The 55559-nt window shown below is 57.6% G+C and carries 58 protein-coding genes, 2 tRNA genes and 1 pseudogene (1 of these 61 running past the window's edge); 46 read left to right on the forward strand and 15 right to left on the reverse strand.

Features of this window, described 5'->3' with window-relative positions; genetic code table 11:
* Positions 1–127: pseudogene (locus ACFQUU_RS10695) on the forward strand (IS630 family transposase); the annotation flags it as partial.
* Between the two features lie 66 nt (positions 128–193).
* Here ACFQUU_RS10695 and ACFQUU_RS10700 read toward each other — a convergent pair.
* Entirely contained in the window at positions 194–460 is a 267-nt protein-coding gene (locus ACFQUU_RS10700) for a hypothetical protein (RefSeq protein ID WP_382246729.1), read from the reverse strand.
* Between the two features lie 263 nt (positions 461–723).
* Between ACFQUU_RS10700 and ACFQUU_RS10705 the strand changes: the two genes are divergently transcribed.
* From ACFQUU_RS10705 to fliL, 5 genes are all read left to right on the forward strand, one after another.
* Complete coding sequence (locus tag ACFQUU_RS10705) at positions 724–1101, forward strand: hypothetical protein (protein WP_382246731.1); 378 nt, start codon at positions 724–726, stop codon at positions 1099–1101.
* Positions 1102–1231: 130 nt separating this feature from the next.
* A complete protein-coding gene (locus ACFQUU_RS10710; RefSeq protein ID WP_382246734.1) occupies positions 1232–1915 on the forward strand; it encodes an SDR family oxidoreductase in 684 nt (227 codons plus the stop codon).
* A gap of 3 nt (positions 1916–1918) precedes the next feature.
* On the forward strand, positions 1919–2218 hold the full coding sequence (locus ACFQUU_RS10715) for a SlyX family protein (protein ID WP_382246736.1): 300 nt from the start codon (positions 1919–1921) through the stop codon (positions 2216–2218).
* Between the two features lies 1 nt (position 2219).
* Complete coding sequence (locus ACFQUU_RS10720; protein ID WP_382246739.1) at positions 2220–2528, forward strand: DUF2288 domain-containing protein; 309 nt, start codon at positions 2220–2222, stop codon at positions 2526–2528.
* A 354-nt stretch (positions 2529–2882) separates the two neighbouring features.
* Entirely contained in the window at positions 2883–3305 is a 423-nt protein-coding gene (fliL, locus tag ACFQUU_RS10725) for a flagellar basal body-associated protein FliL (RefSeq protein ID WP_382246742.1), read from the forward strand.
* A 58-nt stretch (positions 3306–3363) separates the two neighbouring features.
* Here the strand turns inward: fliL and ACFQUU_RS10730 are convergent, their stop codons facing one another.
* Together ACFQUU_RS10730 and ACFQUU_RS10735 are read right to left on the reverse strand one after the other, a co-directional pair.
* Entirely contained in the window at positions 3364–4269 is a 906-nt protein-coding gene (locus ACFQUU_RS10730) for an NAD(P)/FAD-dependent oxidoreductase (RefSeq protein WP_382246745.1), read from the reverse strand.
* Between the two features lie 9 nt (positions 4270–4278).
* The gene (locus ACFQUU_RS10735; RefSeq protein WP_382246748.1) at positions 4279–4842 is read right to left on the reverse strand and encodes a hypothetical protein; all 564 of its coding nucleotides are present in this window, start codon (positions 4840–4842) and stop codon (positions 4279–4281) included.
* A gap of 421 nt (positions 4843–5263) precedes the next feature.
* On the opposite strand from ACFQUU_RS10735, the gene ACFQUU_RS10740 reads away from it, so the two are divergent.
* From ACFQUU_RS10740 to ACFQUU_RS10750, 3 genes are all read left to right on the forward strand, one after another.
* Entirely contained in the window at positions 5264–5791 is a 528-nt protein-coding gene (locus ACFQUU_RS10740; protein WP_382246751.1) for a hypothetical protein, read from the forward strand.
* A 152-nt stretch (positions 5792–5943) separates the two neighbouring features.
* Positions 5944–7041, forward strand: a complete 1098-nt coding sequence (gene dinB, locus ACFQUU_RS10745) for a DNA polymerase IV (RefSeq protein ID WP_382247436.1) — start codon at positions 5944–5946, stop codon at positions 7039–7041.
* 92 nt (positions 7042–7133) lie between these two features.
* Positions 7134–8045, forward strand: a complete 912-nt coding sequence (locus tag ACFQUU_RS10750) for a recombination-associated protein RdgC (protein ID WP_382246754.1) — start codon at positions 7134–7136, stop codon at positions 8043–8045.
* Between the two features lie 175 nt (positions 8046–8220).
* Here the strand turns inward: ACFQUU_RS10750 and ACFQUU_RS10755 are convergent.
* Together ACFQUU_RS10755 and ACFQUU_RS10760 are read right to left on the reverse strand one after the other, a co-directional pair.
* Positions 8221–8297: transfer RNA gene (locus ACFQUU_RS10755), tRNA-Asp, on the reverse strand.
* A gap of 67 nt (positions 8298–8364) precedes the next feature.
* Complete coding sequence (locus ACFQUU_RS10760; RefSeq protein ID WP_382246757.1) at positions 8365–9000, reverse strand: DUF6622 family protein; 636 nt, start codon at positions 8998–9000, stop codon at positions 8365–8367.
* Positions 9001–9078: 78 nt separating this feature from the next.
* Between ACFQUU_RS10760 and pip the strand changes: the two genes are divergently transcribed.
* Complete coding sequence (gene pip / locus ACFQUU_RS10765; protein WP_382246760.1) at positions 9079–10044, forward strand: prolyl aminopeptidase; 966 nt, start codon at positions 9079–9081, stop codon at positions 10042–10044.
* Positions 10045–10070: 26 nt separating this feature from the next.
* Here the strand turns inward: pip and ACFQUU_RS10770 are convergent, their stop codons facing one another.
* On the reverse strand, positions 10071–10604 hold the full coding sequence (locus tag ACFQUU_RS10770) for an SRPBCC family protein (protein ID WP_382246762.1): 534 nt from the start codon (positions 10602–10604) through the stop codon (positions 10071–10073).
* Positions 10605–10737: 133 nt separating this feature from the next.
* On the opposite strand from ACFQUU_RS10770, the gene ACFQUU_RS10775 reads away from it, so the two are divergent.
* Positions 10738–11280: a hypothetical protein gene (locus ACFQUU_RS10775; protein WP_382246765.1), complete on the forward strand. Its 543-nt coding sequence runs from the start codon at positions 10738–10740 to the stop codon at positions 11278–11280.
* A gap of 267 nt (positions 11281–11547) precedes the next feature.
* Here ACFQUU_RS10775 and ACFQUU_RS10780 read toward each other — a convergent pair whose 3' ends face one another.
* Both ACFQUU_RS10780 and ACFQUU_RS10785 read right to left on the reverse strand, forming a co-directional pair.
* Entirely contained in the window at positions 11548–11988 is a 441-nt protein-coding gene (locus tag ACFQUU_RS10780; RefSeq protein WP_382246768.1) for a hypothetical protein, read from the reverse strand.
* A gap of 269 nt (positions 11989–12257) precedes the next feature.
* The gene (locus ACFQUU_RS10785) at positions 12258–12698 is read right to left on the reverse strand and encodes a hypothetical protein (protein ID WP_382246771.1); all 441 of its coding nucleotides are present in this window, start codon (positions 12696–12698) and stop codon (positions 12258–12260) included.
* A gap of 183 nt (positions 12699–12881) precedes the next feature.
* Between ACFQUU_RS10785 and ACFQUU_RS10790 the strand changes: the two genes are divergently transcribed.
* Positions 12882–13427 (forward strand): hypothetical protein, encoded by a 546-nt coding sequence (locus ACFQUU_RS10790; protein ID WP_382246774.1) that lies wholly within the window; start codon positions 12882–12884, stop codon positions 13425–13427.
* Positions 13428–13442: 15 nt separating this feature from the next.
* Here the strand turns inward: ACFQUU_RS10790 and ACFQUU_RS10795 are convergent, their stop codons facing one another.
* Positions 13443–14171: a substrate-binding periplasmic protein gene (locus ACFQUU_RS10795; protein WP_382246777.1), complete on the reverse strand. Its 729-nt coding sequence runs from the start codon at positions 14169–14171 to the stop codon at positions 13443–13445.
* A gap of 167 nt (positions 14172–14338) precedes the next feature.
* On the opposite strand from ACFQUU_RS10795, the gene ACFQUU_RS10800 reads away from it, so the two are divergent.
* The 5 genes from ACFQUU_RS10800 (at position 14339) to ACFQUU_RS10820 (ending at position 18352) form a co-directional block, all read left to right on the forward strand.
* The gene (locus ACFQUU_RS10800) at positions 14339–16156 is read left to right on the forward strand and encodes an ATP-binding protein (protein WP_382246780.1); all 1818 of its coding nucleotides are present in this window, start codon (positions 14339–14341) and stop codon (positions 16154–16156) included.
* A 202-nt stretch (positions 16157–16358) separates the two neighbouring features.
* The gene (locus ACFQUU_RS10805) at positions 16359–16661 is read left to right on the forward strand and encodes a YqjD family protein (protein ID WP_382246783.1); all 303 of its coding nucleotides are present in this window, start codon (positions 16359–16361) and stop codon (positions 16659–16661) included.
* Positions 16662–16664: 3 nt separating this feature from the next.
* A complete protein-coding gene (locus ACFQUU_RS10810) occupies positions 16665–17057 on the forward strand; it encodes a phage holin family protein (protein ID WP_382246786.1) in 393 nt (130 codons plus the stop codon).
* Positions 17058–17075: 18 nt separating this feature from the next.
* A complete protein-coding gene (locus tag ACFQUU_RS10815) occupies positions 17076–17462 on the forward strand; it encodes a hypothetical protein (RefSeq protein ID WP_382246789.1) in 387 nt (128 codons plus the stop codon).
* A gap of 182 nt (positions 17463–17644) precedes the next feature.
* Positions 17645–18352, forward strand: a complete 708-nt coding sequence (locus ACFQUU_RS10820; RefSeq protein WP_382247438.1) for an OmpA family protein — start codon at positions 17645–17647, stop codon at positions 18350–18352.
* Between the two features lie 97 nt (positions 18353–18449).
* On the opposite strand, the gene ACFQUU_RS10825 is transcribed toward ACFQUU_RS10820, so the two are convergent.
* Together ACFQUU_RS10825 and ACFQUU_RS10830 are read right to left on the reverse strand one after the other, a co-directional pair.
* On the reverse strand, positions 18450–19364 hold the full coding sequence (locus ACFQUU_RS10825) for a c-type cytochrome (RefSeq protein ID WP_382246792.1): 915 nt from the start codon (positions 19362–19364) through the stop codon (positions 18450–18452).
* 314 nt (positions 19365–19678) lie between these two features.
* On the reverse strand, positions 19679–19882 hold the full coding sequence (locus ACFQUU_RS10830; protein WP_382246795.1) for a hypothetical protein: 204 nt from the start codon (positions 19880–19882) through the stop codon (positions 19679–19681).
* A 393-nt stretch (positions 19883–20275) separates the two neighbouring features.
* On the opposite strand from ACFQUU_RS10830, the gene ACFQUU_RS10835 reads away from it, so the two are divergent.
* The 3 genes from ACFQUU_RS10835 (at position 20276) to ACFQUU_RS10845 (ending at position 22955) form a co-directional block, all read left to right on the forward strand.
* Positions 20276–20351 (forward strand) — tRNA-Arg (locus ACFQUU_RS10835).
* A 957-nt stretch (positions 20352–21308) separates the two neighbouring features.
* Positions 21309–22352 carry a plasmid replication initiator TrfA gene (trfA, locus tag ACFQUU_RS10840; protein WP_382246797.1) on the forward strand — a complete coding sequence of 348 codons (1044 nt, stop codon included), beginning with the start codon at positions 21309–21311 and terminating at the stop codon, positions 22350–22352.
* 315 nt (positions 22353–22667) lie between these two features.
* Positions 22668–22955, forward strand: coding sequence for a PsiF family protein (locus tag ACFQUU_RS10845; protein WP_382246800.1), 288 nt, complete (start codon positions 22668–22670; stop codon positions 22953–22955).
* Positions 22956–23106: 151 nt separating this feature from the next.
* Here the strand turns inward: ACFQUU_RS10845 and ACFQUU_RS10850 are convergent, their stop codons facing one another.
* Complete coding sequence (locus ACFQUU_RS10850) at positions 23107–23337, reverse strand: hypothetical protein (RefSeq protein ID WP_382246803.1); 231 nt, start codon at positions 23335–23337, stop codon at positions 23107–23109.
* An 824-nt stretch (positions 23338–24161) separates the two neighbouring features.
* Here ACFQUU_RS10850 and ACFQUU_RS10855 point away from each other — a divergent pair.
* The 3 genes from ACFQUU_RS10855 (at position 24162) to ACFQUU_RS10865 (ending at position 27154) form a co-directional block, all read left to right on the forward strand.
* Complete coding sequence (locus ACFQUU_RS10855; protein ID WP_382246805.1) at positions 24162–24560, forward strand: aminoacyl-tRNA synthetase; 399 nt, start codon at positions 24162–24164, stop codon at positions 24558–24560.
* A gap of 161 nt (positions 24561–24721) precedes the next feature.
* Entirely contained in the window at positions 24722–25852 is a 1131-nt protein-coding gene (locus ACFQUU_RS10860) for a methyltransferase (protein ID WP_382246808.1), read from the forward strand.
* 177 nt (positions 25853–26029) lie between these two features.
* The gene (locus tag ACFQUU_RS10865) at positions 26030–27154 is read left to right on the forward strand and encodes an ATP-binding protein (RefSeq protein WP_382246811.1); all 1125 of its coding nucleotides are present in this window, start codon (positions 26030–26032) and stop codon (positions 27152–27154) included.
* A 75-nt stretch (positions 27155–27229) separates the two neighbouring features.
* On the opposite strand, the gene ACFQUU_RS10870 is transcribed toward ACFQUU_RS10865, so the two are convergent.
* Complete coding sequence (locus ACFQUU_RS10870) at positions 27230–29908, reverse strand: GNAT family N-acetyltransferase (protein ID WP_382246814.1); 2679 nt, start codon at positions 29906–29908, stop codon at positions 27230–27232.
* Between the two features lie 312 nt (positions 29909–30220).
* Here ACFQUU_RS10870 and ACFQUU_RS10875 point away from each other — a divergent pair, with 312 nt between their 5' ends.
* The 8 genes from ACFQUU_RS10875 (at position 30221) to ACFQUU_RS10910 (ending at position 39371) form a co-directional block, all read left to right on the forward strand.
* Positions 30221–32452 (forward strand): S8 family serine peptidase, encoded by a 2232-nt coding sequence (locus tag ACFQUU_RS10875; protein ID WP_382246817.1) that lies wholly within the window; start codon positions 30221–30223, stop codon positions 32450–32452.
* A 122-nt stretch (positions 32453–32574) separates the two neighbouring features.
* Entirely contained in the window at positions 32575–33804 is a 1230-nt protein-coding gene (locus ACFQUU_RS10880; RefSeq protein WP_382246820.1) for a diguanylate cyclase, read from the forward strand.
* A gap of 99 nt (positions 33805–33903) precedes the next feature.
* Positions 33904–34308, forward strand: coding sequence for a gamma-glutamylcyclotransferase family protein (locus ACFQUU_RS10885; RefSeq protein ID WP_382246823.1), 405 nt, complete (start codon positions 33904–33906; stop codon positions 34306–34308).
* 66 nt (positions 34309–34374) lie between these two features.
* Positions 34375–36102 (forward strand): arginine--tRNA ligase, encoded by a 1728-nt coding sequence (gene argS / locus ACFQUU_RS10890; RefSeq protein WP_382246826.1) that lies wholly within the window; start codon positions 34375–34377, stop codon positions 36100–36102.
* A 96-nt stretch (positions 36103–36198) separates the two neighbouring features.
* Positions 36199–36870, forward strand: a complete 672-nt coding sequence (locus tag ACFQUU_RS10895) for an SPOR domain-containing protein (protein WP_382246829.1) — start codon at positions 36199–36201, stop codon at positions 36868–36870.
* Positions 36871–36934: 64 nt separating this feature from the next.
* Positions 36935–37600 (forward strand): thiol:disulfide interchange protein DsbA/DsbL, encoded by a 666-nt coding sequence (locus ACFQUU_RS10900; protein ID WP_382246832.1) that lies wholly within the window; start codon positions 36935–36937, stop codon positions 37598–37600.
* A gap of 197 nt (positions 37601–37797) precedes the next feature.
* Complete coding sequence (locus ACFQUU_RS10905) at positions 37798–38577, forward strand: SDR family oxidoreductase (RefSeq protein ID WP_382246835.1); 780 nt, start codon at positions 37798–37800, stop codon at positions 38575–38577.
* Complete coding sequence (locus ACFQUU_RS10910) at positions 38574–39371, forward strand: helical backbone metal receptor (protein ID WP_382246838.1); 798 nt, start codon at positions 38574–38576, stop codon at positions 39369–39371. Before ACFQUU_RS10905 ends, ACFQUU_RS10910 begins: the two co-directional genes overlap by 4 nt.
* A 53-nt stretch (positions 39372–39424) precedes the next feature.
* Here ACFQUU_RS10910 and ACFQUU_RS10915 read toward each other — a convergent pair whose 3' ends face one another.
* A complete protein-coding gene (locus ACFQUU_RS10915) occupies positions 39425–39829 on the reverse strand; it encodes a transcriptional regulator (RefSeq protein WP_057288863.1) in 405 nt (134 codons plus the stop codon).
* 296 nt (positions 39830–40125) lie between these two features.
* Positions 40126–41187 (reverse strand): MBL fold metallo-hydrolase, encoded by a 1062-nt coding sequence (locus ACFQUU_RS10920; protein ID WP_382246842.1) that lies wholly within the window; start codon positions 41185–41187, stop codon positions 40126–40128.
* A gap of 154 nt (positions 41188–41341) precedes the next feature.
* Here ACFQUU_RS10920 and ACFQUU_RS10925 point away from each other — a divergent pair, with 154 nt between their 5' ends.
* The 15 genes from ACFQUU_RS10925 to ACFQUU_RS10995 all read left to right on the forward strand — a co-directional run.
* Positions 41342–41779 (forward strand): MerR family DNA-binding transcriptional regulator, encoded by a 438-nt coding sequence (locus ACFQUU_RS10925; RefSeq protein ID WP_382246845.1) that lies wholly within the window; start codon positions 41342–41344, stop codon positions 41777–41779.
* A gap of 125 nt (positions 41780–41904) precedes the next feature.
* Positions 41905–43089 carry an isovaleryl-CoA dehydrogenase gene (locus tag ACFQUU_RS10930; RefSeq protein ID WP_382246848.1) on the forward strand — a complete coding sequence of 395 codons (1185 nt, stop codon included), beginning with the start codon at positions 41905–41907 and terminating at the stop codon, positions 43087–43089.
* Positions 43090–43293: 204 nt separating this feature from the next.
* Positions 43294–43731 (forward strand): PaaI family thioesterase, encoded by a 438-nt coding sequence (locus tag ACFQUU_RS10935; protein ID WP_382246851.1) that lies wholly within the window; start codon positions 43294–43296, stop codon positions 43729–43731.
* 128 nt (positions 43732–43859) lie between these two features.
* Positions 43860–44789, forward strand: coding sequence for a pyridoxal-phosphate dependent enzyme (locus tag ACFQUU_RS10940; RefSeq protein WP_382246854.1), 930 nt, complete (start codon positions 43860–43862; stop codon positions 44787–44789).
* A gap of 2 nt (positions 44790–44791) precedes the next feature.
* Positions 44792–46585 carry a bifunctional isocitrate dehydrogenase kinase/phosphatase gene (aceK, locus tag ACFQUU_RS10945; RefSeq protein WP_382246857.1) on the forward strand — a complete coding sequence of 598 codons (1794 nt, stop codon included), beginning with the start codon at positions 44792–44794 and terminating at the stop codon, positions 46583–46585.
* A 15-nt stretch (positions 46586–46600) separates the two neighbouring features.
* On the forward strand, positions 46601–47785 hold the full coding sequence (locus tag ACFQUU_RS10950) for an acetyl-CoA C-acetyltransferase (RefSeq protein ID WP_382246860.1): 1185 nt from the start codon (positions 46601–46603) through the stop codon (positions 47783–47785).
* Between the two features lie 223 nt (positions 47786–48008).
* Positions 48009–48680, forward strand: a complete 672-nt coding sequence (locus tag ACFQUU_RS10955; RefSeq protein ID WP_382246863.1) for an SDR family oxidoreductase — start codon at positions 48009–48011, stop codon at positions 48678–48680.
* A 29-nt stretch (positions 48681–48709) separates the two neighbouring features.
* Positions 48710–49840, forward strand: a complete 1131-nt coding sequence (locus ACFQUU_RS10960; protein WP_382246866.1) for an acyl-CoA dehydrogenase family protein — start codon at positions 48710–48712, stop codon at positions 49838–49840.
* A 92-nt stretch (positions 49841–49932) separates the two neighbouring features.
* Positions 49933–50325 (forward strand): rhodanese-like domain-containing protein, encoded by a 393-nt coding sequence (locus tag ACFQUU_RS10965; protein WP_382246869.1) that lies wholly within the window; start codon positions 49933–49935, stop codon positions 50323–50325.
* Positions 50326–50334: 9 nt separating this feature from the next.
* The gene (locus ACFQUU_RS10970) at positions 50335–51006 is read left to right on the forward strand and encodes an HAD family hydrolase (RefSeq protein ID WP_382246871.1); all 672 of its coding nucleotides are present in this window, start codon (positions 50335–50337) and stop codon (positions 51004–51006) included.
* Positions 51003–51389 carry a YchJ family protein gene (locus ACFQUU_RS10975; protein ID WP_382246874.1) on the forward strand — a complete coding sequence of 129 codons (387 nt, stop codon included), beginning with the start codon at positions 51003–51005 and terminating at the stop codon, positions 51387–51389. Before ACFQUU_RS10970 ends, ACFQUU_RS10975 begins: the two co-directional genes overlap by 4 nt.
* Before the next feature lie 75 nt (positions 51390–51464).
* Positions 51465–53159 (forward strand): AMP-binding protein, encoded by a 1695-nt coding sequence (locus ACFQUU_RS10980; RefSeq protein WP_382246877.1) that lies wholly within the window; start codon positions 51465–51467, stop codon positions 53157–53159.
* Between the two features lie 28 nt (positions 53160–53187).
* Complete coding sequence (locus ACFQUU_RS10985) at positions 53188–54795, forward strand: carboxyl transferase domain-containing protein (protein ID WP_382246880.1); 1608 nt, start codon at positions 53188–53190, stop codon at positions 54793–54795.
* 13 nt (positions 54796–54808) lie between these two features.
* Entirely contained in the window at positions 54809–54940 is a 132-nt protein-coding gene (locus ACFQUU_RS10990) for a hypothetical protein (RefSeq protein ID WP_382246883.1), read from the forward strand.
* Positions 54941–54944: 4 nt separating this feature from the next.
* On the forward strand, positions 54945–55559 hold the 5' portion of the coding sequence (locus ACFQUU_RS10995) for an enoyl-CoA hydratase/isomerase family protein (protein ID WP_382246884.1). It continues 171 nt past the right edge of the window; only the first 615 of its 786 coding nucleotides appear in the window; it begins with the start codon at positions 54945–54947; the stop codon falls past the right edge of the window.

The following is a 55559-nucleotide window of genomic DNA, read 5'->3' on the forward strand; positions in this document are numbered from 1 at the left end:
CAAGATCGACAGCTTTGTCGCGCAATACAATGTCCACTCGCGACCGTTCGTCTGGACCGCCACCGCCGACTCCATCCTGCAAAAGATTGAGCGTCTTTGTAAAGTTATTTGCGGGACACCACACTAGCCGGACGCCTGTACTGTCTTCGTCGGCGCGCCTTGCCATCGTCATTTTGATAGGCGCTCTTATTATTTATTCCTGCGGATTCGGCTTGCCGAGCTGCTTTTCGAACGCGACATCGTACTTGCTCATCTTGACTTTCTTTTGCGGTCCAGTCGCGTTGACAAGTTGCACGAACTCATCGAGTGGCAAATCGGTGCTGACCTTTTCCGCACGCGCACCCGGTTCGGCCCGCAGCAGGTAAAACAATCCTGCCGCATTGATGCCGAGCGAATAGCGGTAGGCCGTATCGCGTGTGTTGAGCCGGGCAATGGCCGCACTGGCTTTGGTTGATCTCATGGCTGACCTTTGGTGGATTGCGCCGCCGGCAAGGGGCGCACTCGATCATGATACTGCAGTCGCGTCGCGTCGCGGCCGATGCCGATGCTTGAGCAACTGCAACGTAGGTATCGACTTCCAAGGAATCTCGCGCTGGCCTGTCAGTCCAAAACTTATCTGCTTGGCGAAGGAGATGAGCCATGAAGGCGTGCGCAGAATCGCTTGTTTCAACACAGACCCGGCCACGCCGACAAAGGTTTCCGTACCTATGTGCGAGGCATAGGATGGGTATCGCAGCAATGCTGTTTCTTCCCGCTATCTGTTTCTCGCATGCGCTGTCACCGCAGGAATGTGCGGAAGGTGGAGATTTCATTCGCAATGCAGCATTGGCCCGCGACAACGGCATGACCGAAGAGCAGTTCATGAGCCGTATCGAGGAAGACCTTGAAGTGATCAAGGCATTCCCGCCGGAGCTGCGCTGGTTCGTGCAGGATGACAACGATGCGCAACTGCTGCTTACCGCAGCCAGCAGCGTGTTCCGCGAACCGAAGCAGGCGGCGGTCCATCGTCTTGAGTTTCTAATCGCCTGCATGAACAGGGCCGGTAACGATGCGCAACGCACTGTGCCGGATGCTTCGGGCGCACCAAGCAATGCGATCTAGTTCCTGTGCCGCATCCGGAGCAGTCGTAAAATAACGATGGTACCGGGCATGACGCAGACCAAGGTGCGTTGCCCGGTGGTCTTATTTCTTAAAACTATCGTCAATAACTACCGCCAATCCGGGAACCTCCATGACAGCATTCAATCTGCACGGCAAGCGCATCCTCGTCACGCAATCCGAAACGTTTATGGGACCCGTGCTGTGCGACGTGCTGACTGAACTAGGTGCCGAGGTCATTGCCGATGCGCGCGCATTGATCGACCCGGAGCTGCCGGAAGCCATTGTGCGCGCGGCCGGGCATATCGATGTGCTGGTCGTCAACCTGGCAATTCCCGCTCCATCAACACCAGCGATTCAGGTCGGCGACGATGAGTGGCGCAATGCTTTCGCGCATATGGTTGATCCCTTGCCACGTCTGGTACGAGCCGCGCTGCCGCAGATGATGCAGCGCAAGTCCGGCAAGATTCTGTTGATGGGAAGTGCTTCGGCGTTGCGCGGCATGAAGCGTACTTCGACTTACAGCGCGGCGCGCGGCGCACAGATCGCTTATATTCAGTCGGTCGGCGTGGAGGCCGCCGCGCACAATGTGCAAGTCAACGCCATCGCTCAGAACTTCGTCGAGAACCCGACGTATTTTCCGCCGGAGGTACAAGCCAACCCCGCTTTTCAGGAAAGATTAAAACGCGAAGTCCCGCTCGGCCGGCTGGTGGGTGAGCGCGAGGATGCGATGTTCGCCGCGTACCTGTGCAGCGATGCGGCCAATTGCTTTGTCGGACAAGTGTTCCCGGTGTGCGGCGGCTGGGTCGCACGCTAAGCAGTGAGTAACAGGCAGCAAGCGGTAAGCGGGGCGATTCCCCTTGGCGCCATTCCGCACTACAATCCGACCTCCTTATTGAAAGGCACACCGATGACCAATGAAGAACGTCTGGTCGATATTGAGATCAAGATCGCACGACAGGAAGACCTGGTCGAAACCTTGAATCGCACGGTCTACCAGCAGCAAAAAAAGATCGATGAACTGGAGGCGCTATGTGCGGCGCTGGTTCGTCACATCAAGGAAATTCGCGAAGCCGCAAGCGATGCGGCGCCCGCCCATGAGAAACCTCCGCATTATTGACATGACAGACAAGAATACCGAACTTCTGCACGCCAAAATTAATGGCGAAACCGCACGCATGCGATGGACAGAACTGCAGCGATTTTTTGCATCCGGCGCGATGATTTCCGTCAGCGACGAACTCGATCTGGTTGATGTCGCGGTATGCATCGCCAGCGACGACAAGCAAGCGGTACAGCAATGGATGAGCGAAGGTCGCGTCGCCAAGGTAAGCGATACGCAGGCGCAGACCTGGCTGGAATCCGATGCCGAGTTATGGACCGTCGTCGTCAAGCCATGGATCCTGGTGCAGCGCCAAAAGATGCACTGAAACTTGTAAGATGTGGCAGATGCTGGCTCTACACGGCGCCGACCATGTTTTCACGCCGATGTTTCAGGTAGAGCTTGTACTTGACGATCGACAGCGCGCTTCGCTGCCGTAGCGAAGCCCTGCGTCGCCGCGACCTTCATCAGTTCCAACACCTTCTCCCTGTTTGCCAAAGTTGCGCATGCAGCAATGCCATATCTGCAAGGAGGAGTGGCGGGAGGTAGTTCAGTGCACTTATTGTGTTGCCGGCTGCTTACAGGTTACCTACTTGCGGAGAGAGATCGTCGTCGCTGCAGGTAGAATGGACTCCCTGTTTCGGACATCCGGTTCATTCCCCCCCCGCTGTACATTATTGCCATGCCTCACGCCCCTGCCAAAGACCGTCAGCTTGTTCTCATCATCGGCATCGCGCTGCTCGTTCTATTGCTGAGCTTCGGCGGCGTATGGCTGTATTTGCAGTACGCGAAAAAGCTTCGCACACAAACCAATTACCTGAGCTTGCCAAGCATCGCCATCAGCCGCGACGGTCACTCGATCCGCGCAGGAATCGCGATCAGGACCAGTGGCGAGGATGCCGGCTGGGCCTCCAAGAACCAGCAGGCGTTTGAACAAGTGATGAAACGCGCACTGATGGCGGCGGATCCGGAGAAATTACGCTCCGAAGCTGGCATCCTCGCGATGCAGGAAAGTCTGCGTGACGCGGGCAATGATGCTATCGGCCACGGCAAGGTGCGTGAAGTCCTGCTGACCGATCTACTTATTTCGGAAGGCGACCTGTAGAACTCGCGACGGGATTGGCGCTGCGCGCGACTCGCGTCGGCAAGCTTACGCTGGCGGATCAACTCCGCAGCCGGTTATGGATTGCCGTGCTTGCAATTGCAGCATGTCCCATCCCGACTGAAATCTGGTTCAATCCTGCAACGATATCTCCCACCGCATACAAGCCATCGACTGTCGTTTGCTGATGCGCATCAACGATCAGTTCACCATTCGGCTCCGCTGCGGCGCCAAGTGTCAGGGCCAGACCCGAGTTGACGATGGTGCCGAGTGCTACATAGACCACGTCGAAGCGTTGTGGCGGACCGTCGCCCTGATACAGTTGCATCTGCTCCGCATCGTCGTAGGCAAGACGTGTGACCTGCGCCGGAGAACAATCTACCCTGACGCTGGAAAGCCGCTTCTTGTCGTCGTCGGACAGCATGATCGGTTCGGTTACAGAAAACAACGTCACCGTTTCGGCGAAGTGGCGAACGAAGATCGCTTCGCCCAATCCATCCTTGCCGCGGCCAATCACCGCCACGCGTTTGCCGATTGATTCGTAGCCGTCACAGATCGGGCAATAACGTATCGAGCCATCCGCGAGTGCGCGCCGTACGTCGGGAAAGGTGGGCTCGACGTCGAGCACGCCAGTGGCGATAATCGCCGTCCGCGCCCGCCATTGTTCCTCTCCGCAATACGCACTGAAGCTGCCATCCGGCAGCCGTTCCAGCCGATCGACCACCGCGGTGGCAATGTGCGCTCCATACGTGACTGCCTGTCCCTGCAGGCGCTCGATGATGTCGCGGCCATGGATGCCGCCTTCGAATCCGGGATAGTTATGCGAAGTCGGAATCCACAACGCGCGACTGCTGCCACTGTCGAGCACCACAATCCGGCGACGATACCGGCCGAGATAAATGGCCGCGCTAAGCCCGGCCGGACCGCCTCCGATTACCAGGCAGTCGAGCAGGGGAGCACCAAGCATATACGCTCCTTATTGCTTTCGAGGTTGCCGGCGATCCGCCTGACGATCCGGCGGTGGAGGCATGTCGAGGTCTGTGAGGTCCGGGTCGTCCTCAGGATTGACATAGTCGATACGGTCGATACCGATGTCGCTAGCCGTTTCCACCGAGTCGCGTCCTGCGCTTGCGTATTCGCCTGTGCCGGCCGCATCGGAATCGCCTTCCACTTTCAATACGCGGCTGTCCGGATCTTCGCTCGTCCCCTTATCGAGGCCGATATCCAGTTCCTCGATGCCGTGCAGGCCGGGTTGAACATCGCTTCCGCTGTCGGAAATATCGCTTGGTCCGAGCGATGCGGTATCGTGCCCAGTCCCAAGGGAGCGGTCCGGTTCGGGAATATTGTCGGGATCAAGTGTGCTGCCTGCCATGATGTACTCCAGAAAAACGTGTGAACGGTTGCGCAGCATCGCAATGCGGAATGCGCAATATGGACGGCAGGGTGTGCAATAAGCGTGCCTCGCCGGTACGAACACGGAAATGGCGGTAACGGGCAGAAGCAGCGTGTAGATTTTTCGCATGATCGGAATTTTGCGCATGGACTTACCGCGCCTATCTGGCACACCACTTACCTGCGTCATTGTTTGTGTTGCTGATGCGAGGATATAGATGCAACGGAAGTTCGCCTCGTCGCAACGAAACTGTAAATGACTGTAACGCAGAAGGTTTCCTATTCAAAAATCCAGATGCCCCAACAAGCAGGCCTAAACCGCTTGAGGCCGGGGCCATGACCGAGAACTCGTTCGCAAAAAGTCTCGGTTTTGTATCGGTCGCGGCAGGCTTCGATGCAATTTCCACCGGGCATATACCGGAACTTTCGTTTCTCGCTTCTTGTCACTTGCATAACGGAAGCCGAAGCGTGACTTGTCCTATGCGACCTTAGCGAAACTCAACCAAGGCAGACAAGGCGACAACGCATACGGCGTCATTAAATCTTCAATAAACTTAAAGGAATTCATCATGACAAAACTGCACAAGGCCTTGTTTGGCACAGCAATCCTTGCCCTGGCTAATCTGGCCACTGCACAGACGACCACAACGACAGACACCGGCAATGCCGCTGCAGCCTCTTCGGTCCCTGCGCAGAATGCGACTGGTGCCACCGGTTCCGGTACAGGTAGCGATGCCGGCATGGCTGGAGGTAACGGCACATCGATGTCGGTTCCCGCCAGCACACCGAGCCCAGGCAGCGGTTCCAGCGCGACAACCGGCACTTCCGCATCCGGCGGCATGAGTGGTGCCAGCGGTAGCACCACTGGCACCACGTCGAGCGCAATCGCGCCGGCTGGCACAGGCACCACGACAACGGCCACGCCGGGTACGTCGGGCTCCAGCGCATCGGCCGATCCGTATGTGCAGCGCCGTGAAGCACGCAAGCAGGCAAAGGATGAATACAAACAAAGCAAGAAAGACGCGAAGCAGCAGTACAAGGCTGATAAGAAGGAAGCCGATGCACTCCTGAAGGAGAGTACTACCTCAGGTAAGTAATTCCTTCTCACCGATGCAAAAACGCCACCATTCATGGTGGCGTTTTTTTTGCGCAACGCGTTAGCAGGAGCAGGGCAAGCACGGCGTGCACGGTCGCCGTAAAATGGAATCCACATTCCTTCCCTTGCTGCTACCGTCAAATAGTGAACGCGCTGCTTCGAAAAATCATTCACTGCGATTGCGACTGCTTCTATGCTGCAGTCGAAATGCGCGATGATCCTTCGCTGCGCGGACGGCCGCTGGCGGTCGGCGGACGACCCGATCAACGCGGCGTCGTGGCGACCTGCAATTACGAAGCGCGAAAGTTTGGCGTGCGCTCGGCGATGGCGACATCGCAGGCGTTGCAGCGCTGTCCAGACCTAATCGTGCTGCCGCCAGCAATGGACAAGTATCGCGCCGCATCGAAGCAGATTCTGGCGATCTATCGCGACTACACCGATCTGGTCGAACCGCTATCGCTCGACGAGGCGTATCTGGACGTCACCGATTCGCCACATTGCCGCAACAGCGCCACGCTGATCGCCGAGGAAATCCGCACCCGTATCGCTGACACGGTCGGCATCACGGCTTCGGCCGGCATCGCGCCGAACAAGTTCATTGCCAAGATCGCGAGCGACTGGAACAAGCCGAATGGACAGTTCGTGGTGCGCCCGCGCGAGGTCGACGCCTTCGTCGCGGCACTGCCGGTCGACAAACTGTTCGGCGTTGGCAAGGTGACCGCGGCAAAGCTCAAAAAGCTTGGTGCATTCACTTGCGCGGATCTTCGGCAATGGCCGATCAATGAATTGCAGCATCACTTCGGCAAGTTCGGCGGTAGCCTGTACAACCTCTGCCGTGGCGTCGATCGACGCCAAGTCAGCCCAAGCCAGGAACGCAAATCGGTCAGTGTCGAGGAAACCTATGTTGCCGACCTGCCCGACCTTGCAGCGTGTGAACGCGAACTCGATGACCTCATTGTCAAACTTGAACAACGCATTCGGCGCGCCAATGCCGAGCGCGCTACGCATAAATTGTTTGTAAAAATTCGTTTCGCGAATTTTCAGCGCACGACGGCAGAATGCGTCAGCAGCGTTGTTGATCCAGGCTTGTGCCGCAAGCTCCTAGACACGGCCTGGAAACGCGGTCGACGTCCCGTACGGCTGCTGGGCGTGGGTGTGCGCCTGAACGAGGAAGAAGAACTCCTTCAGCTCGGATTGTTTGGCGACGAGAACACACCAGGCTCCGCGTCGGATGTCGTCGCAGCGATATAAAGCGCGGTCGCTGTCAATACTTTTTGCGCTGCACGCCTACAACCAACACTGTCGGTCCTGGCGGTAGAATGGCGCCTTTTTGGGTGCCAAGCATGTGGTTCAAGAACCTGCAAATCTACCGTCTCACCGCTCCATGGACCATGACATCCGAACAGCTCGAAGAGAGCCTCGTCAAGCAGGAATTTGCTCCCTGCTCGAGCAGTGAACTGCAAAGCCAGGGCTGGGCATCGCCGCGCAACAATGGGGCGCTGGTGCATACCGTCAACCGCCAGATGCTGCTGGAACTATCGACGGAAAAGAAGCTGCTGCCATCGAGCGTGATCAACCAGGTGACCAAGGCGCGCGCCGTTGAACTCGAAGAGCAGCAAGGCTTCAAGCCGGGCCGCAAGCAGATGAAAGAACTCAAGGAACAGGTTGCTGACGAACTGCTGCCGCGTGCGTTCAGCATTCAACGCAGCACGCGCGTCTGGATCGATCCGGTCAACGGCTGGCTGGTGGTGGATGCATCGAGCCCGGCCAAGGCCGATGAAGTGTTCAAGCTGCTGCTGAAATCGCTGGAGACCCTGCCATTCGCTTCGCTGCGTACGGAGCGTTCCGCGCTGTCGGCAATGACTGACTGGCTGGCCGCTGATGAAGCGCCAAGTGGTTTCACGGTCGACCAGGATACCGAATTGCGTGCCACCAACGAAGGCAAGGCGACTGTGCGTTACGTTCGCCACACGCTGGAAGCGGACGATGTACGTCGCCACATCGCTGCGGGTAAGCAGTGCACGCGCCTGGCGATGACATGGAATGACCGCGTGTCGTTTGTGCTGACCGAATCGCTGGCGATCAAGCGCGTCGCGGCGCTGGATGTGCTGAAGGAAAATGTTGATACCTCGACCCAGAATGACGATGAGCGTTTTGATACCGATTTTGCCTTGATGACCGGTGAGCTGGCGAAGCTGGTCGGCGACCTGGTCGAAGCACTAGGTGGCGAGGAACAGCAAAAGAAGGCCGCCTGAACGGCGATGAAAAACAGGCAGAAGGGAGGGCGGCAGCTTCGTCTGCCCCGCTGCCTGAATCCCTGCATATCTGAGCCGTGATCTGCGCTGTATTGACGATCCCGGTCGGCGTGGACGGAATAATAAAAACGGCAGACGAAAAAAAAGACGAACCCGAAGGTTCGTCTTTTAATTCTGGCGGAGTGGACGGGACTCGAACCCGCGACCCCCGGCGTGACAGGCCGGTATTCTAACCAACTGAACTACCACTCCTGAAATTGCTCATGCCCGGCAAGCCGGTACATGCGACGTTTGTCACCACGTCTGAAGGGCCTGAAGTCTACAGCAAATTATAAATTCTGGCTACTCCCGAGCGATAAATTGCCACAATGCGCAGCAGACGCCCAATCAGCACACCATTGAATATGCCGTACAACGCGCAGACACTCATGACAAATACGGCATGCTGTTTCAACTGCGGCGACATGACCAGGCACACGGCCACTGTGTATTTGGTCAGGAAGATACCCATCATCAAAAACATCGGCAACCAACTGCCGTGCTGGAACACCGTACCGCGTTCCGGACGTACGATGACGCTATCGAGACTGAACAGGATCCATGACGCCAGGATGCCGGCCGCCATACCGGCGAGCCAGACCGGTGCAGCCATGAGACTGGCGCCAAAGCTGCCCGCGATGCCTTGGATCGATAAACCCAGCATGACTACCGGGATGATAAATAACTTTTTCAGCCCTGTTTCCTGGCCGACGCTGGCCACCAGGCCGCGATAGACCAAAAAAGCCAGCAAAGCCCAGACCCAGACCGGTGTACTCCCTATGATTTGCAGCAGCATGTCACGCTCCTTGGCAGCTCGATAATGAAGCGGATTCTGCTGGAACGTATCAGCCATTGACAGCCAATTGCGACGAAACGCGGAATCCGGGGAGTGAAATGCAATGTCAGCATAACGCATAACTGTGGGAGCTTAGGGGAACGACCTTGCCGTCAGTACGTTCTACAATGACACTGTCATGCTTGTTTGGAGCGCACGATGATTGATGCCAGCCAGCCATTTTTTCCTCCCATCGAACCCCATCGTAGCGGCATGCTGCCGGTCGATGACATTCACACCTTGTACTGGGAAGAATCCGGCAACCCGGGCGGGTTACCTGTGTTGTTCCTGCATGGCGGCCCCGGCGGCGGTACCTCGCCGCGCCAGCGCTGTTTCTTTAACCCGGAACACTATCGCATCATTCTGTTCGACCAGCGCGGTGCCGGCCAGTCAACACCGCTCGGAGAATATCGCAACAATACAACCCAACTGTTGATCGAAGATATCGAGCGCCTGCGCACCATGCTCGGTATAGAGCGCTGGCTGCTGTTCGGCGGCTCCTGGGGGTCGACGCTCGCATTGGCGTACGGCCAGGCGCATCCTGAACGCTGCCTCGGTTTTATCCTGCGCGGCATCTTCCTGTGTACACAACCCGAGATCGACTGGTTCCTGAACGGAATGCGCTGGTTTTATCCGGAAGTGCATGATGACTTTATCGCCGCCATCCCGGAAAGCGAGCGTGGCGATCTGCTGCAGGCTTACTGCAAGCGCCTGTTTTCAGACAATCCCGACGTCTATATTCCTGCCGCCCGTCGCTGGAGCCGTTACGAAGCGAGTTGCCTGTTCCTGCGTCCCGATCCACAGGCAATTGACCAGTTCGGCACGGATGCGGTCAGCCTGGGTATCGGCCGGCTGGAAGCGCATTATTTTCTGCATGGCGGCTTCTTCAGCGACGATCAGCTGATCCGCAACGTCGACAAAATTCGCGATTTACCGGCGGTGATTGTGCAAGGACGATATGACGTCGTCTGTCCGCCGTTGACTGCCTACCGCCTGCATCAGGCATGGCCCGAATCCCGGCTGAAGATAATTGATGACGCGGGACATTCGGGATTTGAACCTGGCATTGCGCAGCAGTTGATAGCGGCGACTGAATCATTCCGGATCAGCCGCCACTTTGGGTGAACTCGGGCTTAAGTCGGGTAAATGCCCTAATGCCGGGTGCGGCCTTCAATTTCCTTGATGACCGATTCCACCATTTGCCTGACGTTGGCTTGTACAACAGGTTGCCCGATAAACGCAGGGATAAAGAACCTAGGCTCAATTTCACCGGTGAACACGATGCGCGTACCTTGCGCGCCATCATCCTGGCTGACTGCCTCCAGTTCCCAACGCGCAGTGTAGTGTTGCATGTCGCCGGATTCCTGGGACACAGTGATGGTGGACTGCGGCTCTTCTTCAATACGCACCAGCATGCGCACCAGTGGCGCGAAGAACATTGCTCCCGCGCGACTCGCCTGTTCCACGATGCTCACCATTCCGGAGCGGGAGATTACACGGGAATACACAAGGTCCGGTACAAAAGTCGCGAGACTTCCGTAATCGGTTAAGGTTGCCCATACCTGGTCTTGCCGGGCGGTGGTGAAACCAGTTGCATATACCTCGAAAAATGACTGGCCATCGCGGTGGATGCGTTGGGCATTCGCCTGGACGACGGTTGAGGTAGAAGAGTGTTGCGCGCGCATGAGCTATTCCTTGGCAAATGGTCGGCAAGACAATATGTAACTGCCGGTAAAATGACTTCTGCCGCTCGGCGGCACTATATTATGTTGGATCACAGCATCCCGGCGTCCGCAAGCCTTACAGGACGACCGTCGCATGCAGATGTCGTTCGTCTTCACCACTGCTTCCGCCATCGTTACTGACAAAGCCATGCATGCCAAATTCCTGATCCTGCTTGCCGTGACTGTGCTTGCCGGTTGCGCCACCCGCAGTGCTGATGCGCCGACCGGAAACGCCCGGAAAGCCATTCGCTTTGAAACAGTCGACACGCTGCCCGATGCGACTTCGACCGAAAACACGTTCGAAGGTTACAAGCGCGACCTGGCACAGCGCATCGTCCAGGTTAATTCCACCAAGGTCTACACTAGCCGGCCACAGGCATTACTGCGTTCTGTGATCGTGGTTCGCTATTCCATCGACTCGCATGGACAACTGATCCGTAGCGACATCATGCGTTCCAATCGTGATGGAGAAAATGAGGTAACCGCGCTGGCTTCATTGCGCAAGGCGGCGCCGTTCCCCAAACCGGCTTCCCATCTGCTGCGCCATGGCAAGGTAGAAGTTTCTGAGACATGGTTATTCAATAACGACGGGCGTTTCCAGTTGCGCTCGCTTGCCCTGCCACAAATGGACCAGTAACCTGCGTGAGCGTGTTCGTCAGACCGGCATGATGCCTACGCTTGATCGACGAAAATAGACTTCGCCACATGATGTTCGCTGTAACACTGCAACTACCTCTGTCCGAGTGACAGGGGGGGTTACAGTTTTTTACATTGTCAAAAACCTTTTAAATTCAGTCGTTTGCAAAAAAACCATCAGGGTTTCCGGCAACCGGTTAGTGATCTGCCTGAACAAGCAGATAAGCACTGCATCCAAGTTGCTGCATCGGTGATGCTTTTCTTCTGATTAATAGGAGGTACTTATGACATTAACCAACAGATTCAAAGCGCTTTCATTTGTTCTGATTGCGTCGGCATCGTCACTGGTTCTTGCACAATCTTCAGGCGCAGCAGACAGCACAACCACACCGTCATCGACCGTGCGTTCGCAGAATGCGACTGGTGCGACGGGTGCCGGTACCGGCAGCGATGCCGGCATGGCAGGCGGCAACGGGACATCCATGTCGGTGCCGCCGAGCGCACCGAATCCGTCAAGTACTTCAGGTGCAAGCGGCACTTCATCCGCCGGCGCATCGGGTGCTACAAGTACTGATTCCACGTCATCGACCAGCCCAAGTGCTACAACCAGTTCCGGTACCAGCTCGCCCACGGCGACATCCGGTGCTTCATCGAGCGGCGGCGATACGGCGACGCCCAAGAAAGAAGTGAAAAAGGCCAAGCGCGCCAAGAAGACGGAATCCTCTGGCGCATCGGCTGGCTCGGGTTCGGAAACCTCGTCCGGTCAAGGTACTTCGCCTACCTCGAGCCAATAATGCGCATTGGTTCGGAAGTGTGATAAAGCGGCTTTCGGGCCGCTTTTTTTATGGAAAAAGAAAAGGAGAGAACGCCGCCAGTACGGCGGCAATTCAGATGAGGATGAAACCAGGACGTTATTGCAAACAGCGTAGCATCGCTGCTTAAGCTAGACCGATCCAGTTCGCTCCAACCTGGCTCGACTTAGTCGTGGTGATGCTTGTGCTTCTTTTCCTTGTGGCCATGCCCATGGCCGTGATGGTCATCGTGATGACCTCGTCCGTGCCCATCATCACGGCCACTACGGCCACCGCGGCCACGGTCATGGCCACCATATTCGGCGCTCTTTACAAAATACACCGGCTGGGCGCAGGCATTGTATTTATGGCAGTGCTTGCTCCATTTTTTTGCATGGCCGGGAGGAACATTCATGTAGATCGGCGCGACCGGACGCGGCTGGCGCACAATCACGACGGGTTGTTGGTAGACGACCGGCGGCGGCGTATTGCCGATGTTGACACGGCCGTAGACGCCCGGGCTGATTTCGCCGGCAACAGTTACGCCTACATTGACATCGCTCGCATGGGCAGACGACAGACCCAGCACGAGTATGGCGCCTGACACGGCAAATAGTTTGAATCGCATGGTAGCTCCCTGAGCGGTAATAATCCTTCAACATGCATCAATGCAAGTCCAGGAATTTGCCTTCAATGATAAACGATGCGTGGCAGCAAGATGTAACGATGTTGTATCAATATTTGGCATCCTGTATTTGTCGCGTTGTCCGTAATCTGTTTAAATGACAGCAAGATCCACATCCCGACTTCCATGAATCCAGCTCAGTCCCGTTCGTCAGCCGACGCTTACCAGCGCCCTTCCAAGCTATACCGCTATTCGCAGCGTCAATGGCTGGAACGCTCTCTCCAGTTGGGCGAATTCCGTCTACGGCCGCCGCCGACGGAAATGCAGATGACTGCGCCGGTCCAGCAAATCACACCTTTCGGTGCACGCCGGTCGGTTGCCGCGTCCACCTTTCTGACACTGAGCATGGCGAATTCCTGGGACGAAAAGCTCTTCGACATTTTCGGCGGCGCCGATACCTGCCTGGTCGTTCACGATGCCGAGCAATTTGGCGAACGGATACACCGTGCCGTGCAGCGCACGTTACCGAGCTGGGCTGGCATCGATGCGGCTATTTCATATGGGATGCCCAGCCCTCTGGGTGCGGCATTTTCCAAAGCCCGGCAGCTTGCCCTGGAAAAGGAATGGTTGTTTGCATGGAGGCCAACCCAGCACATAACGTCTTGTAGTCCAGTGGTCATCCGAATTGGAAGCATCGAAAGCATTGCCGAACTTCGCGTGCGCGGCGCCTGAAACGACTTGTTCTTCTCATGGCTTGAGCCGGCTGGCATAGCGCGCTTCGATATGTGCCGATGTGCCATCCTTACCCATGTCTTGCAGGGCATCATTGAGCCGACGTATCATGGTGTCCGACGCCGATGGATGGCAGGCCAGATAGAGCTGGCTGCGTCCGAAGGACAACGCCGGTACGATGACTGAAGCCAGGTTATCAGCGGCCAGGAAACGCGATGCGCGTGCCGGCGTCGATGCCCAGAAATCAATTCTTCCGGCGATCAGTTTGCGCGGATTAACCGCGTCGCTGGTTGCTGCTTCCACATGGTAGCCTTGCGCCAGCAGCCATTTGGTAATGACATCCTCCAGATACCCACCAATCACATGGTCGCGCACATCGTCGAGTTTGGCCGGCGCTGCCGCGTCTGCAGGTTTATAGAGTATCCATTCTGCCTCGGCAATTGGTCCGATCCACTTGAACAACGGCTCCCTGTCGGCGCTTCTTGCAGTGGAAAACACGCAGTGATTGCTGCGTGTCAGTGCCGACCGGTAAGCACGCGCCCACGGCATGATATGGATTTCCGGCTTAACTCCGACTCGCTGGAACGCTTCTAGCAGCTTATCGGTCGAAATGCCGACCACCTTGCCATTTTGACGCATGTTGTACGGCGGATTCTCTTCCGTCACTAGTTGCCAAGCGCAAGCAGCCGAGCACCCGAGGAGCTGCAGCACTGCAGCCAGCAGCAGCGGCATAGGACAATGCATACGGTGCTCCGTATGGATACGCAAGGATGGTGAGCGATTCAGTATAGTCATCGCCGTGGCGACTGACCATACCGGTGTCATTTCCAGCGCAGCCCTATCCTGAAGTGGATAGGCGCCTCACGACAGCATACGGCGATGATCTTTCAACGATACAGGGGCAGGCTGCAATGAAGCTACGTGCGTCCATTGTGCTCGCTGTCATTATCGGTTTGCTGATTCCACTCTTCGTCGCCAGTCTGGTCACTTTCAGGGAGAGGCATCATGCCCTGGACCAGCGTCGCGCTGCGGACCATCGGCGAATTGCCGAAATAATTTCGCTCGGCATGCAGGAGCCCTTGTGGAACCTCAGCCGGGATGCCGCCTATCCGTTGTTCGAGTCGGTATTGAGCGATGAACGGATCACCGCATTGACCGTGCGTGACAAGCAGTTTGGTGTTTTTCTGCGGGCAGAACATCCGGAGCGCAGGCTTGGCCGCCAGACGTCGATTGACCGCGACGTGGTCTATAACGATCGGGTGATCGGCTTCGTAACCGTGGAGATGGACAGCGGGCAGCTCGACAAAGAAATTGCACATATGCGCACGGTGTTTGTCGTCACAGCGCTTGGCCAGCTTCTGCTCAGCCTGATCCTCATCGTCGCCTTACTGCAACAGCGATTGCTTGCGCCTGTGCACCGGTTGATGGATGAGTCCCAGCGTCTCGCCCGCCGGCAGCTAGCCGAACCTTTCCATTGGCAGGGAGACGATGAGCTAAGCATGCTTGGCAACAGGCTTGAGAGTACGCGCCAAGCGCTGCAATCACTGTTCAGTGAGATCGAAGCAAAGAACCTTGCACTTGAACGCGACATCGAGCGACGCATGCAGGTTGAACGCGAGCTGCAACAGCACCGGTTGCATTTGGAGGAACTGGTCCGAGAGCGGACTACCCAACTGTCGGTTGCAAAGGAGCGCGCCGAAGTAGCAAATCAAACCAAGACCGCTTTTCTTGCCAGCATGAGCCATGAACTCCGCACGCCACTGAATGCCGTGCTTGGCTATGCACAGGTGCTCAGGCGTGACAGCAACCTCACCGCACGCCAGCAAAAGAATCTGGAAACTATCCAGCAAAGCGGTGAGCATCTACTGGCATTGATTACCGATCTGCTCGACCTGACCAAGATCGAGGCGGGCAAGCTCGAACTGTATAGCGGCGAATTTGCACTCCAGCCTTTTCTGCAGACGATCATCGACATCATCCGCGTCAGGGCAGAACAGAAGGGGCTACGCTTCAACTACGATACCAAGGGATTGCCGCGCCTGGTAGTCGCTGACGAACAGCGCTTGCGGCAAGTTCTTCTCAACCTGCTTGGAAACGCGGTGAAATTCACCGACAACGGAACGATCACCCTCAACGTCGAGCAGGTTTCAGTTAACGAAACGCGAGCGCAGCTCCGCTTCGAAGTGCGTGACACGGGTATCGGCATGGAGCCCAGGCAGCTCGACCGCATTTTTCAGCCGTTCGAGCAGGTAGGCGATCCACAGCGTCGCTTTGGCGGGACCGGGCTCGGCCTATCCATCAGCCGGCAACTGGTACATATGATGGGTTCCGAAATTTTCGTCGACAGCCATCCCGGAAGCGGGAGTGTATTTAGCTTCGTGCTCGATGTCGGCATCGGAGATGATCATGCAGTCGGCACGGAATCCGCCGTACCCGGTGCTGGTGGCGAACCCGGGCCGCAGAGCATGACGCCAGGCCCTGACTCCGAATCTGTGGACATGGCAGAGCTTTTCATCGTCTCGCTTCCTTCTGAAGAAATGAAAGAATTGCATCAACTAGCAATGGCGGGAAACATGCGAGCCATTCGTGAATATGCGGTTCATATCGCCAGCCTCGATCCGCACTATAAGCCGTTTGCCGACCGGTTACATGAACTGGCGCAGGGATACCAGTCGAAAGCGATCGTTAGTCTGGTAGAGCAACACATGCAACCTCGAACGCCGTCCTGAGTCATCACACTGCGGAATGTGGTGTTCTCTACTTCCAACAAGCTGATGGTCTTTCAGCGAGAAGTTTAGATTTCGCAAATTACTTAAGATAAATAAGCGGCAATGTTGCTGAAAGCGTAAAATTTATTTGTGCCAATGGTGTCTTGGCCTCTTGCAGGGGTACAGCACTGTTAAGCAACGATTACTTTGAAGGAGTATCACCATGTTGAATTCGAATATCAAAACCGTACGTAACGACATGAGAACCCTGATCAAGGAAGCACAGGATCTCTTCCGTGAAGCAACCCAGTCGACCGGCGGCAAGGCCGACGAATTGCGCGCCAAGGGACTTTCGCTGCTTGATACCGCAATGGACAGGGCGCAGGAAGTACAGAGCATGGCTGTGGAAAAAAGCAAGGTGGCGGCCCAAAGCACAGATGAATTCGTGCAAACCAATCCATGGAAAGCCGTCGGCATTGCAGCCGGTGCCGGCTTGGTCGTCGGCCTGCTGCTTTCACGCCGTTAATCGATGACTTCCCGCCACGCCGGTCCAGACGACAATCATCCGGGGCTGATAGCAGGTACTGCCGCCCTGATCAAAAACACCATCGGCCTGTTGCTGAGTCGCGTAGAACTTGCCGCCATCGAAATCGGCGAGCTGCGCGACAACCTTGCCAAGTTGTTGATGATTGCTGCCCTTGGCATCGTAATCCTGCTATTTGCCGTAGGTAGCTGGACAGCATTGGTCGTCGTACTGGCGTGGGAAGCTTTGGGATGGAAGATCCTGTTTCTGGTGGCGATGCTGTATTCCGCCGGCGCAGTTGCCCTCCTGGCCTATGCGCGTGTGATCATCGCACGGAAGGTGCTGGGGTTGCCCGCCACAATGGCCGAGTTGCGCAAAGACCGCGACGCTTTATTGTGATTTGTGATGGAAACGATCGTGAACCAGGAAGAGCGCAAGAAACAATTGATAGCGCAAGGCGCCTTGTATCGCGCTGAAATCATGATGGCCAAAGATGCCGTACGCACTGGATTGAGACCGCAAGCGCTGGCACGCGGCGCCACTGAGCAGCTTGCGATGAGCGTCTATTCGGCATTTCGAAATCAGGGTGGCGCGGGACTGCCGATTGGCAGGCTGCAGACCGCTCTGCCGTTGCTGATTACTGCGGCGTCCGGCCTGATGAAGTTTACATCGAGGAAATCATTCCTCAAGACCGTACTGAACAGCATTTTGGCGGCTGGTGTAACAGCTGCTGTGTCGGCTGCCGTGTCGCGCAAAAGACGTCGAGGGAGTAAGGAAGTGATGCGAAAAGGCGACGCAGTTTAATTCGATATGAGTTGCTGGATAATGGGATTCCAGTTCGACTTGTCTGTCGTCGTTATGCCCGGGCCATACTGTTAACCCCTCGGACTTTTGCGTAACAAGCCTCTCGATTTGTAACTTGCCGAACTAGCATCGGCGCATGGATGTCCAAAACTTGTTTAACTACGCAAGAGGACATGCAGATCATGCAAATGCGCAAGCAAATTACCGTTACTTCCCTTGTCGCTATTGTGACGCTCAGTGGTTGTGCCAATATGAATGAGGTACAGCGTGGCACGGCAACCGGCGCTGGCGTTGGCGCAGGTCTTGGCGCTGTGCTTGGTGCCGCGACAGGACCCGGTGGAGGACGTCGTACCGCAACAGGTGCGGCAATAGGTGGTGCTGCAGGCGCTGTCATCGGCAACATCTGGTCCAGCCGCATGGAGCAGCAAAAGCGGCAAATGGAGCAGGTTACGCAAGGGACCGGTGTGCAAGTGACCCAGACTCAGGACAACCGCCTCAAGCTTGACATCCCATCCGATATTTCTTTCGATACCAATCGCTCCGATATCAAACCGAATTTCCGTCCCATTCTTGACCGCTTTGCCACCGGGCTTGTCGAGAATCCGTACAGCCGGGTGACAATTGTCGGGCATACGGATAATACCGGCGGCGATGCGGTCAACGATCCCTTGTCGGTTAACCGCGCTGCACGTACACGGGATTACCTGACTGCGCGTGGTGTCCCGGCGAACCGGATCAATATCGATGGTCGTGGCTCCCATGAACCGCTGGTGGCCAACGATACCGAAGCCAACCGCGCCCGCAATCGCCGCGTCGAGATCTACGTGGGTGAACCACAGACGACTGCGCAAGCACCACAACCCGGACAGCCGCTGCCGCCACCACGCTAAGACAGTCCTGGGTTTTTACTCCGTACAGCTAATAAAAAAGCCGACCCTCGGGTCGGCTTTTTGCAGGCGGGCGGTTGAAGCCGCCTTGAATCCTGATTTACTTGCTTGCGTCAGCCATGTAGTCGACTGCAGCTTTGACTTCTTCGTCCGATGCAGAGGAGCCGCCCTTCGGAGGCATCATACCGGCTTTGCCTTGGAAGCCCTTGATTGCATGTTCGTACAGCGTTGCGGAACCTTGCTGGATGCGTGGCGTCCATGCTGCCTTGTCGCCGACCTTCGGCGCACCTGCAACGCCTGGACCGTGGCAGGCTGCGCAGCTTGCATCATAGACCTTCTTGCCGTCTGCTTTTGCTGCTGCGGGAGCAGCAGCGCTGCCGGCTGCGGCTACTGCCTGCGTTTGCTGCGACGGCGAGGATGCTAACGGTTGGGTAGCCGATGCGGTCTGTGCACCTGCTTCGCTGGCTGCGGGTGCAGCATTTGCCGAAGCGGCCGCCGGTGCCGCTTCCTTGACAACCGGTTCCTTCAGTTTGCCGCCCGACTGGTTTGCCATGAAGACCACGGCGCGTTCGACTTCCACATCGTCCAGATCCGGGTTGCCGCCTTTGGCTGGCATGGCACGGATGCCCTTGATCGCGTTTTCAACCAGTTTGGCCTGACCTTGGCTGATACGTGACGACCATCCGGCAGCATCGCCAGTTTTTGGCGCGCCCGCGGCACCCGTCGTGTGGCAGGCAGCACAAACAGCTTTATAAACAGCTTCGCCAGTTTGTAAAACCTTGGGTGCGTTGGCATCTTTGAGCGTGAAGCCGACATCGGCGACCGGCTTGAGACGCTCTGCGACCGCTTCCGGCGCCAGGCTGTCGGAGCCGGCCCCCGATTTTGACTCGTTGGAGACATACTGAACCAGCAGGATGATACAAATGATCGGTATCAGGAACGCAGCAATCACAGCAGCAACCAGCTGCTTCGGCGTCTTGATAACGGATTCGTGTTCGTTGTGTGCGTTGCTCATTATTCCCTCAGTACATTTTCAAAACCGGTGGGCGGGTGTGCAAATGGCCTGGGGCTCTCTCCAACTGCAGCGCAACACCTCGCAAAACCCTTGATTATAGTCGGAAAGCTCAGGGTGTGGAACGGAAATGCGCTGGCTGTGGCGTCGCGTAGAGGGCAAATCAAATGGAATAACCGTCGGGGCCGTCATGCCTGTACCTACGGTTATTAAGTGGTCGAAAGGATGGTGTGTGCAGAGAAAGGAACAAAGAAGTACAGGCTACTTCCGAGCCAGCTATAGCTCCACATGCAGGCAGCCCAACTAATGTTCAAAGACTAGCGTAGGGCTTGGATTCCGGCAAACGTCCAGGCTACAACAGCTGCGCCGATAGAAAGCATCAGATACCGGTGTTGGGATTGCAACGCACGCTGCTTTACCAGTTTGCTGCGGAAAGCTTCGTTACGCTTGCGACGCTGCCGGCGCGCTTTTGCATCGTTGGTTTTCTCATCCGCCATCAACCTCAGTTCATCGATATTCATTGTCGCCTCCCTTTTTTATTATTTTCTTGTCAATAAGTTCCACGCTATTGACTAGTCACAAAAAGAGCGGGGCGCTTGGTTCGAATCGGTCAAATGCGCAAAGAACAGTGTTTCCGGATGGATCTAAAGGCAAGAAATGATTAACTAGGAATACGTAACTTCTTCGTTCTTACTGGCGGCGTCGATCAGTCATCGCTGGATGGATGAGACCTCATGACCAGTTTGAATGCCGGTTTCCCCGGTACGAAATATGGCTGTCAGTGCGTTGAATACCCATTCTTTGCACAAGGAGGAATCCATGGCATTTATTGAGATGCACAGGCCAGTCGACCGTACGCATGGACGCGCCACCGGAAAACCGGTATCCTTCAGCCTCTTCACCGTTCCTCCTACGCGGCTGTAGCTCAGTGGATAGAGTATTGGCCTCCGAAGCCAAGGGTCGTGGGTTCGATCCCCGCCAGCCGCGCCATTAATTTCCTTCTTTATTCTGTTTGATCTCAACAACCTTGTGTTGAGTCAAGTCGCTGCGCAATAGCGGTAACTCCTTCGCGGTATCCTCATTAAATCAAGTTCCGACTCGGCAAGTTTGCCGCTTCGACGCGGTGCGTATCCCTCAGCACATCTTTATACGACTATCGCGTTGACTCTGAGTGCACAGGTAGTTCTTCGTCTTCTTTCCTTCCATGCCCTTCGGCCCATTGAGGCACGTGTTTCGAGCGTTGCTGCTTCGTTGATTACAAAGATTAAAACCAGATTAAGTAGCCAAAAAATCTTTGCAAGTGTTTGATTTTAAAAAATTTCTTCTTAATCTTTTGCGCTCGAAATACGTGTCTGCCGCGCTCCACAAACGAGCATCACACGCTCCACGAACGGGCCATGCTCGCCCGAGCGACGTGTCTCAACGGTTGGGGAACGATGGGTATCCACGCTCCAAACACGATAATTTTTATCTGCTAACGACGCAAAAACGAGTTTAAGGAATGAATTTTTGATGTCCGATACAAAACATCGCAGGCAATACCTTTGTTTTCGCCGGTTTTATCGCTCGAGAAACGAGGAATTTCGTTTGAGAGCCGCAGTTCACCTCGTTCGGCGCACGATAGAACATGTTTTGACCACGCTGGAACAACGATAATTGTGGTGTTGACTGGCGTTTTCCTCGCTCGGAATACGTGTGTTGAACACAACAGCCGGACGCTCACGATGTGCACGCTCGAAATACGATATCAATACTGCTTTTCAAACCGGTCAACGCCTGTCTAACGTCCCAATTTCGATCGCTCCAGGTATGTTGAAAACAGATTTGCCCACGCTCGAGCGACGATGCCAGTCTCCAGACAACATTCAGTGCGCGGACCCACGCTCGAGAAACGATGGAGTGCCTATTTGTACGCCACAATCGCTGCTCGACCCACGCTCGAGATACGTGTTTCAACGCTACAACGACGACGCTCCACGCTCGGGATACGCGTGCAGGCGTGATACCTTGCTTCCTGACAACGAAAATGGATGGAATGCCATGCCGCCGACAGGGATCAAGCACAAGCCGCTTAGCGATGCGCTGCAAAAAATTGAGGAAACGCTCGCAGCTAAACGCAAGGGCAGCGGCCGGCAGGTTCAGATGAGTCTCGACCCGAATGATGACGTGTCGGCCGATGCGGTGCGCCGCGACGTCGAGCAGGTGCTCAACATTATCCAGTTGCCTCTATGGGAAAACCAGGTACGCGGCTTACCGAATCCTCTCGCACGTTCCGCCCTGTTCAGCGTCGCTCGCCAGAATGAGCCACGTCAGCACCTGAAGGAAAGGCCGATCACGTCGGTCAAGGGGGTCGAAATCTTTTATACCGGCGAGGAGCTGCGCCAGGACGACGAAGACGTATTCCTGAACCTGGTTCATCTGGCGCGCAGCCAGCCGCTGGGTCACGAGGTATCCTTCACCGCCTATTCAATGCTTAAGTCCATGGGTTGGCCGACCTCTTCTCCTTCCTATGAGCGCCTGCGCCTGTGCATTCTGCGCCTGACCGCCAATGCGGTGGAGATCCGGTTTGATGCTGGTTCGGGCAAGCGTGGTTACGGTGGTACGCTGGTGCAGGAATTTACCTTCAAGGATGAGACCGACAGGCAGTGGAAGGTCAGACTTAATCCGAAGCTCATCACACTGTTCGGCGCTGATGCCTATACCCAGCTGGACTGGCGCCAGCGCTTGAAATTGCGATCACCGCTTGCGAAGTGGCTGCATGGTTTTTACTTTACCCACCGTGAACCCTTTGGCTACAAGGTCGAAACCTTGAAGGGCCTGTGTGGCTCGTCAGCGCAGCAGCTCTACCATTTCCGCAATGGTTTGAAGAAGGCGCTCGACCTGCTGGTTGAGCAGGGTTTTCTTAAGTCCTGGAAGATTGATCCGATGACAGATGTAGTCACCGTGGTGCGCGCAACGCGTGCTCAGCAAGTCGCGCAGCTGACTGCCTGATCCATCCTGCCGCTCCTGCCGCGATGGCTATCGTGTTTCGAGCGATGACTGCGTGTTGCGTCGACCCATTCCGGTACCTGAATAAGTAGTCCGGCGATCCTTAATCATTCGTCCCATCTGTCGGCCTGCCTGCTGTCGCTTTATTGCAACCTCAACAACACAATGAGGTAACGCAAATCCACGGCGGCACTATTTCTGCTGCCGTGGCGTCAAACAAGCAGTGAAGCGGCTGCATCTGCTTCCTGAAGTGTGCTGTAATTTAGTTGACCGCAAGGTCGACCATAACTCTAAAAAACGTACCACCAGGAGAGAACCATGAAAGCACTTGCAGGCGCACTCGCGCTCGTACTTCCCATGCTGTTGCAGCCCGCATTCGCGGCGACTGAGCAGCAAAACAAGATGGCAACCTGCAACAAGGATGCCGGCGACAAAAAGGGCGAGGAGCGCAAGGCCTTTATGAAGGACTGCCTGAGCAGCAAACCCAAGGTCAGCGAAGCGCAAAAGGCACAGCAGGACAAGATGAAATCCTGTAATGCCGAAGCCAAGGGCAAGACTGGCGACGAGCGCAAGAAATTTATGAGCGCTTGCCTGAAAAAAGGCTGACCTTGCTCCACGGGCCGCTGTTCGCTAGCGGCCCGATAAAGCCTGCGTCCACTTAGCTTGACGCAGGAAAAAGCATCTACAGCGCGGCATGCTTAGCAGTGCCGCCGGTGGACTGTTTTCTTCAGATTTATCACAGGCTGCTTGCAGCTTGCTATTCGGCAGAAAATTCCGCCGCCGCCTTCGCCGTCCATAAGGCTTTGTCATAACTTTCGAATGCAGTGTCATAACCTTCGGTCTCGCCGTTCGGTCCGACAAAATGGGTCCACCAGCCGGTATTGTCCTGGACTAGGACAATGTCGCCTTCCTTGCAGTGCTCGACTATCGTTTCGTTGCCGGACAACGTAACGATACGAATGCCGCGATGCTGAATCACTGTTGACATAGGCTACTCCAAATTGAGGTACGAACACGGAAACGGACATCTGGCGTATTTCGTACAAAAAATGCATCTTATTGCCTTCCTGTGTTGATTTTCAGTAGCGTTAAGGAAAACTTACCTTTGTTGCTGGCAGTATGTTGGCTTTTATGCAAGATGTGCTTCTATAGGTATTCCACAGCCGTCACTCCACATTCCTTTTCATGCGTTTCCACTAGGAACGACAATACGAGAGTAGTTTCATCAAAATGAGGTTACTTTTCAGATAAGTTACCCTTTGAGGAATCTACTCTCGTATCGTTTCAAAATCTTGCTCTGACGAGCTTTTTATGCATCTGCTTGGCGGCTAGGAAAGCCTTTCCGATGACTTCGCTGCAATGCAACTTGGGTAAATGCCAAGGTTCGGTGTAATATTCGAGCACAAAAAAATCCGCCTCAGGAAGGACGGGAGACAAACAAAAGCCCGCGCGATACAGATTGCGCGGGCTTTTCCTTTTATACCTCGCGTAACCTTGGACAAGTAGGGACAGTTATCACCGCCAGCTATACCGGTCATCACGATAATAAAGAAGACAGTATGCTGCAGCACATCTATAGTGAGAACTGTCTCCTCCAACTCTCCTAGAATTGGATTAACCCGCTACCGCAAGGTTGCGGGTTTTTTTTCGCCTGCGTTTGAGCGGCTGGGTGCCGGATTGGCCTTTAAGACGCGCACTGACGTTGCGCGTCTCGAAACCGGATGAACCACTAGACATTCTGGCATCTAATTCCTATATCCTCGTAGTACCCGGATAAACTAGATAAAAAACTGGACGGAGACCGCGATGCGCATGAGCGACGAAGAATACTTCCGCAGCTGTGTGGCCAAAGAACGCCATCTGGCGCAGCTGCTCGGGCATGAGGTCGAGGAATACTATGAAAGCGCTGGCGTCCTGTGGGAAGGGACGCAGGCAATGCCGCAATGGACGCGTGATTGGGCAGCTTGCGGACCGCTGATCGCACGTTACGGGATTGGGTTGCGTTTTGTCGCTGACGAAGGTAGCACGGAGCCGCATTGTGTGATCGCTGGTTCGTCGACCGTTCGCTTCTCAGATCATCCGTCGAAGGAACGCGCCATCATGACCGCCATTGTAAAGGCGGTAATCTGCCATCTCGAACATCACACTGGCCATAAGCATGGATCTTCGACGTCAGGACATCCTGTTTCGCCGATATCGCATCGATCTTGACCTTATCGGTCGGCACTTCGCGCTGTGTGCTGCGCTTCTTACCGGTTCCCGCCGTTTTCCGGCTTAGAATACCGGCCAATCCTCTTTCGCCCCCAGGAATCCATGTTCCAGCCGTCTCCCGATTTTTCATCCGACCATTTGTGTGTACCGGGAGCCGCAGCATGACCGAGCTGCCCACCATTAGCTGGGAAGAGAATGGCCAGCCGCATTCCGCGCGCTGGCGATCCGAAGCTGGCGTGACACCGCCCAAGAAGGTGGTGATTGCGGACGACCGGATGACGGCTGATAGTGCGTATCGGCTGGCATGCGAAGGCACTGCATTCCTGTGGCGCGGCGATTTCCAGAATGCCCGTCAGTTGCTGCAGGCACTTGCACGGCGTGTCGACCGCAAGCCGAAAAAAGGTCGCACACCGGCGCCATCTCTGGCGCAGACCTTCCACCTGCACCGGCAGGCGCAAGCGCAACGCGCACGCATACTGGGCATGCTGTTGTTGCCCTTTAATGCCGGCCATGAAATTCCACTGCGGCGCGCACCCGATGTGCACCTGGCCTGCGAAGAAGCTTATGGGGCGGCCGACGCGCCTTATGTCGCCTCGCTGCGCGAGCTGCTGGGTCTGATCGGCGCGCACGAATGGCGCAAGAAGGGGGTCGACATTCCTGCTCTCGGCGCACGTATCCATCCTTGTTATGGGGTGTTTTCGCCGGTGCGTGGCGAGTACGTCGACCTGGTGGCAAACGCACCCTTGCCGTCGACCGAACGTGCGTTTGATATCGGGACCGGCACCGGGGTGCTGTCGGCGGTGCTGGCCCGCCGCGGTGTGCGGCATATCGTCGGGACCGACCAGGACGCGCGGGCACTGGCTTGCGCGCGCGACAATATTGCGCGTCTCGGCTACCAGCAACAAGTCGACATCCTGCAGGCAGACCTGTTTCCACCTGGGCGTGCGCCTCTGATCGTCTGCAATCCGCCATGGGTGCCTGCGCGTCCTAGCTCACCGATTGAATACGCGGTGTATGACCCGGACAGTCGCATGCTGCGAGGTTTCCTCGACGGACTAGCTGGCCATCTCGAACCGAAGGGAGAGGGCTGGTTGATTTTGTCGGATCTCGCCGAGCACCTTGGTTTGCGCCCGCGCGCGCAGTTGCTCGAATGGATTAGCCACGCCGGGCTTAAAGTGGAGGCCCGCATTGATGTGCGGCCGCGTCATCCCAAGGCCGTTGATACTGAAGACCCATTGCATCAGGCCCGCGTCGCTGAAGTGACTTCGCTTTGGCGCCTCAGGCTTGCTTAGCGTTTTGCGACGCAAGTGTTTTCCAAAACGGCAAGAAACCTGACGGTGCTGCGCATTTTTGTGTCCAGCTAGTAAAATGGCGTGTCTTTGACGGGAAGTGATTCCTGTCAACAACAGCGTAGATCCCCGTTGTTACAGCGGGGCTCAATGCCGCCCCGTATTTGCCTTGGAGACGTAGTGAAACTTTCCACATTCATCAACGACAACATCGGACCGATCGTTGCGGAGTGGGAAACGTTCGCCTCTACCTTGCTGCCTGCTGCACGAACGATGACGCCGGTGGCGCTGCGCGATCATTTCCACGACATTCTCAAACGCATCGCGGCTGATATCGAGACACTGGCCGAACCGGGTCAGGCAGCAAACGAAGCACCCATTGCCCAGGCACGCTGCCATGCCGCAGCAGCCGAACACGGCGCGGTTCGCCATGCGGCCGGCTTCGAATTGCATCAGGTGAGTGCGGAATTTCATGCGTTGCGCGATAACGTCTTGCGTACATGGATTGCACACGACTTCGCGAAGGATGAGCAGGCATTCACACAGATGCTGCGTTTCAATGATGCCGTCGACAAGGCGATGGCGGATTCGCTGGCGCGTTATGCCCAAGAAGTGGAACGCTCGCGCAATATGTTTCTCGCCGTCCTCGGACACGACCTGCGTACTCCGCTGAGCGCCATCATCATGACCAGCCAGTATCTGGCGACACCCGGCATTTCGCAGGACAGGCTCAATGAAGCCGCTGTACGACTCGGGCGAAGTGCTGCGGCAATGAGTGCAATGATCAAGGACTTGCTCGAGTTCACCCGTTCGCGCCTGGGCAAGGGTATTCCTGTTTTCCCCGCGCCATGCGATCTAGGCAAAGTGTGTGCATCAGCGCTGGAGCAGATACGCGAGGCGCATCCAAAACGGCAATTCGATCTTGAAGTCTCCGGCCTCATGGATTGCGTTGCCGATGGGGAGCGCATTGGCCAGGTGCTGTGGAACCTGTTGAATAACGCCGTCCAGCATGGCGCGCGTAATCTGCCGGTGGATATCAGCGCCCATGGCGATGCCGATGCCATTACAGTGCAGGTGCGAAACCACGGACCCGCCATTTCCGCAGAAAGCCTGCAAGTGATCTTCAACCCGATGATTCATGTCGGTGACGACGACGATGACAGTTTGATGCCGCCTGCCAACCTAGGGTTGGGATTGTTCATCGCGCGCGAAATCGTCCACGCCCATCATGGAGAGATAAGCGCAACCTCATCGGACACCGAGGGGACAGTGTTTACATTTACCTTGCCTCGTTCAAAGAAGTAGCGTCTCAGGCGGATTGAAAGCAGTCCCTGAGTTTGCTGAGATATCTGCGATTGCAGGCGCAACGCACAATCATCATTACAATGCCCGCACGCACAGCCTGAAATCCGGGTCCTCTTCAAAGCGGCGCACCTCAAAGCCAAGACTGCGCATCAGCTTCAGCATTGGAACGTTGCTGGACAGGACCAGCCCCTCGATCTGCGACAGTCCCTTGCTGCGTGCCACATCCATGATGGATAGCAGCATGCGTGAGCCGATGCCCTGGCCGTTGAACTCATCCGCTACCGCCAGTGAAAATTCACAGGTGGTGAAATCCGGATTGGTGACATAACGAGAGACCGCAATGATGCGTTCGGTTTCCTTGAAGCCGCCTGCATCGTCGTCAGGCGCACGCTCACGACAGATCGCCACCAAGGCCATTTCACGGTCATAGTCGATGAGTGTGAAGCGCGCCAGCATCTTCAGCGACAATTCCCGCATCGTGGACACAAAGCGCATGTAACGGCTTTCCGCCGACAGGCGCCGCACAAAGTCCTGCAGCATTTCGGCATCGTTCGGATAGATAGGCCGTACGGTATAGCTGCCACCGCCACGCAATGGCCATTCCTCTTCGCGGTCTGACGGATAGGGGAGGATCGCCAGATGGGGATAATCTCCTGTGCCGCGCGACACATGGTCGATCACGACGCGTGCATCGACCACCAGCGATCCTGTTGCGTCAACGATAACGGGATTGATATCCATCTCGCGTAATTGCGGCAGCGAGCACACCATTTCGGATACGCGCAACAGGATCTGCTCCAGCGATTCGCGATGGGCCGGCGGTGCGCCACGCCATGTACCCAGCGTGTCGGCCGAACGGGCGCGATCTACCAGTCGCTGGGTAAGAAACTGATTGAGCGGCGGCAGTTCAATGGCACGATCGCCGATCAACTCGATCATGGTGCCGCCCGCACCAAACGAGATGACGGGGCCAAAGGGTTCATCCGTCGTGACACCGATATACAGTTCGCGACCACGCGGTTTGCCCGACATGTTCTGTACGGTCACCCCGTTGATGCGTGCATCCGGGCGCAGGCGCGCGACGGTGGCCATCATGTCATGCCAGCTGTCGCGCACCGTGGCCGCGTTCTGCAGGTTGAGCGCGACACCGAGCACATCGGATTTGTGTGGAATGTCCGGTGAGTCGATTTTCAGCGCGACCGGATAACCGAGCTGACTGGCGATCAGGATCGCCTCGCTGGCCGAACGTGCCAGCATGGTTTTGGTGACCGGGATATGGAAAGCGGACAGCAAGGCCTTGGATTCCATTTCCGTCAACACCTTGCGCCGTTCAGCGAGCACGCTCTCCACCAGGATGCGGGCACCTTCGAGGTCGGGCTTGGCCAGTGGCGACAAGGGTGGCGGTGTCTGGTGCAGCAGTTGCTGGTTCTGGTGGAAGGCAGCGATGTTGCTGAAGGCATCAACCGCCGCCTCCGGCGTGCGGAAGGTCGGAATGCTGGCGCGGCTGAGAATGGAACGTGCTTCCGCCGCCCGCTCGTCACCCATCCAGCAGGTAACCAGCGGCTTGCCGATGGAAGGCAGCAGATCGGCAAGCGCGCGTGCCACCGCTGCCGTGTCGAGATCCGGTTTGGGTGCGAGGATGACCAGGATACCGTCGATCTGGCTGCCTTTGGCACAGGCGGCGACCGCGGCATGGTAATGCGCGGCACCGGCGTCTTCGCCCAGGTCCAGTACCGATTCGAGATGGGCCAGCGGCGATAGCTCCTTCGCGAGCGCAAAAGCCTCTCCGCTGGTCAACGCACCAAGCTCCAGTCCGAGTTCATTGGTCCAGTCGGCGGCCAGCACACCCGGGCCGCCACCATTGCTGATAATGGCGAGGCGCTTGCCTGCCGGCAGATTGCGTCCCGATAAGCCCTTGGCCGCAGTGAATAATTGCACCAGCGTCCGCACGCGCACGGCCCCCGCGCGCTGCAGGGCGGCATCGAAGACATCGTCACTGCCGACGATAGCACCGGAATGCGTCAGCGCTGCAGTCGATCCGGCCGGCTTGCGGCCGGCCTTCAGCACAAATACCGGTTTGACATTCGCTGCCGCACGCAAGGCGCTCATGAATCGGCGCGCGCTGCGTATGCCTTCCAGGTAGACAACAATGCTTTGTGTCGCGCGGTCCTGCGCCAGGAAATCGAGAACATCGGCAACATCCAGCGCGGTACTGGCGCCGAGCGATACTACGGTGGAAAAGCCGACGCCGTTCTTGACCGCCCAGTCCAGGATCGAGGAGCCCAGTGCGCCGGATTGCGACACCAGTGCAAGCGAGCCCTTCTGTCCCAGCGGTCCAAGCGTACTGGCATTGAGTGCCATGCCGGGCCGCTGGAAGCCCATTGAATTGGGGCCAAGCAAATGAATGCCATGTTGTTTTGCAATCGTTTGCAGCGTACGCGCCAGCGCGGCGTCCACACCACTAGTGACGATCAATGCCGTCTTGCTGTGGATGCGGGCCGCGACTTCGAGCGCATCAGCCAGTTGCTCGTTGGGCAATGCGATGACGGCAAGGTCGGATTGTGACTGAGCAAGTTCGCTCAAGGTCCCACTCATGCCGATGTCGAGAAAGCTTACGCGGCCCGTATAACCGGATGCGCGTAATTGAGCGGCAAGCAATTTGCCATAAGCGGTTTGTGTGCTGCTTTGCTCGTCACCGGTGAAGACCACAATCGATGCGGGTGAAAACAAGGGAGAGAGAGTGTGTTTTTCCATGCTGTTCGCCAACACGTGTGATGGGTGCCAGTTTAACAAGACAACATTCAACGTGGTGTCGTTCTCGTAAAGCTTCTCAGCGCTTTCGTAACGTTGGGTTGAAGCGCTTTCAACCTTCATTCAAGTAGTCGCGACCCATATGCATTGCGTCATGCGATGCACTGCGAACAGAGCAATGGGAGCAGAAGTGGATTGTCGTTCCGACATGCTGTTGCTGCATGACGACTGCCATGGGTTTGTGTTCCAGCATTTCATTTGCAGCGCGATGCAATGCATGCACAATGGAAACATGCAATAACGCAATGGTAAAAAATGTCGAGCCCCGTTTTGCTTGTTCCCCGCTTCATGTCGTTGGCCGTGTGTTCAGCCTGTGCTGCCCTTGCCATGCCGGCCTCAGCCGATCCGGTTGAAATGATGTCTGGAGCGGCGGTGCAAACCACCCGCAGTGCGCTCGAAACGGAACGCAGTAATTCTGCTTACATCGGGCGCATTCGCGCCGACTATGCATACAGGTTAGGGATTACAGGCAAAGGCGTGACGATCGCTACGCTCGATACTGGCATCAGCCCCGATCATCGGGAATTTTCGCGGACAGGCAGGCTGCTGCGCGGCTTTAATGCGGTCAATGGCAGCAGCGATGTCACCGACCGTTCCGGACATGGTTCACATACCACCGGCATTATTGCGGCGGCGCGTGACGGACGGGGCATATCGGGCGTGGCGTACGATGCCACGCTGTTGCCGATCAAGGTTTTCCCGGATCGCGGTAGTGGTTCGACCGCGGCGCTCGACATCGGCCTGCGTTATGCAATCGGCAAGGCCTCGATCGTCAACATGAGCCTTGGCGCTTCCAGCGTCTATGATTCACGCGCAATGCAGCAGGCCGTGAAGGGCGGCTTGCTGATCGTTGCATCGGCCGGCAACGATGGCAGCCCGTCGGTTGGATGGCCTGCACGTTTTGCGCGGGAAGCCTGGGCCAACAACCAGATCATTGCCGTCGGCGCGGTCGATGCGTCCAACAAGATGGCGTCGTTTTCCAATCGGGCCGGCGACGTCGCCGCGTGGTACCTGGTCGCGTCCGGTGTCAGCATCTACTCCAGTTATCGCAACGATCAGTATGCGACCATGAGCGGTACCTCGATGGCAGCGCCGTTAGTCAGTGGGGCTGCCGCACTGCTGATGCAGATGTGGCCTTCGCTGCGCGCCGATCAGGTCGCCACGATCCTGCTGGTGACCGCCACCGATCTCGGTGCACCCGGTATCGATCCAATCTATGGACGCGGCTTGCTCAATGTGGAAAAAGCGATGCAGCCGATTGGCATGCTGACCACCACGACCTTCAACGGCAAGAGGGTCAGCGTCCTTGCCGGCCTTACCCAGCCATCATCAGCCACCAGCAAAATCTGGAGCCTGGCGACGTCCGGTCAGTTGCGCGTGGTCGGCAGGGATGATTTTGAACGAGATTTTGGCATCGACCTGGGCGCCACTGTGGCAAGACCGACATCATTGTCGCTGGACAGGGCAATCGGCGATATGGATCGCCGGATCGAAGTCGCCGAAAAAGTCCTCGCCGATGGCAGCGAATTGTCGCTGGCCTACGAAAACCGGCGACAGCAAATGGGCTTGTCGTTTGCCGATGCGCCGCGTCGCCGGCTAGCGGCGCTGTCGTTGCAACGGCAGGCAAGCAGCGGGATGGAAACCGCATTTGCGCTGGGCGGATATGCAGGCGCTTATTTCGGTGCTGCAGCACTGAAGCCGTCGTCATCCATGTCGCTGGCGGAAATCAGTGCATTGTCCAATCCCTATCTATCGTTGTTGCCAGCGACATCGCATGCAGGATTTGCCCAGGAATTTCATGGCGTGAAACTCAAGTTCGGCGTCATCGATGGTGGCAGCGACAATCTGCTGGTCGCCTCACCCGATATCTATCTGCCATCATCCGTCATGCCACGTGCAAAGGCGGGCGTGTTCGAGCTGTCCAAATCTTTCGATGGTGCAGCGGTGTCGTTTTCGATGTCGCAGACGCGCGAAAGCAATGCCTACCTCGGGTCGTATTCCAGCGGCATGCTGGGCCTGGCCAATCGTGCATCGACCAATTCGGTGCAGTTAGCCGGGGCGCTCATGCTGACCCCGAACCTGGCGCTGGCGGGGCAGGCTGCCTACGGCATCACACCGGGCGGACGTATCGTCGACAGCCTGATCACCGAAGTCACCGCAACCCGTACCAATGCGTTTTCGCTGGCGCTGGTCGGTGCCGATCGCTTCCGGGAGGGAGATCGCGTCAGTATCTCGGTTGCGCAACCGATGCGCACCTATGCCGGCAGTCTTGCGCTTGATGTGCTTGCCGCCAATCAGGCGCGCGAGCATACGGTATTCTCCATGGTGCCGACCGGTCGTGAAACCCGGGCTGAGCTGAACTACCGGTCGCCGGCCGGGAGGCTGGCGACTGTTGGCATGATGTTCATGCTGCGCCGTGATCCCAACAATATTGCCGATGCGCCTATGGATAAGCTGGCCGCGTTGCGCTATACCGCACGCTTTTGATCGCGTTGCCATTTTTGCCAATCGCGTGCTGAAGTCGCATGCCGCACATCGCGGCGCTGGACGCCGGGTGCGCACGGCGCTAATCTCGCAGCATCTGTATTCGGAGGCTTAACGCCCCATTTATGTCACGCGATACCGCATCAGAAGACCGTACTGTTCCACCGGCTGAAGGGGCTGGCAATTTCTGGAGCCGCAGCGAAAAATTCTCAAGCCAGGAAGAGCGTGCCTATCAGCTCGAAATGGATAGCGTACGTGAAGGCCGGATGATTAGAACCGGGGTGGCCGGTGTCGTGCTGTATGGCGCTTTTGCTATCAGCGACAAAACCATGGTGCCCGACATTTATCAACAGGCATGGGCGATACGCTTTCTGCTCGTGATTCCACTGATGTTGTTGTGCACTTTCACCGTGTACAAGCTGAAAAGCCTTGTGATGCGCGAGATCGCCATCTCGCTGTCCATCGTAATCGGCGGCGCCAGCCTGCCATGGATCGCCGGCCTCAGTTCACATCCCAACGCCATGCATTATCAGACCGGGGTCACGCTGATTATCCTGTTTGGCAATATCGTCGTGAACCAGCGTTTTCGGAGCGCCCTTTGGACGTCCGTGATCCTCGTCATCCTGTACGGACTGACGCTAAGCAATCTGCCCCTGATGCCGCCTCATGTACGTTTCAACAATTGGCTGTTTTGCCTGTCGGCGGTGGTGATCAGCCTGTTCGCCAATTTCCGCATGGACCAGGATCAGCGCCGCGCCTACCTGGCCCGAGCGCGCGAACATGCACGCAACGAAGAGCTGAGTCATGCGGTGGAGCTGCTTGCCAAGCTATCGGCGGAGGACGGCCTGACCCAGCTGGCCAATCGCCGCGAATTCGACCGGCGGCTTGGTATCGAATGGGGACGTGCGCGCCGTGAAAACTACCCGCTGGCCCTGATCCTGATCGACGTCGATAGCTTCAAGAACTACAACGACCACTACGGACATCCGGCCGGCGACGCCTGCCTGCAGCAGGTCGCTGGTGTGCTGCGTTCGGTCCCCAAGCGTTCGGCCGATCTGGTGGCCCGCTTCGGCGGCGAAGAATTCGTGGCCCTGCTGCCTGCCGCAAGCGCCGCCGATGCCGTGGCGATTGCTGAAAAAATGCGCCAGGGCGTGATCGATCTCCAGATTCCGCATGCCAGCTCGCAAGTCGCCCCCGGAGTGACCGCCAGCTTCGGCGTTGCAGCTTTGCTCCCATCCGACACCTTACAGCCGGCCGACCTGGTCGCAGCCGCCGACGCCGCGCTGTACAAGGCGAAAGAACAGGGCCGGAACCAGGTTGTGATGACTGAACAAACGATGGCAATGCGGCAATAGGGGCGTGTTGCCAACGCCTGTTGTGGCGCTACAATCGAAGGTCTTTGGTCGCTGATCCGCAGACTTCAGTCATCTCCGTTATCTTCGTTAACCCATTTCATGTCCACTCCTGTTTTTACCTATGGCTCACTGATGTTCCCGCAAGTCTGGAACCGTGTGGTACGCGGCAACTACCGCTCGGCACCTGCCACGCTTGCCGGCCATTCCCGCTTTGCCCTGAAGGACGAGACTTACCCAGGCGTCATCGTCCAGACCGACAGCAAGGTCGCCGGCTTGCTGTACTTCGAGGTATCGGCGCCCGATGTTGCTGCCCTGGATGCCTTTGAAGGCCACGAATACCGGCGCGTGCCGGTCGGTGTAACGCTGGAATCCGGCGAAACGGTCGAAGCGCACACCTATCTCTACCTGCTGCCGGAAAAGTTGTCCGATTCACCATGGTTGCCGGAAGCGTTCCAGATGGAGCGCTTCATCGGTTCGTATTGCCGTGAAAAACTGGGAGAGTAGAGCCGGTATAATGGCCGCTTTCCCCAATTGCTCAAGCCCGGCCGCGTGCCGGACGCTATTTTTCCCATGCTCGCTTCACAAAAACAACAGATAGTCGACCTGTTTCAGGCGGCGCTTGCGCCGATCATTGCCGGCACCGAACTGCAACCCAATGTCGTGCTGGAGCGCCCGCGCGACCCGGCGCACGGCGACATCGCCTGCAACATCGCGATGCAGCTTGCCAAGCCGCTCAAGAAAAACCCGCGTGAACTGGCGCAAGCCATCGTGGCGGCAGTATTGGCCAACAAGGGGGAGCTGATCGAATCGGCCGATATCGCCGGCCCCGGCTTCATCAACCTGCGCGTGGCGGCCGCTGCCAAGCAGGCGGTGGTGAAAACAGTGCTCGCTGAAACTGCACAATTCGGCAAAAGCAATGTCGGTGCCGGCAAGAAGGTGATGGTTGAGTTCGTATCCGCCAATCCGACGGGTCCGTTGCATGTCGGCCATGGCCGCCAGGGGGCGCTTGGCGATGCGATGGCGTCGCTGCTCGCTGCCCAGGGTTATGACGTCACCCGCGAGTTTTACTACAACGACGCCGGCGTCCAGATCGGCAATCTGGCACTGTCGGTGCAAGCACGCGCCAGGGGCTTCAAGCCGGGCGACGCCGGCTGGCCGGAATCGGCTTACAACGGCGACTATATCGCTGACATCGCCGCCGATTTCCTGCAAAAGAAAACCGTCTCTGCCAGCGACGGCGCGCCGGTTGCCGCCAGCGGCGACGTCGACGATATCGAATCGATCCGCAAGTTCGCAGTCACCTACCTGCGCCATGAGCAGGATCTCGACCTGTTGGCCTTCGGCGTCAAGTTCGACAATTACTATCTCGAATCCTCGCTCTACACCGAGGGCAAGGTCGCCTCGGCGGTCGATGCGCTGGTCAAGGCTGGCAAGACCTACGAGCAGGATGGCGCGCTGTGGCTGCGCACCACCGAATATGGTGACGACAAGGACCGTGTGATGAAGAAGTCCGACGGCACCTATACCTATTTCGTGCCGGACGTTGCTTATCACATCACCAAGTGGCAACGCGGTTACGGCAAGGTCATCAATGTGCAGGGCAGCGACCATCACGGCACGATCGCGCGCGTACGCGCCGGCCTGCAAGCAGTCGATATGGGCATTCCGCAAGGCTATCCCGACTATGTGCTGCACAAGATGGTGACGGTGATGAAAAATGGCGAGGAAGTGAAAATTTCCAAGCGCGCCGGTTCCTACGTCACCGTGCGCGACCTGATCGAATGGTCGGCCGGCGACGCGGTCAATGAGCAGGGCGAACGTGATCTGACACGCGGACGCGATGCGGTGCGCTTTTTCCTCATCTCGCGCAAGGCCGACACCGAATTCACCTTCGACGTCGACCTGGCGCTGTCACAATCCGACGAGAATCCGGTCTACTACGTGCAGTACGCGCATGCCCGCATCTGTTCGGTGATGGCACAGTGGGGCGGAGATGAAACCACGCTGAACAATGTGGACGTTTCGCCACTGACTTCGCCGCGCGAAGCGGCGCTGCTCGCCAAGCTCGCCGAATATCCGGAGATGCTGCAAAAAGCACTCGACGAACTCGGACCGCATCAGGTAGCGTTCTATCTGCGTGACCTCGCCGGCGAGCTCCACAGCTACTACAACGCTGAACGCGTACTCGTTGACGATGTGTCCATAAAGATGGCGCGACTGGCACTGATGTGTGCGACACGCCAGGTCTTGCGCAATGGTCTGGCGCTGATCGGGGTATCGGCGCCTGCGCGAATGTAGGCATGGGTCCGGCGCAGCGTTGTAGATTGATTGACGATTGATCGTCGATGAACGTCAATGTCCGGACCGATGTCGGTGTAACGTTATTGAGGAAGTATGCACAAGTACAACAGGCAACAGGGCGGAACAATTTTAGGCATTATCATCGGCTTGATCATCGGATTGGGCATTGCACTTGGTGTCGCGATGGTGATCACCAAGACACCGATGCCGTTTACCGACAAGTCGGGTCGGCAAAAGATGGCTGAGCCGACCTCGGGTCAGGTAGCCGATCCGAACAGGCCACTATATGGCGCCAAGTCGAAAAAACCAGCGGAAGAAGGAAAGGAAACCAAAGAAGCGCCAACCAACACCGCTGTGGCGCAGCCGACCGAGAAAAAGCCGGAAGTAAAGGTTGATCCGAAGCTCGATGCCAAGCAGGACAAGAAGGCCGATAGCAAGGCGCCGGTGTTCGACCAGTCGACCAGCGAAAAGCCGGCGAAAGCCGATGCCGAAGCCAAGGCGGAAACCAAGGCCGAGAACGTGGACGACAAGTGGAGTTATTATCTGCAGGCAGGTGCTTTCCGTGAGCAGAGTGACGCGGAAAACATTCGTGCCAAACTGGCATTGATGGGCGTGGAAGCGAAGATTTCCGAGCGTCAGGCCGATACCGGCGTGTTGTACCGGGTACGTGTCGGCCCGTTCAGCCAGTTGGACGCAATGAACAAGGTACGCGGGAAGTTGTCTGACAATGGTGTCGATGCCGCAATCGTGCGCATTGCCAAATGATCGGCTAAAGTAGCAAGCCTGCAAGATCCGAACAAGAACTTACCAGAGAAATTGAAGGAATTTTATGCGTTTTCTGAAACATGTACTGGCTGCACTGACCATCAGCTTGCTGGCGGCAGGCGCGCAGGCCGCCCCTGACAATCCGCAAAATGGCGTCGATTACCGCACACTGGAGAAGCCTCAGCAAACCGACTCCGGCAAGAAAGTCGAAGTCACTGAATTCTTTTGGTATTCATGTCCGCACTGCAGTGCGCTGGAGACCGACCTGGCGGCCTGGGTAAAGAAACAGGGCGACAACATCGTCTTCAAACGCGTGCCGGTCGCCTTCCGCGAGTCGATGGTGCCGCAGCAAAAGCTGTATTACACGCTGGAAGCCATGGGCAAGCTGGACGAGCTGCATGCCAAGGTGTTCAATGTTATCCATGTACAGCGCAAGCGTACCGACACCGATGCCGAGATCGCGGAATTCGTTGCCAAGAATGGTATCGACAAGCAGAAATTCCTGGAGGTTTACAACTCCTTTGGCGTGCAGAGCAAAGTCAAGCGCGCCGCCCAGCTGACACAGGCTTACCAGATCGACGGCGTGCCGCTGCTCGCCATCGACGGCCGCTATCTGACCTCGCCGGCCATCGTCAGCGCCAGCATCGGCAACAAGCCGGAGCCCGTATTGCATGCGGCGACTCTGCAAGTTGCGGATTGGCTGGTCAATAAGAGCAAGCAAGGCAAATAAGCCTGATCGGCCGATCCGCCGGAATGCAAGGCTTTCCGGCATGGACAAAAGTCCGTCCCTCATATGAGGGCGGACTTTTTTGTTTTTAACCCCCATTGAAGATTGCCCGGCGTTGCGGCGTAAAATTATCCAGAATGCAGCTTGGCAAGAGACAAGACATACCAACGCATCAGGGCCAACATGAAACCAGGGACAACATGAAACGCGTATTCATCACCGGCGCCTCCAGCGGTCTGGGGGCAGCGCTTGCTGCGCGCTATGCCGCCCAGGGTGCAGTGCTGGGCCTCGCTGCAAGGCGCCCGGACATGCTGCAATCGCTAGTCGCCGGTCTGCCGTACCCTGAACGACACCGGATCTTTCCGCTGGATGTTACCGATCATGCGGCGTTGCGTACCGCGGCTGCCGACTTCATCCATGCCTTCGGCGGTGTCGATGTCGTCATCGCCAACGCCGGCATTTCGCAAGGTACGCGGACCGAATTCCCGGAAGACCTGCCTGTGTTCGAGCGCATTGTCGCGACCAATGTGACGGCGACCGTGGCCACGTTCACACCCTTCCTGCCCGCGATGAAACGACAGGCCGCGGCCGGGAGCCACGATTGCCGCCTGGTCGGCATTGCCAGCGTGTCTGGCATCCGTGGCCTGCCGGGAGCCGGCGGCTATTGCGCATCCAAGGCAGCGGTCATCAGTTATTGCGAATCGCTGCGCGTGGAACTGCGCGCCAGCGGCATCAAGGTGGTGACCATCGCACCCGGTTACATCGACACCCCGATGACGCAGGTGAATGCCTATCCAATGCCTTTCTTGATGCCCGCGCTGCGATTCGCCGACAAGGCGGTCAGCACCATCGCGGCCGGCACCAGCTATCGGGTCATTCCCTGGCAGATGGGGGTGGTTGCCAAACTGCTGCGGGCAATGCCGAACTGGCTGTACGATGCGGCGTTTGCCCGTGCTCCGCACAAGGCGCGCAAGTCATGAGTTATACCGACGCCATCGGGCAAGTGCATGAAGCAATTGCCACCGGCATTGCGCCGCGCATTGTGTCGCTGGTGCCCTCGATCACCGAATTGCTGTGCGCGCTGGGACTGGCGCCCTTCTTGGTGGGGCGTACCGGTTTTTGCATCCACCCGGCGGAGGCCGTACGCGCAATTCCCAAGGTGGGTGGCACCAAAGATGTGAACATTGAAAAAATCCGCCGCCTCGCGCCGACGCACCTGATCGTCAACATCGACGAAAATGAAAAACCGACCGTCGACACGCTGGCGCAGTTCATTCCCCATGTCGTGGTTACTCATCCTCTGGCACCGCGCGACAATCTGGCGCTATACCGGCTGCTGGGCGGCATCTTCGGCGTCGCCGATCGCGGGGAAGCACTGTGCGACGCATTCGAAGCCGAGTACACCGCGTTGCGCGCAATGCCCAAGGGACCGCCGCAAACCCTGCTGTACTGCATCTGGAAGGATCCATGGATGACGATTTCGCGCGACACCTACATTGCGCAAATGATGGCCGAGATCGGCTGGCAGGCGTGGGCGCCAGCAGGCAGCGATGCGCGTTATCCGCGTTTTGAGTGGTCCGATGCCGTGGCGGCACAAATCGATGGCGTATTGCTGTCGAGCGAACCCTACCGTTTTACTGAAGAGCATGTCGATGCGTTGGAAAAGCAGATCGGCAAACCGGTTCTGCTGGTCGATGGAGAAATGATGTCTTGGTACGGCAGTCGGGCGGTCGCTGGCCTGCGCTATTTGCGTGCGCTGGCAGCAGGCGGATAGCCTGTCCAGAACGTCGAAGTCTGAGATTGGACAGGCACCTTACATCACCTGGCTTACTTTTGACGATTCATCCTTACCAGCATGCGGATAAATTCACGGGCCAGAGCCTGATGATGTTCATCGAGTCGCTGGAGGTCGCTGATCAGCTTGACGTCGGCCGATTCGAAGCGTGATGGTGCGCTCCCGCCTTCAAGGCCGGAATGCGAGGCCTCACCGCCAAAGCGCAGCCACTCCGCCGGGACGCCTAGCCACTGGGCCAATGCGCGCAGCTTTTCCTGGGTTGGAATTGCTTCACCTACCAGCCACTTGCGTGCCGCGTGCACCGTAATGGGGCGGCCGTCAAATCGGATGTTGAACTCACGTGCCAGTTGGGTGGGACTGTCCGGCGAATAGTCGGCATTACGCAATGCCTGCTGGAGCCGTTCGCTAAAGCCTTCTCGTTCGATTGATGGATTCATGACCGCGCACTATTCCATGACACGCCTTGACAGTCAGTCAATGTTTTAAAGGTACTTGTTGTGACGAAAGATGTAAAGGAAAGGTAACACATTCTTGGAAGCGTATTCTCTATTTTTAGTCATGGCGAAGGCATTATTGTCTTCTTAACTCGACAATACGCAAAGAAAAAGTCGTCGTACTCAACGCGATCAGTCGCCGTCGAAAAAATGACCGGGAAGGCGCCCATCGACATGAGTCGTTGACAGGCAAGGGCACCTGAAGACAGGGCATCTTCAAGTGCCTGGGGAGTTCAGGCTCAGGCGGCCTGGAAGCGGAAAATGCCGTGTTCGTCGACTACGCGTTTCAGGGCACCGTCGAACCACAGTTTGTGCAAATGCGCGAGCGCCTCGCCCAGCGCGAAGGTCATCTGATGTGCATCCAGCGGACGACGGAACATCACCGGCACGATATCGGCAGCCGACTGCGGCGTCGCGCAGGCGACGACCACCTCTTCCAGCCGGTCGCGATGATGCTCGCCCAACTGCGTAATGCGCGTATGCAGGCCGCGGAAAGGTTTGCCATGCGATGGCAATACCAGCGTGTCGGCCGGCAGGTCCGCAAATTTTTGCAGAGAATCGAGATACAGCTGCACCGGATTGGCTTCCGGCTCGACCGCGAACACCGAGACGTTGGTAGAAATACGCGGCAATACCATGTCGCCGGAAATCAGCAGGTTCAGCTCCGCACAATACAGCGCCGCATGTTCAGGCGCATGACCAAAACCGGTAATGACGCGCCACTCATGCGCGCCGATACGGAAAGTCTGCTGGTCCTGCATGCGGACGTAGGCATCCGGCACCGCCGGCACCAGCGTCGGGTAATAACTCTTGCGTGTCTTCAGCCGCTCCAGTGTGTCCGGATCATTCAGGCCATGACGCTGGAAATGTGGAAGCATGGCGGTGCCGTCGACGCCGGGCAACGAGGCCGACATCATTCGTGCAAAACCGTATTCGCCGGTCGTCATCCACAGCGGCGCATTCCATTTATTGCACAGCCAGTCGGCGAGACCGACATGATCCGGATGGCAATGCGTAACAATGACACGCCGCACTGGTAAGCCGTCGAGTGCGTAGGCAAACACCGATTCCCAGGATGAGCGGGTCGCATCGTTGTTGATGCCGCAATCGATAACGGTCCAGCCGTCACCTTGTCCCCCCGCTTCATCGCGATCGCGCAGCAGCCAGAGGTTGATATGGTCGAGCGCAAACGGCAAGCCCATCCGCAGCCAGAACACGTCCGGCGCCACCTCCAGCACGGTTCCGGGGGCGGGAAGGGTATCGCCGAAGGCGTAATTCAGTTGAGATTCCTGCGGATTCATCAGTGCATGCTCCAAGACAAAAGTTCTGGCGCTGCATGTTCACAATCGGGTAAAGCGCGCCTACAATACGCTTTACGTTAACGTAAACTGCAGTTCCTGTTCAGTGATTCTAACCAGATTCGTTTTCCGCTGCTGACGACCCCCAGAAAGCGCCATGCCGACCTATACCATTACCGAACTTGCCCGTGAATTCGACATCACGCCGCGCGCCATTCGTTTCTACGAAGACCAGGGCTTGCTGAGCCCCAAGCGGGAAGGTGTCGGCGGCCGCACGCGGGTCTACAACGCCAGCGAGCGTACGCGCCTGAAGCTGACGTTGCGCGGCAAGCGGCTCGGCCTTAGCCTCTCTGAAATCAAGGCGTTGGTCGATATGTACGAGTCGCCGAAGGACACTACAGCCCAGCTCAAACGCTTTCTCGCGGTGCTTGCGCAACATCGCGAAACTTTGGAGCGCCAGCGTGAAGATATTGAAGTCACACTCGCTGAACTCTCCGCGCATGAAGAAGAATGCCGACGTCTCCTGGCTGGCGAAAAGCCCGCAAGAAGTACCGAAAGGAAAGCATCGGCACGGCGTGTGAAGGACGCAGCATAAGCACCTGTAAACCGTATTTTTACCGTATCTGCTTTACGTTTACGTAAACGTCAGTTTAACGGTATGATTCGCAACATCGCGCTATCCCGTTTCAGTATCGATAACTCCAACAACGTGAGGACGACATGATCCATTTGCCCGGCTTGACCTTTGATCACGGCGAAGACATCGCCGCACTGCGCGAAACCGTGCAGCAGTTTGCGCAGGCTGAAATCGCGCCGCGCGCCGCCGAAATCGACCGCAGCGACCAGTTCCCGATGGACCTGTGGAAAAAGATGGGCGACCTCGGCCTGCTCGGCGTCACCGTCAGTGAAGAATACGGCGGCACCGACATGGGCTACCTTGCCCACATCGTCGCGATGGAAGAAATTTCGCGCGCTTCCGCCTCGGTCGGCCTGTCTTATGGCGCGCACTCCAATCTCTGCGTCAACCAGATCAATCGCAACGGCACCGAAGAACAAAAGCGCAAATACCTGCCCAAGCTGATTTCCGGCGAGCACGTCGGTGCCTTGGCGATGTCCGAGCCGAATGCCGGTTCCGACGTGGTCAGCATGAAGCTGCGTGCTGAGTGGAAGGGCGACCGCTGGGTGCTCAACGGTACCAAGATGTGGATCACCAACGGCCCTGATGCCGACGTACTGGTGGTCTACGCAAAGAACGATATTGAAGCCGGCCCGCGCGGGATGACCGCTTTCCTGATCGAAAAGGGATACAAGGGTTTTTCGATTGCGCAAAAGCTCGACAAGCTCGGCATGCGCGGCTCGCACACCGGCGAACTGGTGTTCCAGGATTGCGAAGTGCCCGCTGAAAACGTGCTCGGCGGCTTGGGCAAGGGCGTCAATGTGCTGATGTCCGGTCTGGATTTCGAGCGTACCGTACTGTCCGGCGGCCCGCTAGGCATCATGCAGGCTTGCATGGATGCGGTGGTTCCCTACGTTCACGAGCGCAAGCAGTTCGGCCAGCCGATCGGCGAATTCCAGCTGATGCAAGGCAAGATCGCCGACATGTATTCGACCATGATGGCGTGCAAGGCGTATGTCTATGCCGTCGGCCAGGCGTGCGACCGCGCGAAGAACCCGGAAGCGGTGCGCGCGTTGCGCAAGGACGCAGCCGGCGCGATCCTGTATTCCGCGGAGAAGGCGACCTGGATGGCAGGCGAAGCGATCCAGACGCTGGGCGGTAATGGCTATATCAATGAATATCCGGTAGGTCGTCTGTGGCGTGATGCGAAATTGTATGAGATTGGTGCGGGAACGAGTGAGATTCGGCGGATGCTGATTGGACGCGAGTTATTTGCGGAGACGAAGTAGGTAAGTGGCGCTTCACTCACTGCAATCCCACTGCAGTACGGTTCCCTCCCCCTCGTAGGGGGAGGGGTAGGGTGGGGGTATGAAGGTCGAGCTATTGGAGTCTTGTGCTCAACCTCCTTACCGCCATCCCAACCTTCCCCCTCGCCGGGCGCCCCTAAAAGGGGGAAGGAGCCCGTAGTCAACGCACCACCGACCGGAGCGCCCATGCATGCACCCGATCCAGACTATAAACACGTCGTCGAACGCGGTTTCCGCGAGGCGGCTTTTTTGAACGACATCGGCATCACCCTTGTCGACTGCGGCCCCGGCTGGTGCGAATCTACCCTTCGCATCACACCAAGGCACTTGCAGCACACCGGCGTCATCCACGCCGGTGTGCAATCGACTTTGGCCGACCATACGGCGGGTGGTGCGGCAATGACGGTGACACCGGCGGATGGTGTCATCCTGACGGTGGAATTCAAGATGCAGTTATTGCGTGCAGCACTGGGTGACAGCCTCTGGTGCCGGGCGCAGGTGCTTAAGCCGGGCAAGGCGTTTCATGTGGTGGAGTCGGAGGTGTATGCGATGAACGGTGACAAAAAAACCCTGGTCAGCAAACTTGGTGGCACGATGGCCGTTGTGCCGCGCAATGTTTCGTAATCCACCCTAATGATTTCCCTGGTGAAATTCACCGGCCGCACACCAACATCATGGATTGCGCATGACCTACGTATTCCTCGTATTCTTACGGTACCGCATTTGATGAATTACCGATTACTATCCCGGCCATGACCCCTCTGCATCTGACCACTCCGACGCTCACACATCGTGGCCTTTCCACTGCTATCGGCAAGCGCGTGCTGCTGAAGATGGAAAGCCTGCAGCCATCCGGTTCGTTCAAGATGCGCGGCATCGGCTTGTTCTGCCAGCGCGCGGCCGAGCGTGGAGCCAGCCATTTTGTCTGTCCTTCCGGCGGCAATGCCGGTTTTGCCGCCGCCGTGGCCGGCGTGTCGCTTGGCATGCACACGACCATCGTCGTTCCCGAAACCACGCATGAATCGGTACGCCTGAAAATCCGGGCCATTGGTGCCGAGGTCGTTGTGCACGGCGCGGTCTGGGATGAAAGCAATCTGCATGCGCTGCAACTATGCGAGAAGGACGGCACCATCTATGTGCCGCCTTTCGACCATCATGACATTTGGGACGGCAATGCCACGCTGATCGATGAAGTACGCGCCGACGGCATGGATTTTGATGCTGTTATTTGCGCGGTCGGCGGCGGTGGCCTGATGTGCGGTGTGCTCGAAGGCTTGCATCGCAACGGCCTCGCCCACGTTCCGGTGCTGGCTGTGGAAACAGAGGGGGCGGCCTCGCTGCATGCCGCAATGCAAGCCGGCGAACTTGTCACCTTGCCGGAAATCAAGTCCATTGCTACCTCGCTCGCTGCAAAACGCGTCGCGCGCCAGGCATTTGAATGGACAAAACGCCATGACGTGCGCAGCGTGCTCGTCAGCGATGCGCAAGCTGTCAGCGCCTGCCGCCGTTTTGCCGACGACATGCGTATCCTGGTCGAACCGGCCTGCGGCGCCGCCTTGTCTGTGGTGTATCACTGCGCACCGGCGCTGGCGCCTTTTGAAAAACCACTGGTGGTCGTCTGCGGCGGTATCGGCGTGGATTTGGCTAAACTGGAGGCCTGGAAAATCCAATTCGAGCGTTAGCCATGCCCCAGACCGCCTTTCCCAAGCTTCTCAGTTCCCAGATCGCGTTCGATATCGCGCGCACCATCCTTGACGGCTTCGACAAGCACTATCGCCTGTTCCGTGCCGCCAGCCAGGATGCCAAGCGCTATTTCGAAACCAGCGATTGGAAAACGGCACAGATCAAGGCCAGGGAAAGGATCGCGTTCTACGATGCGCGTGTTCAGGAATCCGTGCAGGCGCTGGAAGATGAATACGACCGCGAGGAAATCGACGACGAAGTCTGGCGCGAGGTCAAACTGCATTACATCGGTCTGCTGATCAACCACAAGCAGCCGGAACTGGCAGAAACCTTTTTCAATTCCGTGTGCTGCAACATCCTGCACCGCACCTACTTCCACAACGATTTCATTTTCGTTCGGCCGGCGGTATCGACTGAATACATCGAGCCGGACGGCATGCTGCCGACCTACCGGGTCTATTATCCGGCCAGCGACGGCTTGCACTACACGCTCAAGCGCATTGTCACCAATTTCCAGCTGGCGGCGCCCTTTGCCGACCTCGATCGCGATGTCAGCTTCGTGGAGGCGCGCATGCGCGCGATGTTCGGTTCCGATCTGCTGGAACCGAACCACCAGATCCAGGTGCTGGCCACGCTGTTCTACCGCAACAAGGGCGCGTATATCGTCGGCAAGGGCATCAACGGCAATCGCATTTATCCGTTTGTCGTACCGATCCTGTACAACCGCAAACGCGAGCTGGTGCTCGACACCGTGCTGTTCGACCCGACGCTGATCACAGTGCTGTTTTCGTTCACACGCGCTTATTTCATGGTCGACATGGAAGTGCCATCCGCGTATGTGCAATTCCTGCGCACGCTGATGCCGTACAAGCCGCGCAGCGAAATCTATACGATCCTCGGCCTGCAGAAGCTGGGCAAGGCAGCGTTTTACCGCGATTTCCTGCACCATCTGCGCTATTCATCCGACTGCTTCGAATCGGCACCCGGCATTCGCGGCCTGGTCATGGTGGTGTTTGCGCTGCCGTCGTTCCCGTATGTGTTCAAGGTGATCAAGGATTATTTTCCGCCACCAAAGGAAACCACACGCGAACTGGTCAAGGAAAAATACCTGCTGGTGAAAAACCATGACCGTGTCGGCCGCATGGCCGACACGCTCGAGTATTCAAGCGTCGCCTTTCCGCGTGCACGTTTCTCGCGCGAGCTGCTGGCCGACCTGAAACAGGTTGCACCTTCCATCGTCGAGGAAGAGGGCGATGAAATCATCATCAAGCACTTGTACATCGAGCGCCGGATGACGCCACTCAACATCTGGCTGTCGGAGGCGGACAAGCGCGGCGATCATGCGGCCATCGAGCATGGCATCGTCGAATACGGCAATGCGATCAAGGATCTGGTCGGCGTCAACATCTTTCCCGGTGACATGCTGTACAAGAATTTTGGCGTCACCAAGCATGGCCGCGTGGTGTTCTACGATTACGACGAAATCGAATACATTACCGACTGCAATTTCCGCCAGATCCCCGCGCCACGCAACGAAGAAGACGAAATGTCCAGCGAACCGTGGTACTCGGTCGCGAAGAACGATGTATTCCCTGAGCAGTTCGGTACCTTCCTGCTCGGTAATCCTGAAGTCAGAAAATACTTTTTAAAACACCATGCCGACCTGCTCACCCCGCAGTACTGGCAGAAAGCCAAACAGCGAATCCTGGAAGGCCATGTGGAAGACGTATTCCCTTACCCGCAGGAGTTGCGTTTCAGCTACAAACCCCTCACCCCCGCGGCACAAGCCGCTTGATCTCGGAGACCCAAGATGAACAACGATCCTATTGTTATTGTCGGCGCAGCACGTACCCCGATGGGTGCTTTTCAGGGCGACTTTTCCGCGTTGTCCGCATCGGACCTCGGTGCCGCTGCGATCCGCGCAGCGGTCGAGCGCGCCAATCTCGAACCGGCCCATGTCAACGAAGTCCTGTTCGGCAACTGCCTGATGGCAGGCCAGGGCCAGGCACCGGCACGCCAGGCCGCCATCAAGGCCGGCATCCCGACGTCGGCTGGCGCCGTCACCTTGTCCAAAATGTGCGGTTCGGCGATGAAGGCCGCGATGATCGGCTACGACTCGCTGCTCGCAGGCAGCAATGATGTCGTGATCGCCGGCGGCATGGAATCCATGACCAACGCGCCCTACCTGATTCCGAAGGCACGTGGCGGTTACCGCATCGGCCACGGCATGATGTATGACCACATGATGCTCGACGGTCTGGAAGACGCGTATGACAAGGGCCGCGCGATGGGCACCTTCGCCGAAGAATGTGTTGCCAAATACCAGTTCACCCGTGAAGAGCAGGATGCCTACGCGATCGAATCGGTCAAGCGTGCACAGACAGCGACCAGCGACGGTTCCTTCAAGTGGGAAATCGCGCCGGTCACGGTTGCCGCCAAGGGTGGCGATGTCGTGATCGACAAGGATGAAGGTCCGCTGAAAGCCAAGCTCGACAAGATCCCGTCACTGAAACCGGCCTTCAAGAAGGACGGCACGATCACAGCCGCTTCCTCGTCGTCGATCAACGATGGCGCCGCCGCACTGGTGCTGATGCGCGAATCGACCGCCAAGAAACTGGGATGCAAGCCGATCGCCCGCGTGCTCGGCCACTCCACCCATGCGCAGGAACCGAACTGGTTCACCACCGCACCGGTTGGCGCGATCGACAAGCTGTACAAGAAGCTGAATCTGACCACCAAGGACGTCGACCTGTTCGAGATCAACGAAGCCTTTGCCGCCGTGCCGATGGCCGCGATGAAGGAACACGACATCCCGCACAGCAAGATCAACATCCACGGTGGCGCGTGCGCACTCGGCCATCCGATCGGCGCATCCGGTGCCCGCATCATCGTGACGCTGATCGGCGCTCTGCAGAAGACCGGCGGCAAGCTGGGTGTGGCAGCGCTGTGCATCGGCGGCGGCGAAGGTACGGCGATGGCGATCGAGCTGGTGTAAGCGACTGCTCGATCGCCATTCAGTCGCGCTCCTGCTGACGGCTCCTTCCCTCTGGTAGGGGGAAGGTTGGGATGGGGGTGTTAGGGTTGAGCACAAGACTTCGATAGCTCGACCGCACTACCCCCACCCTAACCCTCCCCCTGCATGGGGGAGGGGACTCGACGGAGGGCGTAGCGACCGATTTCCTACACGCTCCGTTACCCAACCGATACCTACCACCACCATGCCCACCGCACTCATTCTCGGCGCTTCACGCGGCATCGGCCACGAAATCGTCCGCCAGTTGCGTCGCGCCGCAACCTGGAAAGTCTTCGCCACCGCACGGGATGACGCGGCGTTGGCGGCATTGCGCAATGAGGGCGTTCAGGCACTGAAGCTGGACGTGACCAAACCCGAATCCCTTGCCGGGCTAGGCTGGCAGCTCGACGATGAAAAGCTCGACCTCGCCATCTACGTGGCCGGTGTCTACGGTCAGGGCGGGCAGGCAACGTCGCCGCCGACCGCGGAAGATTTCGATGCGGTGATGCATACCAATGTCCTCGGTGCGATGCAAGCAATTCCATTGATCGCACCGCTGGTCGAAGCCGCGCAGGGCAAGTTTGCTTTCATCAGCAGCGGCATGGGCAGCATCGGCGAAGTCGAATCCAGCCACGGCTGGGTCTATCGCGTGTCGAAAGCGGCGCTCAACATGGCGGTCAGAAGCGCCTCGCTCGACTATCCGAAAGCCAGCTTCGTCGCGCTCTGTCCCGGCTGGGTGCGTACCGACCTGGGTGGACCCAACGCCACGATCGCGGTCGAAGAAAGCGTCACCGGACTGCTGCGCGTGATCGCGGCACTTGAACACAAGGACAGCGGCAGCTTCCGCAATTACGCGGGACGCGAGCTGGCCTGGTAAGAACAACGAAATAACGACAGGGGAAGTCCATGGTTTTATCCGAACAGCATGAAATGATCCGCGACGCGCTGCGCAGCTTTTCGCAGGAAAGGCTCGCGCCCAATGCCGCGCGCTGGGATAAGGAGCACCATTTCCCCAAGGATGAACTGAAAGGCCTGGCGCAGCTGGGCGCGTTCGGTGTCGCGGTACCGGAAGAGCTGGGCGGCGCGGGTCTCGACTATGTGTCGCTCGCGCTGGTGCTGGAAGAGATCGCGGCCGGCGACGGTGGCACGTCGACAGTCATCTCGGTCAATAACTGCCCGGTCTGCAGCATCGCGATGATGTATGCGAACGACGAGCAGAAAGAACGGTTTCTCAAGCCGCTGGCGCGCGGCGACATGCTCGGCGCATTCTGCCTGACCGAGCCGCACGTCGGCAGCGATGCCTCCGCATTGCGCACCACCGCGATCCGCGACGGCGATCATTACGTGCTGAACGGCGTCAAGCAGTTCATCACCAGCGGCAAATATGCGGATGTGGCGATCGTGATGGCGGTGACTGACAAGGCGGCAGGCAAGAAAGGCATCAGCGCGTTCTGGGTGCCGACCAATACGCCGGGTTACATCGTTGCACGACTCGAAGAAAAGCTCGGCCAGCATTCATCCGACACCGCGCAGATCCTGTTCGAAAACTGCCGCATTCCCGCGAAGAACCTGATCGGCGACGAAGGGCAGGGCTACAAGATTGCCTTGTCCGGGCTCGAAGGCGGACGCATCGGCATCGCTTCGCAATCGGTTGGCATGGCGCGCGCAGCATTCGACGCGGCGCTTGCTTATGCAAAAGAGCGCACCAGCTTTGGCAAAACGCTGTTCGAGCACCAGGCGGTGCAATTCAAGCTGTCGGACATGGCAACGCAGATCGAAGCGGCGCGCCAGCTGATCATGCACGCGGCCAGCATGAAGGATGCTGGCAAGCCCTGCCTGAAGGAAGCTGCGATGGCCAAGCTGTTCGCCAGCGAAATGGCGGAACGCGTGTGCTCCGATGCAATACAGATCCATGGTGGCTATGGCTATGTCAGCGATTTTCCGGTCGAACGAATTTATCGCGACGTGCGGGTGTGCCAGATTTACGAGGGTACCAGCGATATTCAGAAAATACTGATCGGCCGCGCACTGGCTTGATGGTCGATTCGTCTGTCAGGTTGGAATGATATTCGTAGTCATTCTTAGCAAGCTCTCATCGCACCGCAAAGTAAAAATTCAAGGAGACAAAAATGAAAAAAGGCTACAAGGCACTCGTTGATGAAGCGATGGCGGAGATCAAGACTTACACCGTCGCCGAAGCGCTGGAGAAATACCAGGACCCCAATGTCCAGTTCGTCGACATCCGCGATCCACGAGAACTCGAGCGGGAAGGTGTTGTTCCCGGCGCGTTCTCCGCGCCGCGCGGCATGCTGGAATTCTGGGTCGATCCCGAATCGCCGTATTACAAACCGGTATTCGGCGAGGACAAGGAATACATCTTCTTTTGCGCCGGCGGCCTGCGTAGCGCTCTCGCCACCAAGACGATGCAGGACATGGGCCTGGACAAGGTTGCGCATATCGAAGGCGGATTCGGTGCCTGGAAGGCGGCCGGCGCACCGACGACAGAGAAACAGAGAAAGTGAAAGAGAAGGATGCCACTGATGCCACGCATGCCACGATTTGACATGATCGCCTTCGACTGCGACGGCGTGCTGGTCGACAGCGAACCGGTAACTTGCGGTGTGCTCGCCGACATGCTGAACGAACTTGGATGGCAGATATCTCTGCGGGAAACCATGCACGCCTTCGTGGGACGTCTGGTGCGAGACGAAACGGAAATGATCGCCGCCAATATCCGCAAGCCCATGCCGGTCGATTTTTATCAGCAGTTCGTGGAACGCCGTAATGCGGCGCTGCAGGCTGGCATCGAAGCAGTGCGCGGTGTGAAGAGCGCGATCGAACAGATCGCTGCAGCCAGCATGCCGTTCTGCGTTGCCTCCGGTGCCGACCGCGCAAAGATGCATCTGACGCTGGGGCAAACAGGATTGCTGCCGTGGTTTGACGGAAAAATATTCAGCGGCATGGAAGTCGCCCGCACCAAGCCGGCACCCGATGTCTACCTGCTCGCAGCGCAGACGATGGGCATGGCGCCGCGGCGTTGCGTCGTTATCGAAGACACGCCGACCGGTATCGCAGCAGGTCTCGCCGCCGGCATGACCGTATTCGGTTATGCCGAACATTCGGACCCGCAGCTCTTGCTCAATGCTGGCGCCAGCCGTGTTTTCAGCGACATGGCGGAACTGCCGCAACTGGTGCTCGCATGAAAAAAGCGCTGAGCCCAGCTTGCCCCTGCGGCGGCAATGACTATGCAGGCTGCTGCGGCCGTTATATCGATGGCAGAGACGCCGCACCAACAGCCGACCTGCTGATGCGTTCGCGCTATACCGCGTATGTATTGCGCAACGAGCCGTATCTGAAAGCCACCTGGCATGCCAGCACCCGTCCCGTCGAACCGGTAGCACAGGACGAAGGCATGAACTGGCTAGGCCTGGAAGTACGTCGGCATGTACCCGACGGCGACCAGGCAACGGTGGAGTTCGTCGCACGCTACAAGGTCGGCGGGCGGGCTCACCGGCTGCATGAAATCAGCCGCTTCGTACGCGAAGACGGCAAGTGGTTTTACGTGGATGGCAGTTTTCCCGACTAGGCATAGACATTGAGCGCTGTCTCGCCTCACAAAGGTGCTGACGGAACATGAAATTCGCAAGACAGGAGAATGGACATGGCGCAACTGGAGACAAGCATCGACCGCGGCAGTACCGACATCCCGCTGATCGAGCAGACAATTGGTGATTTCTTTGACGCGATGGCCGCACGCGTTCCCGACAACGCGGCACTGGTGTCCTGCCACCAGCAGTTGCGATACAGCTATCGCGAACTGCAGCGTGAAGCCAACCGCCTTGCCAGCGCTTTGCTGGCGATCGGCATGGGACCGGGCGACCGCGTCGGCATCTGGTCGCACAATAATGCGCAATGGCTGTTGACCCAGATCGCGACCGCCAAAGCGGGCATCGTGCTGGTCAACATCAATCCCGCCTATCGCATCGCCGAACTGGAATATGCACTCAACAAGGTCGGTTGCAAGGCGCTGATCACAATGACCAGCTTCAAGACCAGCGATTATCTGGCGATGGTGCGCGACATCATGCCGGAAATTGCTGCCAGCTCGCCCGGCCAGCTCAAGGCGTCCCGCGTGCCTTCGCTTTCCACGGTGATCCATCTCGGCGAGAGCGACGAGCCCGGCATGATACGGTTCACGGACTTGATGGCCAGGGGCAATCCGGACGATGCGGACCTGAAGGGCATTGCCGGCACGCTGCGCAACACCGATCCCATCAATATACAGTTCACCAGCGGCACCACCGGCTTTCCGAAAGGCGCCACGCTCACGCACCGCAATGTATTGAACAACGGTTTCTTTATCGGTGAAGCGATGCGCCTGAGCACAGAAGACAGGCTGTGCATCCCGGTACCCTTGTATCACTGCTTCGGCATGGTGCTCGGCAACCTCGCCTGCCTGACGCACGGCGCGACCATCGTCTATCCGAACGACGCCTTCGACCCGCTATCGGTGCTGCAGGCGGTACAGGACGAGCGTTGCACAGGACTGCATGGCGTGCCCACCATGTTCATCGCTGAACTCGACCATCCGCGCTTTGCAGAATTCGACTTGTCCACGCTGCGTACCGGCATCATGGCCGGTTCACCGTGCCCAATCGAAGTGATGAAGCGCGTGGTCAGCGACATGCACATGAGCGAAGTCACCATTGCTTATGGCATGACCGAAACCAGCCCGGTCAGCTGCCAGAGCACCACCGATACGCCGCTCGAAAAGCGTGTGTCAACGGTGGGTCGGGTACAGCCGCACCTGGAAGTGAAGATTGCCGATCCCGAAAGCGGCAAGCCGGTTGCCATCGGTGTTACCGGCGAGCTCTGCACGCGCGGCTACTCCGTCATGCATGGCTACTGGGACGATCCGCAAAAGACCGCGGAAGCCATCGATAGTGAAGGCTGGATGCATACCGGCGACCTGGCGGTGATGGATGCGGAAGGCTATGTGAACATTGCCGGCCGCATCAAGGACATGGTGATACGCGGTGGCGAAAACATTTACCCGCGCGAGATCGAGGAATTCCTGTACCGCCATCCCGCGGTGCAGGATGTGCAGGTCATCGGCGTGCCGGACCGCAAATACGGTGAAGAACTCTGTGCATGGGTGATACGCCGGCCCGGCGCCAGTGTCACGGAAGACGAACTGCGCGACTTCTGCAAGGGGCAGATCGCCCATTACAAGATCCCCCGGTATATCCGCTTCGTGGATAGCTTTCCAATGACGGTCACCGGCAAGGTGCAGAAGTTCAGGATGCGCGAGCTCATGAAAGACGAGCTCAAGATCGATGAAGACAAAACCGCTTAAAAAACGAGCAATAACAAAGGACGCAAATATGCCGCAAATAGAAAGCAAACTGTCGCCGCGCAGCGAAGACTTCAAAGCCAATGCCGCCGCCATGCAGGCGCTGGTCGACGACCTCAAGGCCAAGGTGGAAAAGCTGGCATTGGGCGGTGGGGAAGACGCCCGCAAGAAACATACTTCGCGCGGCAAGCTGCTGCCCCGGGATCGCGTGCAGATGCTGCTCGATCCCGGCACGCCTTTCCTCGAACTGTCACAGATGGCTGCTTACGAGATGTACGACAATGCAGCGCCGGCGGCCGGCGTGATTGCAGGCATCGGCCGCGTGGCCGGCCAGGAATGCATGATCGTCTGCAACGATGCGACAGTAAAGGGCGGCACCTACTACCCGATCACGGTCAAGAAGCATTTGCGCGCGCAGGAAATCGCCGATCAGAACAACCTGCCCTGTATTTACCTGGTCGACTCGGGCGGCGCCAACCTGCCGAACCAGGATGACGTGTTTCCGGACCGCGATCACTTCGGCCGCATCTTCTTCAACCAGGCCAATATGTCGGCCAAGGGCATTCCGCAGATCGCAGTGGTGATGGGTTCCTGTACCGCCGGCGGCGCCTATGTGCCGGCAATGAGCGACGAATCCATCATCGTCAAGGACCAGGGCACGATCTTCCTTGGCGGTCCTCCGCTGGTCAAGGCGGCGACCGGTGAAGTGGTCAGTGCCGAAGATCTCGGCGGCGGCGATGTGCACACCCGTCTGTCGGGCGTGGTCGATCATCTGGCAAAGAACGACATGCATGCGCTGTCGCTGGCACGCACCATCGTCGGCAATCTCAACCGCCGGAAAAACCATGCACTGGTATTGCGCGAACCGGTGGCGCCAAAATTCGATCCCAAGGAATTGTATGGCGTGATCCCCACCGATACCCGCAAGCCCTTCGATGTGCGGGAAGTGATCGCGCGTATCGTCGACGGCAGCGAATTCGATGAATTCAAGGCACGTTACGGCACCACGCTGGTGTGCGGCTTTGCGCATATTTTTGGCATGCCGGTCGGCATCATCGCCAACAACGGCATCCTGTTTTCGGAATCGGCACTGAAGGGCGCCCACTTCATCGAGCTGTGCTGCCAGCGCAAGATTCCGCTGGTTTTCCTGCAAAACATCACCGGCTTCATGGTCGGGCGCAAGTACGAAAACGAAGGCATTGCCCGCAACGGCGCCAAGATGGTGACCGCGGTATCAACGGCCGCGGTGCCGAAGTTCACGGTGATCATCGGCGGCAGCTTCGGCGCCGGCAATTACGGCATGTGCGGACGCGCGTATTCGCCACGCTTCTTGTGGATGTGGCCGAATGCGCGCATCTCGGTGATGGGCGGCGAACAGGCGGCGAGCGTGTTGGCCACTGTCAAGCGCGACGGTATCGAAGGCAAGGGCGGTAGCTGGAGTGCCGAGGAAGAGGAAGCGTTCAAGCAGCCGATCCGCGAACAGTATGAACACCAGGGTCATCCGTACTATGCGACGGCAAGGCTATGGGATGACGGCGTGATCGATCCTGCCGATACGCGGATGGTACTGGGATTGGGCATCAGCGCATCGCTGAACGCGCCGATCCCGGAATCGAAGTTCGGCGTGTTCCGGATGTAACAAGTGGAGATCGATGCGATGCGGATTGCTGACACGCATGCATCAGCATGCCTGCACGCTCGCGATTTCCCGTCGTCTGAAAAAATTCGTCAAGACCGGCTGCACGTTGAATGCGGTCGACGACCACATTGTTTGGAAGGAATAACCTCATGAGCTGGCAAACCCTCGATGTCGATGTGCAAGGCGGTGTCGCTACCGTGACCCTCAACCGGCCGGATGTACGCAACGCCTTCAACGAAACCACGATTGCCGAAATCACCCAGGTGTTTGGCGAGCTGGGCAAAGATGCCGCATTGCGCGCAATCGTGCTCGCCGCGAATGGCCCCGCATTCTGTGCGGGCGCTGATCTCAACTGGATGAAAAAAATGGCCGGCTACACGCACGAGGAAAATCGTGCGGACGCCGCGCAGCTTGCCGACATGCTGCACACCATCTACACCTGCCCCAAACCGGTGGTCGCGAAGATCCAGGGAGATTGCTATGCCGGTGGCATGGGTCTGGTTGCCGCCTGCGATATTTCCATTGCCGTAGAGACAACAAATTTTTGCTTGAGCGAGGTAAAACTCGGCCTGATTCCTGCGACAATCTCGCCCTACGTGATCAAGGCCATGGGTGAAAACGCGGCCCGCCGCTACTTCCTGACGGCAGAACGCTTTTCCGCGCAGGAGGCGCAACGCATTGGTTTTGTGCATTCGGTTGTTGGCGCCGACGCGCTGGATGCTGCGGTTGCCGATGTCGTCAAGGCCTTGGTGTCGAATAGCCCC

The sequence above is a fragment of the Herbaspirillum sp. GCM10030257 genome (assembly GCF_042666555.1).
GTDB lineage: Bacteria > Pseudomonadota > Gammaproteobacteria > Burkholderiales > Burkholderiaceae_D > Noviherbaspirillum.

What these genes read in the sequence shown, in the direction of transcription:
- ACFQUU_RS10700 (WP_382246729.1), bottom strand. Translation starts at nt 460, where the DNA reads ATGAGATCAACCAAAGCCAGTGCGGCCATTGCCCGGCTCAACACACGC.
- ACFQUU_RS10705 (WP_382246731.1), top strand. Translation starts at nt 724, where the DNA reads ATGGGTATCGCAGCAATGCTGTTTCTTCCCGCTATCTGTTTCTCGCAT.
- ACFQUU_RS10710 (WP_382246734.1), top strand. Translation starts at nt 1,232, where the DNA reads ATGACAGCATTCAATCTGCACGGCAAGCGCATCCTCGTCACGCAATCC.
- ACFQUU_RS10720 (WP_382246739.1), top strand. Translation starts at nt 2,220, where the DNA reads ATGACAGACAAGAATACCGAACTTCTGCACGCCAAAATTAATGGCGAA.
- fliL (WP_382246742.1), top strand. Translation starts at nt 2,883, where the DNA reads ATGCCTCACGCCCCTGCCAAAGACCGTCAGCTTGTTCTCATCATCGGC.
- ACFQUU_RS10730 (WP_382246745.1), bottom strand. Translation starts at nt 4,269, where the DNA reads ATGCTTGGTGCTCCCCTGCTCGACTGCCTGGTAATCGGAGGCGGTCCG.
- ACFQUU_RS10735 (WP_382246748.1), bottom strand. Translation starts at nt 4,842, where the DNA reads ATGCGCAAAATTCCGATCATGCGAAAAATCTACACGCTGCTTCTGCCC.
- ACFQUU_RS10740 (WP_382246751.1), top strand. Translation starts at nt 5,264, where the DNA reads ATGACAAAACTGCACAAGGCCTTGTTTGGCACAGCAATCCTTGCCCTG.
- ACFQUU_RS10750 (WP_382246754.1), top strand. Translation starts at nt 7,134, where the DNA reads ATGTGGTTCAAGAACCTGCAAATCTACCGTCTCACCGCTCCATGGACC.
- ACFQUU_RS10760 (WP_382246757.1), bottom strand. Translation starts at nt 9,000, where the DNA reads ATGCGTTATGCTGACATTGCATTTCACTCCCCGGATTCCGCGTTTCGT.
- pip (WP_382246760.1), top strand. Translation starts at nt 9,079, where the DNA reads ATGATTGATGCCAGCCAGCCATTTTTTCCTCCCATCGAACCCCATCGT.
- ACFQUU_RS10770 (WP_382246762.1), bottom strand. Translation starts at nt 10,604, where the DNA reads ATGCGCGCGCAACACTCTTCTACCTCAACCGTCGTCCAGGCGAATGCC.
- ACFQUU_RS10775 (WP_382246765.1), top strand. Translation starts at nt 10,738, where the DNA reads ATGCAGATGTCGTTCGTCTTCACCACTGCTTCCGCCATCGTTACTGAC.
- ACFQUU_RS10785 (WP_382246771.1), bottom strand. Translation starts at nt 12,698, where the DNA reads ATGCGATTCAAACTATTTGCCGTGTCAGGCGCCATACTCGTGCTGGGT.
- ACFQUU_RS10790 (WP_382246774.1), top strand. Translation starts at nt 12,882, where the DNA reads ATGAATCCAGCTCAGTCCCGTTCGTCAGCCGACGCTTACCAGCGCCCT.
- ACFQUU_RS10795 (WP_382246777.1), bottom strand. Translation starts at nt 14,171, where the DNA reads ATGCATTGTCCTATGCCGCTGCTGCTGGCTGCAGTGCTGCAGCTCCTC.
- ACFQUU_RS10800 (WP_382246780.1), top strand. Translation starts at nt 14,339, where the DNA reads ATGAAGCTACGTGCGTCCATTGTGCTCGCTGTCATTATCGGTTTGCTG.
- ACFQUU_RS10805 (WP_382246783.1), top strand. Translation starts at nt 16,359, where the DNA reads ATGTTGAATTCGAATATCAAAACCGTACGTAACGACATGAGAACCCTG.
- ACFQUU_RS10810 (WP_382246786.1), top strand. Translation starts at nt 16,665, where the DNA reads ATGACTTCCCGCCACGCCGGTCCAGACGACAATCATCCGGGGCTGATA.
- ACFQUU_RS10820 (WP_382247438.1), top strand. Translation starts at nt 17,645, where the DNA reads ATGCAAATGCGCAAGCAAATTACCGTTACTTCCCTTGTCGCTATTGTG.
- ACFQUU_RS10825 (WP_382246792.1), bottom strand. Translation starts at nt 19,364, where the DNA reads ATGAGCAACGCACACAACGAACACGAATCCGTTATCAAGACGCCGAAG.
- ACFQUU_RS10830 (WP_382246795.1), bottom strand. Translation starts at nt 19,882, where the DNA reads ATGAATATCGATGAACTGAGGTTGATGGCGGATGAGAAAACCAACGAT.
- ACFQUU_RS10845 (WP_382246800.1), top strand. Translation starts at nt 22,668, where the DNA reads ATGAAAGCACTTGCAGGCGCACTCGCGCTCGTACTTCCCATGCTGTTG.
- ACFQUU_RS10850 (WP_382246803.1), bottom strand. Translation starts at nt 23,337, where the DNA reads ATGTCAACAGTGATTCAGCATCGCGGCATTCGTATCGTTACGTTGTCC.
- ACFQUU_RS10855 (WP_382246805.1), top strand. Translation starts at nt 24,162, where the DNA reads ATGAGCGACGAAGAATACTTCCGCAGCTGTGTGGCCAAAGAACGCCAT.
- ACFQUU_RS10860 (WP_382246808.1), top strand. Translation starts at nt 24,722, where the DNA reads ATGACCGAGCTGCCCACCATTAGCTGGGAAGAGAATGGCCAGCCGCAT.
- ACFQUU_RS10870 (WP_382246814.1), bottom strand. Translation starts at nt 29,908, where the DNA reads ATGGAAAAACACACTCTCTCTCCCTTGTTTTCACCCGCATCGATTGTG.
- ACFQUU_RS10875 (WP_382246817.1), top strand. Translation starts at nt 30,221, where the DNA reads ATGTCGAGCCCCGTTTTGCTTGTTCCCCGCTTCATGTCGTTGGCCGTG.
- ACFQUU_RS10880 (WP_382246820.1), top strand. Translation starts at nt 32,575, where the DNA reads ATGTCACGCGATACCGCATCAGAAGACCGTACTGTTCCACCGGCTGAA.
- ACFQUU_RS10885 (WP_382246823.1), top strand. Translation starts at nt 33,904, where the DNA reads ATGTCCACTCCTGTTTTTACCTATGGCTCACTGATGTTCCCGCAAGTC.
- argS (WP_382246826.1), top strand. Translation starts at nt 34,375, where the DNA reads ATGCTCGCTTCACAAAAACAACAGATAGTCGACCTGTTTCAGGCGGCG.
- ACFQUU_RS10895 (WP_382246829.1), top strand. Translation starts at nt 36,199, where the DNA reads ATGCACAAGTACAACAGGCAACAGGGCGGAACAATTTTAGGCATTATC.
- ACFQUU_RS10900 (WP_382246832.1), top strand. Translation starts at nt 36,935, where the DNA reads ATGCGTTTTCTGAAACATGTACTGGCTGCACTGACCATCAGCTTGCTG.
- ACFQUU_RS10905 (WP_382246835.1), top strand. Translation starts at nt 37,798, where the DNA reads ATGAAACGCGTATTCATCACCGGCGCCTCCAGCGGTCTGGGGGCAGCG.
- ACFQUU_RS10910 (WP_382246838.1), top strand. Translation starts at nt 38,574, where the DNA reads ATGAGTTATACCGACGCCATCGGGCAAGTGCATGAAGCAATTGCCACC.
- ACFQUU_RS10915 (WP_057288863.1), bottom strand. Translation starts at nt 39,829, where the DNA reads ATGAATCCATCAATCGAACGAGAAGGCTTTAGCGAACGGCTCCAGCAG.
- ACFQUU_RS10920 (WP_382246842.1), bottom strand. Translation starts at nt 41,187, where the DNA reads ATGAATCCGCAGGAATCTCAACTGAATTACGCCTTCGGCGATACCCTT.
- ACFQUU_RS10925 (WP_382246845.1), top strand. Translation starts at nt 41,342, where the DNA reads ATGCCGACCTATACCATTACCGAACTTGCCCGTGAATTCGACATCACG.
- ACFQUU_RS10930 (WP_382246848.1), top strand. Translation starts at nt 41,905, where the DNA reads ATGATCCATTTGCCCGGCTTGACCTTTGATCACGGCGAAGACATCGCC.
- ACFQUU_RS10935 (WP_382246851.1), top strand. Translation starts at nt 43,294, where the DNA reads ATGCATGCACCCGATCCAGACTATAAACACGTCGTCGAACGCGGTTTC.
- ACFQUU_RS10940 (WP_382246854.1), top strand. Translation starts at nt 43,860, where the DNA reads ATGACCCCTCTGCATCTGACCACTCCGACGCTCACACATCGTGGCCTT.
- aceK (WP_382246857.1), top strand. Translation starts at nt 44,792, where the DNA reads ATGCCCCAGACCGCCTTTCCCAAGCTTCTCAGTTCCCAGATCGCGTTC.
- ACFQUU_RS10950 (WP_382246860.1), top strand. Translation starts at nt 46,601, where the DNA reads ATGAACAACGATCCTATTGTTATTGTCGGCGCAGCACGTACCCCGATG.
- ACFQUU_RS10955 (WP_382246863.1), top strand. Translation starts at nt 48,009, where the DNA reads ATGCCCACCGCACTCATTCTCGGCGCTTCACGCGGCATCGGCCACGAA.
- ACFQUU_RS10960 (WP_382246866.1), top strand. Translation starts at nt 48,710, where the DNA reads ATGGTTTTATCCGAACAGCATGAAATGATCCGCGACGCGCTGCGCAGC.
- ACFQUU_RS10965 (WP_382246869.1), top strand. Translation starts at nt 49,933, where the DNA reads ATGAAAAAAGGCTACAAGGCACTCGTTGATGAAGCGATGGCGGAGATC.
- ACFQUU_RS10970 (WP_382246871.1), top strand. Translation starts at nt 50,335, where the DNA reads ATGCCACTGATGCCACGCATGCCACGATTTGACATGATCGCCTTCGAC.
- ACFQUU_RS10975 (WP_382246874.1), top strand. Translation starts at nt 51,003, where the DNA reads ATGAAAAAAGCGCTGAGCCCAGCTTGCCCCTGCGGCGGCAATGACTAT.
- ACFQUU_RS10980 (WP_382246877.1), top strand. Translation starts at nt 51,465, where the DNA reads ATGGCGCAACTGGAGACAAGCATCGACCGCGGCAGTACCGACATCCCG.
- ACFQUU_RS10985 (WP_382246880.1), top strand. Translation starts at nt 53,188, where the DNA reads ATGCCGCAAATAGAAAGCAAACTGTCGCCGCGCAGCGAAGACTTCAAA.
- ACFQUU_RS10990 (WP_382246883.1), top strand. Translation starts at nt 54,809, where the DNA reads ATGCGATGCGGATTGCTGACACGCATGCATCAGCATGCCTGCACGCTC.